Annotated in this window: 54 protein-coding genes, 3 tRNA genes and 1 pseudogene (1 of these 58 cut by a window edge); 17 read left to right on the top strand and 41 right to left on the bottom strand. The window is 71.8% G+C overall.

Going from position 1 to position 55757, the window contains the following annotated elements; translation table 11 throughout:
• On the bottom strand, nt 1–327 hold the 5' portion of the coding sequence (locus WBQ80_RS13140) for a DEAD/DEAH box helicase (RefSeq protein ID WP_336572739.1). It extends 1515 nt beyond the left edge of the window; the window shows 327 of its 1842 coding nt (coding positions 1–327); its start codon is at nt 325–327; its stop codon lies beyond the left edge, outside the window.
• Nucleotides 328–507: 180 nt separating this feature from the next.
• Between WBQ80_RS13140 and WBQ80_RS13135 the strand changes: the two genes are divergently transcribed.
• Nucleotides 508–795 (top strand): hypothetical protein, encoded by a 288-nt coding sequence (locus tag WBQ80_RS13135; protein ID WP_336572740.1) that lies wholly within the window; start codon nt 508–510, stop codon nt 793–795.
• Nucleotides 796–922: 127 nt separating this feature from the next.
• Here the strand turns inward: WBQ80_RS13135 and WBQ80_RS13130 are convergent, their stop codons facing one another.
• Nucleotides 923–1867, bottom strand: coding sequence for an aldo/keto reductase (locus tag WBQ80_RS13130; protein ID WP_337282577.1), 945 nt, complete (start codon nt 1865–1867; stop codon nt 923–925).
• Between the two features lie 267 nt (nt 1868–2134).
• Here WBQ80_RS13130 and WBQ80_RS13125 point away from each other — a divergent pair, with 267 nt between their 5' ends.
• Nucleotides 2135–2743 (top strand): hypothetical protein, encoded by a 609-nt coding sequence (locus WBQ80_RS13125; RefSeq protein ID WP_336572290.1) that lies wholly within the window; start codon nt 2135–2137, stop codon nt 2741–2743.
• Nucleotides 2744–2755: 12 nt separating this feature from the next.
• Entirely contained in the window at nt 2756–3535 is a 780-nt protein-coding gene (locus WBQ80_RS13120; RefSeq protein ID WP_336572291.1) for a PspA/IM30 family protein, read from the top strand.
• 20 nt (nt 3536–3555) lie between these two features.
• Here WBQ80_RS13120 and WBQ80_RS13115 read toward each other — a convergent pair whose 3' ends face one another.
• The 3 genes from WBQ80_RS13115 to WBQ80_RS13105 form a co-directional block, all read right to left on the bottom strand.
• Nucleotides 3556–4293: a FadR/GntR family transcriptional regulator gene (locus WBQ80_RS13115; protein ID WP_336572292.1), complete on the bottom strand. Its 738-nt coding sequence runs from the start codon at nt 4291–4293 to the stop codon at nt 3556–3558.
• 63 nt (nt 4294–4356) lie between these two features.
• On the bottom strand, nt 4357–4569 hold the full coding sequence (locus WBQ80_RS13110) for a hypothetical protein (RefSeq protein ID WP_336572293.1): 213 nt from the start codon (nt 4567–4569) through the stop codon (nt 4357–4359).
• A gap of 28 nt (nt 4570–4597) precedes the next feature.
• Entirely contained in the window at nt 4598–5392 is a 795-nt protein-coding gene (locus WBQ80_RS13105; RefSeq protein WP_336572294.1) for a carbon-nitrogen hydrolase family protein, read from the bottom strand.
• 210 nt (nt 5393–5602) lie between these two features.
• On the opposite strand from WBQ80_RS13105, the gene WBQ80_RS13100 reads away from it, so the two are divergent.
• Nucleotides 5603–7399 (top strand): acyl-CoA dehydrogenase, encoded by a 1797-nt coding sequence (locus tag WBQ80_RS13100; RefSeq protein WP_336572295.1) that lies wholly within the window; start codon nt 5603–5605, stop codon nt 7397–7399.
• Nucleotides 7400–7544: 145 nt separating this feature from the next.
• On the opposite strand, the gene WBQ80_RS13095 is transcribed toward WBQ80_RS13100, so the two are convergent.
• The 6 genes from WBQ80_RS13095 to WBQ80_RS13070 form a co-directional block, all read right to left on the bottom strand.
• A tRNA-Met gene (locus WBQ80_RS13095) sits at nt 7545–7618 on the bottom strand.
• A 33-nt stretch (nt 7619–7651) separates the two neighbouring features.
• A tRNA-Thr gene (locus WBQ80_RS13090) sits at nt 7652–7723 on the bottom strand.
• A gap of 63 nt (nt 7724–7786) precedes the next feature.
• A complete protein-coding gene (locus tag WBQ80_RS13085; RefSeq protein ID WP_337282576.1) occupies nt 7787–8125 on the bottom strand; it encodes a DUF4190 domain-containing protein in 339 nt (112 codons plus the stop codon).
• 217 nt (nt 8126–8342) lie between these two features.
• Nucleotides 8343–9320, bottom strand: a complete 978-nt coding sequence (locus WBQ80_RS13080; RefSeq protein ID WP_336572297.1) for a sugar ABC transporter permease — start codon at nt 9318–9320, stop codon at nt 8343–8345.
• Nucleotides 9320–10936, bottom strand: a complete 1617-nt coding sequence (locus tag WBQ80_RS13075) for an ABC transporter permease subunit (RefSeq protein ID WP_336572298.1) — start codon at nt 10934–10936, stop codon at nt 9320–9322. Before WBQ80_RS13075 ends, WBQ80_RS13080 begins: the two co-directional genes overlap by 1 nt.
• An 86-nt stretch (nt 10937–11022) precedes the next feature.
• A complete protein-coding gene (locus WBQ80_RS13070; RefSeq protein ID WP_336572299.1) occupies nt 11023–12261 on the bottom strand; it encodes a sugar ABC transporter substrate-binding protein in 1239 nt (412 codons plus the stop codon).
• A 241-nt stretch (nt 12262–12502) separates the two neighbouring features.
• Between WBQ80_RS13070 and WBQ80_RS13065 the strand changes: the two genes are divergently transcribed.
• The gene (locus WBQ80_RS13065) at nt 12503–14185 is read left to right on the top strand and encodes a glycoside hydrolase family 13 protein (protein ID WP_336572300.1); all 1683 of its coding nucleotides are present in this window, start codon (nt 12503–12505) and stop codon (nt 14183–14185) included.
• A gap of 283 nt (nt 14186–14468) precedes the next feature.
• Here the strand turns inward: WBQ80_RS13065 and WBQ80_RS13060 are convergent, their stop codons facing one another.
• The 6 genes from WBQ80_RS13060 to WBQ80_RS13035 all read right to left on the bottom strand — a co-directional run bounded on the left by WBQ80_RS13060 (nt 14469) and on the right by WBQ80_RS13035 (nt 20244).
• Complete coding sequence (locus tag WBQ80_RS13060; RefSeq protein ID WP_336572301.1) at nt 14469–15431, bottom strand: endonuclease domain-containing protein; 963 nt, start codon at nt 15429–15431, stop codon at nt 14469–14471.
• A 372-nt stretch (nt 15432–15803) separates the two neighbouring features.
• Entirely contained in the window at nt 15804–17102 is a 1299-nt protein-coding gene (locus WBQ80_RS13055; protein ID WP_336572302.1) for a M23 family metallopeptidase, read from the bottom strand.
• A gap of 1109 nt (nt 17103–18211) precedes the next feature.
• Nucleotides 18212–19042: an inositol monophosphatase family protein gene (locus WBQ80_RS13050; RefSeq protein WP_336572303.1), complete on the bottom strand. Its 831-nt coding sequence runs from the start codon at nt 19040–19042 to the stop codon at nt 18212–18214.
• A gap of 124 nt (nt 19043–19166) precedes the next feature.
• Nucleotides 19167–19248: transfer RNA gene (locus tag WBQ80_RS13045), tRNA-Tyr, on the bottom strand.
• A gap of 149 nt (nt 19249–19397) precedes the next feature.
• Nucleotides 19398–20057 carry a PH domain-containing protein gene (locus tag WBQ80_RS13040; RefSeq protein WP_336572304.1) on the bottom strand — a complete coding sequence of 220 codons (660 nt, stop codon included), beginning with the start codon at nt 20055–20057 and terminating at the stop codon, nt 19398–19400.
• Between the two features lie 19 nt (nt 20058–20076).
• The gene (locus tag WBQ80_RS13035) at nt 20077–20244 is read right to left on the bottom strand and encodes a hypothetical protein (RefSeq protein ID WP_336572305.1); all 168 of its coding nucleotides are present in this window, start codon (nt 20242–20244) and stop codon (nt 20077–20079) included.
• 174 nt (nt 20245–20418) lie between these two features.
• Between WBQ80_RS13035 and WBQ80_RS13030 the strand changes: the two genes are divergently transcribed.
• Nucleotides 20419–21441: a LacI family DNA-binding transcriptional regulator gene (locus tag WBQ80_RS13030; protein ID WP_336572306.1), complete on the top strand. Its 1023-nt coding sequence runs from the start codon at nt 20419–20421 to the stop codon at nt 21439–21441.
• Between the two features lie 131 nt (nt 21442–21572).
• Here the strand turns inward: WBQ80_RS13030 and WBQ80_RS13025 are convergent, their stop codons facing one another.
• Nucleotides 21573–22556, bottom strand: coding sequence for a hypothetical protein (locus tag WBQ80_RS13025; RefSeq protein WP_336572307.1), 984 nt, complete (start codon nt 22554–22556; stop codon nt 21573–21575).
• A gap of 231 nt (nt 22557–22787) precedes the next feature.
• A complete protein-coding gene (locus WBQ80_RS13020; RefSeq protein WP_336572308.1) occupies nt 22788–23948 on the bottom strand; it encodes an ROK family transcriptional regulator in 1161 nt (386 codons plus the stop codon).
• Nucleotides 23949–24066: 118 nt separating this feature from the next.
• Here WBQ80_RS13020 and WBQ80_RS13015 point away from each other — a divergent pair, with 118 nt between their 5' ends.
• The 5 genes from WBQ80_RS13015 (at nt 24067) to WBQ80_RS12995 (ending at nt 29788) form a co-directional block, all read left to right on the top strand.
• Nucleotides 24067–26193, top strand: a complete 2127-nt coding sequence (locus tag WBQ80_RS13015) for an alpha-galactosidase (protein WP_336572309.1) — start codon at nt 24067–24069, stop codon at nt 26191–26193.
• Nucleotides 26194–26284: 91 nt separating this feature from the next.
• Nucleotides 26285–27976: a glycoside hydrolase family 13 protein gene (locus WBQ80_RS13010; RefSeq protein WP_336572310.1), complete on the top strand. Its 1692-nt coding sequence runs from the start codon at nt 26285–26287 to the stop codon at nt 27974–27976.
• Nucleotides 27977–28140: 164 nt separating this feature from the next.
• Nucleotides 28141–28458: a hypothetical protein gene (locus tag WBQ80_RS13005; protein ID WP_336572311.1), complete on the top strand. Its 318-nt coding sequence runs from the start codon at nt 28141–28143 to the stop codon at nt 28456–28458.
• Nucleotides 28459–28598: 140 nt separating this feature from the next.
• Entirely contained in the window at nt 28599–29087 is a 489-nt protein-coding gene (locus WBQ80_RS13000) for a YajQ family cyclic di-GMP-binding protein (protein ID WP_336572312.1), read from the top strand.
• A gap of 35 nt (nt 29088–29122) precedes the next feature.
• A complete protein-coding gene (locus WBQ80_RS12995) occupies nt 29123–29788 on the top strand; it encodes an NUDIX domain-containing protein (RefSeq protein WP_336572313.1) in 666 nt (221 codons plus the stop codon).
• Between the two features lie 12 nt (nt 29789–29800).
• On the opposite strand, the gene WBQ80_RS12990 is transcribed toward WBQ80_RS12995, so the two are convergent.
• The 10 genes from WBQ80_RS12990 to WBQ80_RS12945 form a co-directional block, all read right to left on the bottom strand.
• Nucleotides 29801–30862 (bottom strand): alpha/beta hydrolase, encoded by a 1062-nt coding sequence (locus tag WBQ80_RS12990; RefSeq protein ID WP_336572314.1) that lies wholly within the window; start codon nt 30860–30862, stop codon nt 29801–29803.
• A 46-nt stretch (nt 30863–30908) separates the two neighbouring features.
• Nucleotides 30909–31775, bottom strand: coding sequence for a type II secretion system F family protein (locus WBQ80_RS12985; protein WP_336572315.1), 867 nt, complete (start codon nt 31773–31775; stop codon nt 30909–30911).
• Entirely contained in the window at nt 31775–32731 is a 957-nt protein-coding gene (locus tag WBQ80_RS12980; protein WP_336572316.1) for a type II secretion system F family protein, read from the bottom strand. The genes WBQ80_RS12985 and WBQ80_RS12980 overlap by 1 nt, the downstream gene beginning before the upstream one ends.
• Complete coding sequence (locus tag WBQ80_RS12975; RefSeq protein WP_336572317.1) at nt 32728–34224, bottom strand: CpaF family protein; 1497 nt, start codon at nt 34222–34224, stop codon at nt 32728–32730. Before WBQ80_RS12975 ends, WBQ80_RS12980 begins: the two co-directional genes overlap by 4 nt.
• Complete coding sequence (locus tag WBQ80_RS12970; RefSeq protein WP_337282575.1) at nt 34211–35575, bottom strand: AAA family ATPase; 1365 nt, start codon at nt 35573–35575, stop codon at nt 34211–34213. The genes WBQ80_RS12975 and WBQ80_RS12970 overlap by 14 nt, the downstream gene beginning before the upstream one ends.
• Nucleotides 35576–35595: 20 nt before the next feature.
• Nucleotides 35596–36348: a Flp pilus assembly protein CpaB gene (cpaB, locus tag WBQ80_RS12965; RefSeq protein WP_336572319.1), complete on the bottom strand. Its 753-nt coding sequence runs from the start codon at nt 36346–36348 to the stop codon at nt 35596–35598.
• 90 nt (nt 36349–36438) lie between these two features.
• The gene (locus tag WBQ80_RS12960) at nt 36439–37464 is read right to left on the bottom strand and encodes a pilus assembly protein TadG-related protein (protein WP_336572320.1); all 1026 of its coding nucleotides are present in this window, start codon (nt 37462–37464) and stop codon (nt 36439–36441) included.
• Complete coding sequence (locus WBQ80_RS12955; RefSeq protein WP_336572321.1) at nt 37452–37841, bottom strand: TadE/TadG family type IV pilus assembly protein; 390 nt, start codon at nt 37839–37841, stop codon at nt 37452–37454. The genes WBQ80_RS12960 and WBQ80_RS12955 overlap by 13 nt, the downstream gene beginning before the upstream one ends.
• Nucleotides 37842–37937: 96 nt before the next feature.
• Nucleotides 37938–38135, bottom strand: a complete 198-nt coding sequence (locus WBQ80_RS12950) for a Flp family type IVb pilin (protein ID WP_336572322.1) — start codon at nt 38133–38135, stop codon at nt 37938–37940.
• Nucleotides 38136–38345: 210 nt separating this feature from the next.
• Complete coding sequence (locus tag WBQ80_RS12945) at nt 38346–39011, bottom strand: A24 family peptidase (protein WP_336572323.1); 666 nt, start codon at nt 39009–39011, stop codon at nt 38346–38348.
• 85 nt (nt 39012–39096) lie between these two features.
• Here WBQ80_RS12945 and WBQ80_RS12940 point away from each other — a divergent pair, with 85 nt between their 5' ends.
• Entirely contained in the window at nt 39097–39417 is a 321-nt protein-coding gene (locus tag WBQ80_RS12940; protein WP_336572324.1) for a hypothetical protein, read from the top strand.
• Between the two features lie 77 nt (nt 39418–39494).
• On the opposite strand, the gene WBQ80_RS12935 is transcribed toward WBQ80_RS12940, so the two are convergent.
• From WBQ80_RS12935 to WBQ80_RS12915, 5 genes and pseudogenes are all read right to left on the bottom strand, one after another.
• A complete protein-coding gene (locus WBQ80_RS12935; protein ID WP_336572325.1) occupies nt 39495–40655 on the bottom strand; it encodes a thiamine pyrophosphate-dependent enzyme in 1161 nt (386 codons plus the stop codon).
• A 335-nt stretch (nt 40656–40990) separates the two neighbouring features.
• A pseudogene (locus tag WBQ80_RS12930) lies at nt 40991–41320 on the bottom strand (thiamine pyrophosphate-binding protein); the annotation flags it as partial.
• Between the two features lie 107 nt (nt 41321–41427).
• The gene (locus WBQ80_RS12925) at nt 41428–42807 is read right to left on the bottom strand and encodes an FAD-dependent oxidoreductase (RefSeq protein WP_336572326.1); all 1380 of its coding nucleotides are present in this window, start codon (nt 42805–42807) and stop codon (nt 41428–41430) included.
• Between the two features lie 19 nt (nt 42808–42826).
• Nucleotides 42827–43948 (bottom strand): polyprenyl synthetase family protein, encoded by a 1122-nt coding sequence (locus WBQ80_RS12920; protein WP_336572327.1) that lies wholly within the window; start codon nt 43946–43948, stop codon nt 42827–42829.
• Nucleotides 43949–44083: 135 nt separating this feature from the next.
• Nucleotides 44084–44803 carry a demethylmenaquinone methyltransferase gene (locus WBQ80_RS12915; protein WP_336572328.1) on the bottom strand — a complete coding sequence of 240 codons (720 nt, stop codon included), beginning with the start codon at nt 44801–44803 and terminating at the stop codon, nt 44084–44086.
• A gap of 275 nt (nt 44804–45078) precedes the next feature.
• Here WBQ80_RS12915 and WBQ80_RS12910 point away from each other — a divergent pair, with 275 nt between their 5' ends.
• Nucleotides 45079–45363 carry a DUF427 domain-containing protein gene (locus WBQ80_RS12910; RefSeq protein ID WP_336572329.1) on the top strand — a complete coding sequence of 95 codons (285 nt, stop codon included), beginning with the start codon at nt 45079–45081 and terminating at the stop codon, nt 45361–45363.
• Between the two features lie 31 nt (nt 45364–45394).
• A complete protein-coding gene (locus tag WBQ80_RS12905; protein WP_336572330.1) occupies nt 45395–46711 on the top strand; it encodes an isochorismate synthase in 1317 nt (438 codons plus the stop codon).
• On the opposite strand, the gene WBQ80_RS12900 is transcribed toward WBQ80_RS12905, so the two are convergent.
• The 3 genes from WBQ80_RS12900 to WBQ80_RS12890 all read right to left on the bottom strand — a co-directional run bounded on the left by WBQ80_RS12900 (nt 46708) and on the right by WBQ80_RS12890 (nt 49874).
• On the bottom strand, nt 46708–47565 hold the full coding sequence (locus WBQ80_RS12900; RefSeq protein WP_336572331.1) for a PPK2 family polyphosphate kinase: 858 nt from the start codon (nt 47563–47565) through the stop codon (nt 46708–46710). The two genes, WBQ80_RS12905 and WBQ80_RS12900, sit on opposite strands and share 4 nt — an antisense overlap.
• A 73-nt stretch (nt 47566–47638) precedes the next feature.
• Complete coding sequence (gene menD / locus WBQ80_RS12895) at nt 47639–49444, bottom strand: 2-succinyl-5-enolpyruvyl-6-hydroxy-3-cyclohexene-1-carboxylic-acid synthase (protein ID WP_336572332.1); 1806 nt, start codon at nt 49442–49444, stop codon at nt 47639–47641.
• Nucleotides 49437–49874, bottom strand: coding sequence for a PLD nuclease N-terminal domain-containing protein (locus tag WBQ80_RS12890; protein ID WP_336572333.1), 438 nt, complete (start codon nt 49872–49874; stop codon nt 49437–49439). The genes menD and WBQ80_RS12890 overlap by 8 nt, the downstream gene beginning before the upstream one ends.
• A 74-nt stretch (nt 49875–49948) precedes the next feature.
• Between WBQ80_RS12890 and WBQ80_RS12885 the strand changes: the two genes are divergently transcribed.
• Entirely contained in the window at nt 49949–50302 is a 354-nt protein-coding gene (locus WBQ80_RS12885; protein ID WP_336572334.1) for a DUF4229 domain-containing protein, read from the top strand.
• Nucleotides 50303–50311: 9 nt separating this feature from the next.
• Here the strand turns inward: WBQ80_RS12885 and WBQ80_RS12880 are convergent, their stop codons facing one another.
• The 4 genes from WBQ80_RS12880 to WBQ80_RS12865 all read right to left on the bottom strand — a co-directional run bounded on the left by WBQ80_RS12880 (nt 50312) and on the right by WBQ80_RS12865 (nt 53992).
• Nucleotides 50312–51307 (bottom strand): 1,4-dihydroxy-2-naphthoate polyprenyltransferase, encoded by a 996-nt coding sequence (locus WBQ80_RS12880; RefSeq protein WP_442892706.1) that lies wholly within the window; start codon nt 51305–51307, stop codon nt 50312–50314.
• A 175-nt stretch (nt 51308–51482) separates the two neighbouring features.
• Nucleotides 51483–52727: an AMP-binding protein gene (locus WBQ80_RS12875; RefSeq protein WP_336572336.1), complete on the bottom strand. Its 1245-nt coding sequence runs from the start codon at nt 52725–52727 to the stop codon at nt 51483–51485.
• A gap of 16 nt (nt 52728–52743) precedes the next feature.
• Nucleotides 52744–53691, bottom strand: coding sequence for a 1,4-dihydroxy-2-naphthoyl-CoA synthase (locus WBQ80_RS12870; RefSeq protein WP_336572337.1), 948 nt, complete (start codon nt 53689–53691; stop codon nt 52744–52746).
• Nucleotides 53692–53734: 43 nt separating this feature from the next.
• Nucleotides 53735–53992, bottom strand: coding sequence for a hypothetical protein (locus WBQ80_RS12865; protein WP_336572338.1), 258 nt, complete (start codon nt 53990–53992; stop codon nt 53735–53737).
• Nucleotides 53993–54067: 75 nt separating this feature from the next.
• Here WBQ80_RS12865 and WBQ80_RS12860 point away from each other — a divergent pair, with 75 nt between their 5' ends.
• Nucleotides 54068–55093, top strand: a complete 1026-nt coding sequence (locus WBQ80_RS12860; protein ID WP_336572339.1) for an o-succinylbenzoate synthase — start codon at nt 54068–54070, stop codon at nt 55091–55093.
• An 83-nt stretch (nt 55094–55176) separates the two neighbouring features.
• Nucleotides 55177–55581, top strand: a complete 405-nt coding sequence (locus WBQ80_RS12855; RefSeq protein WP_336572340.1) for a hypothetical protein — start codon at nt 55177–55179, stop codon at nt 55579–55581.
• Nucleotides 55582–55757: the final 176 nt, after the last annotated feature.

Genomic DNA, 55757 nt, shown 5'->3' with positions numbered 1-55757 from the left:
GCGCTCGAACGCCTCGCACACCTGCAGCGCGAGCTCTCGGGTGGGGGCGAGCACGAGCGCCTGCGGGGTCTTCTGCGACACGTCGAGGCGCGCGAGGACGGGCAGCGCGAACGCCGCGGTCTTGCCGGTGCCGGTCTGGGCGAGGCCGACGACGTCGCGGCCGGCGAGCAGGGTGGGGATGGTCGCGGCCTGGATCGCGGACGGCGTCTCGTAGCCGACGTCGTCCAGCGCCTTGAGGACCGCACCCTCGAGCCCGAGGTCGGAGAAGGTGATCGCGGCGGGCTCCTCGGGAGCCGCGGCCTCGACGGGGGAATCCACGGAAGTCACGCTTCAGGGTAGTCCGTCCGCCTGAACGGCGCCCGGGTGCCCGCACTGCAGCCTGCCGCGCGGATGCCGCGGGGGCCGTCGAGGCGCCAAGTGTGCGCCTTCGCCTCGCGGGCCGCAAGGGGTGGCCGCACCCGTTGCGGTCGGGGAGGGTGGGGGATTCGTGACACGAGGAGGAAAGACATGCTGACACTCACACCGACGGCGAGCACCGTCGTCAAGGAGATCGTCGACCGCAGTGGTGCCCCTGCCGGGGCCGGCCTCCGCATCGACACCGAGGATGCCGCCGGCACCCAGTTCGGCGTCGCCATCGCGCCGGCGCCCGAGGAATCGGACGCCGTCGTCGAGCAGTCGGGAGCGCGCGTCTATCTCACGCGCGGCGCCGCGAAGGCACTCGACGACAAGACCCTGGACGCCCATGTGGCCGAGGACGGGCGCGTGGCGTTCGACCTCCTCCCGCAGCGGGGCTGATCCGGCCTGAGACGGCGCCCCGGTGGACTGCCCCGGGTCGTCGGGCGTCGGATCGCATGACGAGCGCTCCGGACTCCGGTCCGGGGCGTTCGTCGTGTCCGTCCGCGGGCGCGCCGCGGCGGGCGGCTCAGGTCCAGGGGCGCGCGCTCCGGGCGGCCCAGTACGACGGCGGGTCCTCGGCGAGCGCGGCGAGCGCCGCGGCATCCGCGGTCGTCGTCGCCCTCGCCGAGGCGAGGTTCGCATCCAACTGGTCGGGCGTGACGGCGCCCGAGAGGACGACGTCGGCCCAGGGCTGGGCGCGGGCGGCGGCGATGGCGACCGCGTCCAGCGGGTCGCCGAGGGCTGCAGCGAACGCTTCGGCTGCGCCACCGTCGCCGGTCGGCGTGAGCCGCCCGTTCGCGAGGGCCTCCTTCACGACCACGAGCCAGCCCGAGTCGTGTGCGCGCGCGAGCGCGGGGCCCGCCGACGGCTCGAGCAGGTTCCAGGTGGCCTGCACCGCCGTGAAGGGCGAGCCGGGCAGGGTCCGGGCGGCATCGAGCGCCTCACCCTGACGCGGTCCGCTCGTGGAGACGCCCACCCGGATGCCGGAGGCCGCGAGTCCGCGGAGCCGCCCGAGCAGTTCGCGGTCGGCGAGCGCGGGGCTGTCCGGCGTGAGCGAGTGCACGAGGTACACGTCGGGCGCGCCGCCCAGCGCGGCGAGGGTCTCCGGCCACTGGCGCTCCAGCATGGCGAGCGAGTGCTCCTTGCGCTCGTGCACGTCGGCGTCCATGCGCCATCCGCCCACGTAGTCGTAGCCCCACTTCGACTCGACGGTGAGCTCGGCGCGCCGCCCGGGGTGGGCGGCGAGCCACGACCCGAGGAACTCTTCGGCTCTGCCGTACGATCGCGCCGCGTCGATGAAGCGGATGCCGCGGGCCCACGCCGCGTCGAGCATCGCGTGCGCGCGGCCGCGCATCGCCTCGACGCCGCGGTCGGAGCCCAGGTCGTCGTCGCGCCCCGCCGTGATGTAGGCGGGGCGGCCGAGCGCGGCGAGGCCGAGCCCGATCGGGGTGAGGGGCGCGCCATCCGTCACCCTCAGCAGCGTAGCCGCCCGGCTCCTCGGCGCCGGCCCCGCTCGCGCTCGTCGGCCTGTGGCCGCCGTGCGCCGGCCTCGAAGATCGAGGCGACCGTCGCACCGGCTGCCGGCCGCAGCCGCCGCGTCGATGCCGTGAGTTTCGCAGGAACCTTCGCGCCCGGGCCCGATGGGGCGTACATTGCGTTATATCGCGAGTTCGACCGGCGCCCTCGTGGTGTCGGACCTCCGCTCGCGAGCGGCCTTGGGGAACATGGAGGTGGTCGCATGGAGGTCCTGCTCTGGATCCTCGTCGCATTCGCGGCGATGGCGGTGGCATCCGTCGTCATCGTGGTCCTCGTGGTGCGATCCGTGATCCGGCGCATCCGCCGGAGCCGGGCGCTCGCGGGCCGCGCACTCCGGACGCGCGCACGGTTCACCACGGGACCCCGCGGCCAGGTGCTCCGCCTCCGGGTCCGGCTCGCCGACGCACTCGCCAGCGAACAGGCGGCGGTCGACCTGGCGGGCCAGGGCGCAGGGCCGCGCGGCGACCTCGAACGGCTCCACCGGCGGATCGCCCAGGAGGGCGACGCCCTCGACCGCCAGTTGCGCTTCATGGAGAGCGAGACCGACGCCACCGCCCTCGCGCAGGACCTCCCGGTCGCCGAGCGCCGCGTCGACCAGCTCGCCGCGCTCGTCCGACGCGTCCGGTCCGCCGTGGGCTCGCAGCTCGACGGCCTCACCGACGACAGCCTCGCCGCCCTCCGCGCCGACGTCGACCGCGAGGTGGCCGCGCTGCACGCGGGAGTGCAGGAGCTGCGCCTCCTCAACACGCAGGACGGCATCGGCGCGTCGGCGTCCGATGCGTCCACGCGACGCCTGAACCGCTCCAGATAGGGGACCACGACCATGAGCAACTCGTCGCGCATGCGGGACATCTTCCGCAGCAAGACCTCACGTGCACTCGACCGCATCGAGGACCCCCGGGAGATGCTCGACGACAGCTACGACCAGCAGGTCAAGCTGCTGCAGCAGGTGCGGCAGGCGCTCGCCGAGGTCGCGACCGCGAAGAAGCGCATCGACCTGCAGGGCCAGGAGCTCGGCGCCCGCTACCAGCGGCTCGCCGGCCAGGCCCAGGAGGCGCTCGACGGCGGCCGGGAGGACCTCGCCCGTGCCGCGCTGGAACGGCGTGCGCTCATCGAGCGGCAGGTGGCGAACCTGCAGCAGCAGTACGTCGGCATGCAGCGCCAGACCGACCAGCTGCAGGAACGCGAGCGGCAGCTCTCGGAGCAGGTGGCGGCGTTCCGCATCGAGAAGGAGGCCATCAAGGCCACCTACTCGGCGTCCGAGGCGCAGGTGCGGGCCAACGAGGCGGTCGCCGGTCTCGGGACGAGCATGCACGACGTGGGAACGAGCCTCGAGCGCGCACGCGACCGGGTGGCGCAGATGCAGGCGCGGGCGCAGGCCACCGACGAGATGCTCGCGAGCGGAGCGCTGAAGGACCTCACCGCACCGGCGGATGCCGACATCGAGCGACAGCTCGCCTCGATGCAGGCCTCGTCGGAGATCGACCGGCAGCTCGAGGCGATGAAGGGCTCGCGCGCCCCGACCGGCGCCGGTGCCGGCGCCGGGCGCGCCGACGACGCGGGCGAGTGGCTGAGCATCGGGCAGGGACCCACGGGCTCCTGACCGACCGGCGCGGCCGGCCCTCACGACGCCGGTGAACCGTCGCGCCGACCGCCGTCGGCCAGGCCCACGTACATGGAGTCGTGGAGCTCGACGATGTGCTCGTACGCGATGCGGCTCGCGAGCGCGGCGTCCGCCGCCGCGAGGGCGTCGACCAGCCGGGCGTGCTCCTCGTTCGACTCGCGCAGGTCGTCGAGGCGATACGGGATGAAGTAGGCGTACAGCTCGTGCGACAGCCGCTGGTGCAGGATGGCCGCGGCCTCCACGCCGGCGAGGCCGGCGACGCGGTCGTGGAACTCGGCGTCGAGCTCCCGGTATCCCGCCCAGTCGGGCACGCTCCGCATGCGGTCGACCAGCTCCGAGAGGATCGCCAGCTGCTCCGGCGGGCAGGACTGCGCGGCGAGCCCGGCGAGTCCGGCCTCGACCACGGCCCGCTGGTCGATCAGGGCGTGCACGTGGTGCGCGTCCTCGCGGTAGGCGTCGATCTCGGGCACGTCCTGCACGAGCGGCTCGTCGACGATGAACGTCCCGCCGTTGTTCCCGCGCCGGCGGGTCACGAAGCCGTCGTCGGCGAGGGTCCGATAGGCCCGCCGCACCGACATCTCGCTCACGTCGAACGCCCGCGCCGTCTTCTCCGGTGACGGGAGCCGCTGCCCGGGCGCGAGCATCCCCAGTTCGACCGCGAGCAGGATGCGCGCCCGAACCGTGTCCACCGCGCCGGAGCGCCGGATCGCACCGAGCGGAGCCGACGAGAGATCCATGTCGGTCTCCTTCCGGCGCTCGGCGCGCTCCGGCGCGTTGGCGGATGCCGCGCGGCTCACGTCTCAGCCGCGGTCGGCCGCGGTGGCCTCCACGACCTCGTCGTGCTCCGGGGCGTCGAGCGGGAACCGCCTGCCCAGCAGGATGCCGACGACGAACGCGACGGCCGTGAGGAGTGCGAGCACGATGCTGACGCCCACGCTCCCACCGGTGGTGAGGGTGGAGTTCGACCGCGCGAGCCACATGGCGATGAGGTGGCCGGCGACGGTCTTCGGCATGCTTCGGTGCGCAGGCGGTCGGCGCGGATCATCGCTCCGGTACGTACAGCTCGGGCCTGCGGTCCGCGAGGTACGGGTTGGCCGCTCGTGCGCGGCGCGTGGCCTCGGGATCGATCGTGGCGATCATGAGGCCCGATTCGTCGGTCCCGCCGAGACGGGCGAGGGTCTCGCCGTCCGGCCCGACGATGCTGCTGAGGCCGACGTACCGCAGCTCGCCCTCCGAGCCGCTGCGATCGACGTAGGCCACGTGGATCTGGTTCTCCCAGGCGCGGACCGGGATGAGCCGCTCGGCGATGTGGCCGAACGGCTCCATCTGCGCCGTGGGGACGATGACCGCGTCGACGTCGGCGAGTGCCGCCGACCTGACCGTCTCCGGGAACTCGACGTCGTAGCAGATGAGGACGGAGAGGCGCACCCCGTCGAGTTCGACGGGTGCGGGCAGGCGATCGCCCGCTTCGAAGAGCGCGCGATCGAGCGCGCCGAAGAGATAGGTCTTCCGGTACCTCAGGAGTTCGGCGCCGTGCTCGTCGACGAGCACGACCGAATTGGCGATGCCGCCGCCGGGCAGTCGCTCGGGGAGCCCTGCGGCGATGGCGATGCGCTCGGAGACCGCGATGGCGGCGACCCGGTCGACCAGGTCGTCGGCGACGAGGGGGGCGAGTCGGTCGCCGATGTTGTAGCCCGTCACGAACATCTCGGGGGTGACGAGCAGGCGGGCGCCCCGCGCGGACGCCTCGCGCGCGGCATCCGCGATGATGGCGAGGTTCGCGTCGACATCGGCCTCGACGCCCGCGTGCTGCAGGCCGGCGATGGTCAGGCTCATATGGGCTCCTCGATCGTCACGTCATCGAAACAGATCGAAGTGACACTAATGGGTTCAACCCGCTTCCGGAACGTCTCGGGTCGGACGGAGTCCGGCCGGCCGACATCCGGTTGCCGGATGCCACAAGCACGACACGGCTTCAGCCGAGCCGCGTCGTCGATCGCGACGAATGTCGGCACCGCCCCTCCACCGCGCGGTTACAGTCCGAACATGACTGATTTCCGTCCACCGGTCGCCGACCTCGCGTATGCACTGAAGCACGTCGTGGGGTACGAGCAGATCGCAGAGCTCCCGGGCTTCGAGCACGCCGACTCCGACACCGTCACCGAGATCCTCGAGGAGGTCGGCGCCTTCATGGCCGAGGTCGTCGCCCCCACCAACCGCGCCGGCGACGTCGAGGGCGCCCGCCTCAACGCCGACGGCACCGTCACGACGCCGACCGGCTTCGTCGAGGCCTACGCCGCGTACGTCGACGCCGGCTGGGGATCGGTGCCGCTGCCCGAGGAATTCGGCGGCGGCGCGTTCCCTCGCACCATCGGGCTCGCCATCCAGGAACTCATGATGGAGGCCAACATGGCCTTCTCCCTCGCCCCGCTGCTCACGCAGGGCGCGATCGAGGCGCTCCTCCACTACGGCAGCGACGAGCAGAAGCAGGCCTGGCTGCCCAAGATGGTCAGCGGCGAGTGGACCGGAACCATGAACCTGACCGAGCCGCACGCGGGATCCGACGTGGGTGCGCTGACCACGAAGGCCGTGAAGCGGCCCGACGGCACCTACGGCATCACGGGCCAGAAGATCTACATCACCTTCGGCGACCACGACCTGAGCGAGCAGATCGTGCACCTCGTGCTGGCCCGCACGCCCGGAGCCCCCGCCGGAACCAAGGGCATCTCGTGCTTCATCGTGCCGAAGTTCCGCATGAACGAGGACGGCTCGCTGGGCGAGCGCAACGGCGTGCACACGGTGGGCGTCGAGCACAAGATGGGCATCCACGGATCGCCCACGTGCGTGCTGTCGTACGAGGACGCGACGGGCTACCTCATCGGCGACGAGCACCTCGGCATGCGCATCATGTTCGTGATGATGAACAGCGCACGCCTGTCGGTGGGTACGCAGGGCCTCGCCGTCGCGGAGCGCGCCTACCAGCAGTCGCTCGACTTCGCGAAGGAGCGCATCCAGGGCCGCGCGCCCGGCGCGACGCAGGACTCCCCCATCATCGACTTCCCCGACGTGCGCCGCATGCTCATGACGCAGAAGTCGTACATCGCCGCGCTCCGCCGCATGATGCTCCTGAACGCCGCGTACGTCGACATCTCCACCCACCACCCGGATGCCGCGACCCGGGCCCGCGCCGACGAGATCGTGGGTCTGCTCACGCCCATCTGCAAGGCGTTCGGCACCGACCTCGGCAACGAGCTGACCTCGCTCGCGCTGCAGATCCACGGCGGCATGGGCTTCATCGAGGAGACCGGCGTCGCCCAGCACTACCGCGACGTGCGCATCGCCGCGATCTACGAGGGCACGAACGGCATCCAGGCCGCCGACCTCGTGGGCCGCAAGCTCGGGGTGCGCGGCGGCGCCTCGTTCCTCGAGTTCATCGCGACCATGCGCGAGCTCGACGGCGATCTGGCGGCCGCGGGCGACGACTTCGCCTCCATCCGCGACCAGCTGACCACGGGTCTCGACGTGCTCGAGCAGACGACCGGGTGGATGCTGCGCACGGGCGCCTCCGACCCGACCTCGGTGCTCGCGGGATCCAGCCCGTACCTGCGCATCTGGGGGCTCGTCGTCGGCGGCTGGCTGCTCGCGAAGTCCGCGCTCGCGGCTCGCGGGCTCAACGGCGACACCGTGGCGGCGGCGCAGCTGCCGCTGGCCCGGTTCTACGCCGAGCAGCTGCTGCCCGCGGCATCCGGGCTCGTCGGCGCCGCCACCGCCGGATCGCGCGACCTGTACGCGCTCGACGCCGACGCGCTCGGCGACGTGGTACGGCGCACCGCGCGCGTCTGACGCATCGCCGTCCCACCTTCCGGGGGCCGCGCCGATCGGCGCGGCCCCCGGAGTCGTTCTCGGGCCCGCGAGACGCAGCGACCGGGCGACCGTCGAGTCACCGCAGGGACGAGAAAAACCCCCGGGTGAGCCGGGGGTTCTGCGGTAGCGAGGGCGGGACTCGAACCCGCGACACCACGATTATGAGCCGTGTGCTCTAACCACCTGAGCTACCCCGCCGCAAGGCGCCCCGGACGAGTCCGGAGGAACCAGAGCCCCGAGTCAGGATTGAACTGACGACCCCTTCCTTACCATGGAAGTGCTCTACCACTGAGCTATCGGGGCACTGCCGCTCTCGCGGCAACCACACGAGGATATCACCTCGCGGGGCATGCATTAAATCGTGCGTCACACGGCCGAGCCGACCCCGGAGGACACCGCGACGGCGCCGAACAGCGCCACGAGGAACAGCACGTACGCGGCGATCCCGAGGATCCACAGCGCGCTGATCACGTACCCCGAGATCAGCCCCGTGAGCGCCGCCGCGTCGCCCTGCTCCCGTCGCTCGCGAAGCTGTCGACGCGCGATGTGCCCGAGGACGATCGCGGGAACGGAGGTCAGCAGGCCGAACATCACGCCCCCGAGGCCGAGGCCGAGGCTGACCCAGGCGAGTACGTTCTGCGGTGCCGGCGCCGCAGGCCAGCCCGGGGTCGCCGCATATCCCGGGTGAGCGGACGAGCCACGCACCGGGGCACCGTACGCCGCCGCCTCGACGGGCGCAGCGGGAATCGGCGGCGCCGGAAGCGGCATCGTCGCGGACAGGGGTACGGGCTGGGGCGCGGGGGCGTCCATGTGACTCCATCGGGTCGAGGGGTGTGGGCCGAGCGCCATGCTATCGGCGCAGACGACGGATGCCGCGTCGCGGGACGTCCGCGCGCGGCATCCGTTCGACCGGGTCAGCCGGTCACTTCACCGCGCCGGCCGTGAGGCCGCCGACGATGTACTTCTGCAGGTAGAGGAACAGCAGCACGACCGGGAGCGCCGCGATCACGGCGCCCGCCGAGAACGCCGCCCAGTCGGCGTAGCGCGGGTTCGACACGAGCTTGACGAGGCCCACGGCGAGGGTCTGCTTCTCGGTGTCGATGAGGATGACCGACGCGACCACGTACTCGTTCACCGAGAAGATGAACGACAGCAGCGCGACGACCGCGAGGATCGGCGCGACGAGGCGCAGGATGATCGTGAAGAAGATGCGCGCGTGGCCCGCGCCGTCGATCTTCGCCGCCTCGTCGATCGACGCCGGGATCGTGTTGAAGAAGCCGTACATCAGGTAGGTGTTCACGCCGAGCGCGCCGCCCAGGTACACCATGATCAGGCCGATGTGGGTGTTCAGGCCGATCGCCGGGAACCAGTCGCTGATGGCGGTCATCACGAGGAAGATCGCGACGACGGCGAGCATCTGCGGGAACATCTGGATGACCACGATCGCGATCAGCCCGAACCGGCGACCCGTGAACCGCATGCGCGAGAACGAGTACGCCGCGAGCGCCCCGAGGAACACCGTGAGCAGCGCGGTGACGCCGGCGATCAGGATCGTGTTGCCGAACCAGGTCGTGAACGGCACCTGCGGGTTCGTGAGGATGCGCGCGTAGGCGTCGAGCCCGATCTCGGAGAAGAGCGCGTTCGAGCCGGTGAGCGTTCCGTCGGGGTTCAGCGACGACGAGATGACGAACACGATCGGGAAGAGCGCGAACGCGACCATGACGAGGCCGACCAGGTGGCGCCATCCGGTCGCCTTGAACCAACGGCCGAAGCTGAAGGGGCGCTTGGGTTGGACCGGCCGGCCGTGGTCGGGGTGCTCGACCGGCTTCGGGCCGGGGACGACCAGGGTCTCACCGAGCAGACCGGCCTGCGTGCCGGGAACCGCCTGCTGATCGGCCATCAGTTGATCTCCTCGAGCGACTTGGTGCGGCGGAAGGCGATGATCGAGATCACCGCGACCACGATGAAGATGATGATCGAGTACGCCGACGCGAGGCCGTAATCGCGCGTCTGGCCGGTGAACGCGACCTTGTAGACCATCGAGATCAGGATGTCGGTGAAGCCGACCGGGATCGGGGCGCCGGTGTCGCGCGGCCCGCCGTTCGTGAGCATGTAGATCACGTTGAAGTTGTTGAAGTTGAACGCGAACGACGCGATGAGCAGCGGGGCGACGCTCACGAGCAGCAGCGGCAGCTTGATGAGGCGGAAGACGTTCCACGAGCTCGCGCCGTCGACGGTCGCGGCCTCCTGCACGTCCTCGGGGATCGACTGCAGCGCGCCCAGGCACACGAGGAACATGTACGGGAAGCCCAGCCAGAGGTTCACGATGAGCACGGAGATCTTCGCGACGAACGGGTCGGTGAGCCAGGGCACGGAGGCCCCGCCGAGGAGCACCTGGTTGATGAACCCGAAGCTCTCGTTCATCATGCCGGCCCACACCAGCGCCGACAGGAACGACGGGATCGCGTACGGGAGGATCATCGCGATGCGGTACGCCTTCCGGCCGCGCATCCGCATGTCGTTGAACGTGATCGCCAGGAAGAGCCCGAGGAAGAACGTCGACGCGACCGAGATGAGCGCGAACGCGAAGGTCCACAGCGTGACGTACACGAGCGGGCCCGCCAGGCGCGGGTCGGTGACCGCCCGGATGAAGTTGTCGAACCCGACGACGATCTGCCAGCCGGGCCGCAGCTCCTCGCCGTCCTCGGCGACGAACGCGCCCGTGCCTTCGTCGGTGTAGACCGTGCCGGTGGTCTGGTCCGTCATCGTGCCGGCGGCCTCGTCGTACACGAGGTTCGACGTGTAGAGGTAGCCGTTCGAGCCGTCGGGCGTGCGCAGCGCGCCGTCGTTCGGGTCCTCCGATGCGGGGACCGCGAGCTCGGTGATCTCGTCGGTGCGGGCGATGACCTCGCTGAAGCTCAGCGTGGTCCAGCCCTCGACGGCGACCGCCTTGCCGTTCTCGAGCTCGGCGTCGACCTCGGCGAGGGGCTGCTCCATGGTGCCGAGCTGCACGTCGCCGTCGGGATCGGTGACGAGGAGGCCGAGCGTGCCGAGCTGGTCGACGACCGTGACCTGATAGGTCGGCGAGTCGGGCACGCGCTCGAGCGAGGAGGCCATGAGCGAGCTGACGGCCTGCTCCTTGGAGCCGTTGTGGCCGGTGCCGTAGTTCGTGAAGGCGACGTACCCCGTGTAGAGGAGCACGAACACCTGGAAGAGCGAGAGGAAGATGATGCCCGGCGTGAGGTACTTCGCCGGGAGGCGGCGGCGCGAGAAGTAGATGTAGTTGACGATGGCGGTGACGGCGACGATGACGCCGAGCACGAGCCATTCGCGCTGCATCGCGAGGATGAAGACCGCGTAGACCGCGATCGCGTCCACGAGGCCCATCAGCACGAGCTTGACGATGAACGACTTCATGCCGCCGGATGCCGCGTCGGCCATGGCCGCCGCTTGGCGCTGCCGTCTCGTCGGCTTCTTGGTGGCCTCGGCGTCGGCCTTGACGTCCTCGTCGATCATGCTGCCCATCCTGCTCGGTCCTGGTGGTGGAACGGGAGTACTCCGGGCCGGATGTCACGTGACATCCGACCCGGAGCGCTCAGTCGTTACTTGGCGTCGATCGCAGCCTGGACGTCGGCGGCGAGCTTCTCCCACGTCGCGACCGGGTCCTCGCCGTTGATGATCGAGGCCTCGGCGATGCCCCAGTACTGCCACACCGAACCCATGGCGGGGATGGCGGGCATCGGGACGGCCTCGGCACCGACGGCCGCGAAGCCCTCGATGATCGGGTCGCTCGAGGCGGTCTCGGCAGCGGACGACAGCGCGGGCAGGATGTTGCCGGCCTCGAACAGGTCGAGCTGGACCTCTTCGGTGCCGATGTAGTTCACCAGGAAGTCGTTCGCGGCGACCTTGTTGTCGGACTCCGAGCTCACGAAGAAGCCCTTGACGCCGGCGAACGGCGAGGCGGGGTCACCCGTGGGGCTGGGGATCGTGTCGATCGCGACGTTCAGGCCGGCGTCGGTCGCGGCGCCGACGTTCCACGGACCGGTCAGCCAGAAGGCCGCGGTGCCGTCGAGGAACGCCTGCTTGGCGATGTCACCGTCGATGTCGGTGTTGAAGTTGCCGGCGCCGCTCTTTCCCTGGCTGCCGAGCCAGTTCGCGAACTCGATGCCGCCCTCGTTGCCGAGCTGGAGGTCGGTCGGGTCGTAGCCCTCGTCGTTGGTGCCGAACACCGGGGCGCCGAACGCCGTCTGGAACGGGTAGAGGTGGTAGGGGTTGCCCTCGGCGCCCTGCTCGACGACGAACGGCTTGTCGAGGCCGGCGGCCTTGCCCTTGGCGATCATGTCGTCGAAGCTCGTCGCGGCCTCGGGGACGAGGTCGGCGTTGCGGAGGATCGCGATGTTCTCGACCGCGTAGGGGAGCATGTAGACGGTGCCCTCGTAGGTCGCGGCGTTGATCGCCACATCGAGGTAGTCGCCGGCGGAGTCGCCGAGCTCGAGGGGCGCGACGACGCCGTTGGTCGAGAGCTCGCCCAGCCAGTCGTGCGCGCCCATGGTGATGTCGGGGCCCTCGCCGGTCGGGACCTGCTGGATGAAGTCGTCCTTGATCGTGGCGACGTCCTTGCCGACGATCTCGACCTCGACGCCGGTCTCCTCGGCGTAGGCGTCGGCCGCAGGCTGCACCGCGTCGACGCGCTCGGCGTCGACCCAGACGGTCAGCGTGCCGCCCTCGGCGGACGCGCCGTTCTCGCCGTTGTCGGCGTCGCCGCTCGCGCAGCTCGCGAGCCCCAGGGTCGCGACGACGGCGACGGCGCCGGCCGCGAACAGCTTCTTGTTCACCCGCATTGGTGTGTGCCCTTCTCAGTGTGCGTGAGATCGGCGCCTTCGCCTGGTGACCTGCGCACCGTGCTCGAAAGGCCGTTCTTCCGTTTGGATGTTGCTCGCAGCGTGATTGCAAGCGGTTTCAGGTATACCCTGTCATCGCCGCATTGACAACTCGGCGTTACCTGATCGATACCGCTTACACAGGAAAGCGGTCGCGGCTCGACTCTGCAAACGCTTTCAGATTGACCTAGGATCTTCCCTCATGACTTCCGAATGGTGGCGCACCGCCGCGATCTACCAGATCTACCCCCGGTCGTTCGCCGACGCGAACGGCGACGGCATGGGCGACCTCGCCGGCATCCGCTCCCGCCTGCCCGAGCTGGCCGACCTCGGCGTGGACGCGATCTGGCTCTCGCCGTTCTACGCCTCGCCGCAGAAGGATGCCGGCTACGACGTCGCCGACTACTGCGACGTCGACCCGCTGTTCGGCACGCTCGCCGACTTCGACGACATGCTGGCCGAGGCGCACCGGCTCGGACTCAAGGTCATCGTCGACCTCGTGCCGAACCACTCCTCCGACCGCCACGTGTGGTTCCAGCAGGCGCTCGCCTCCGCGCCCGGCAGTCCCGAGCGCGGCCGGTACATCTTCCGCGAGGGCAAGGGCGAGCACGGCGAGCTCCCCCCGAACAACTGGCAGTCCGTGTTCGGAGGGTCCATGTGGACCCGGGTCACCGAGGCCGACGGCTCCCCCGGCCAGTGGTACCTCCACATCTTCGACAGCTCGCAGCCCGACTTCGACTGGACCAACGAGGAGGTCCGCGAGGAGTTCCGCCGCACGCTCCGCTTCTGGCTCGACCGCGGCGTCGACGGATTCCGGGTCGACGTCGCCCATGGCCTCATCAAGGCCGACGGGCTGCCGGACTACACCCCGCCGGCCGACGCCGGCTCGATGGGCGGCAACGCGCACGGCCTCGAGGCCGGCGTGCCGCTCGAGCCCGAGATCCACGACGAGGGCGACGGCGCCCCGTACTGGGGCCAGGACGGCGTCCACGAGGTCTACCGCGACTGGCGCGTGCTGCTCGACTCCTACCCCGGCGAGCGGATCCTCGCCGCCGAGGCCTGGGTCGACCCGCTCACGCGCGTCGCGAAGTGGGTCCGCCCCGACGAGATGCACCAGGCGTTCAACTTCGCGTACCTCGAGACGCCGTGGGACGCACCCGCGCTCCGCAGCGTCATCGACCACTCGATCGAGACCTTCGGCGCCGTCGGGGCCCCCTCGACCTGGGTGCTCTCCAACCACGACGTGATCCGGCACGCGTCGCGTCTCGCGCTGCAGGCCGACAGCCTGCAGGGCCACGGCATCGGTCCGAAGAGCGCCGGCCTGCCCGACCCCGTCGTCGGCCTGCGCCGCGCTCGCGCCGCGACATCCGTGATGCTCGCGCTGCCGGGCTCGGCCTACATCTACCAGGGCGAGGAGCTCGGCCTCCCCGAGGCGATCCACCTGCCCGACGAGGCCCGCCAGGACCCGACGTGGTTCCGCACGAACGGCGAGCGCTACGGCCGTGACGGATGCCGCGTGCCCATCCCGTGGGAGGCGGGCGCCCCGTCGTACGGCTTCGGGCCGACGGATGCCGCGTGGCTGCCGCAGCCCGCCGAATGGGCCGAGCTCGCGCGCGACCGCCAGCGCGACGTGCCCGGCTCGACGCTCGAGCTGTACCGCACGGCGCTGCGCCTGCGTCGTTCCGACTCGCTCGCGACGGGCTCCGTCGAGTGGCTCGACGGGTTCGCCGACGACGTCCTGGCGTTCCGCAACGGATCGGTCGTCGTCATCGGCAACACCGGCTCCGTGCCGGTCGCGCTGCCCGCCGGCGAGGTGCTGCTCGCGAGCGGCGACGTCTCCGGCGGCGAACTGCCCGCCGACACGACGGTCTGGCTGCGGGGCTAGCGCCCGACCGTGCCGAAGGGGGCGGATGCCGCGGCATCCGCCCCCTTCGCCGTGCCCGGGCGAGCACCGTCATCTCGCGTTCGCAGGACCACGGCGTCCATGAGTCACTTCCGACCGGCGAAGGCGGTGGCATCCTGCGAACTGCCGACCGCGTCGATCGGCAGGACCCGGCGTCGTCCCTGGTTCGCAGGAGCCCGGTGCCCGTGCGCCCCGCGGGCCGGCCGAGCGGCGTCTCGTCCTGCGAAATCAACAGGCGCGGCCAGCCTCGGGGAGGGCGTCCGGCTCACTCCGCTCGGATCCTGCGCGCCAGCGAGAGCGACGCCGACCGCTCATGGTGCCGGGACCGGCCGCCCCACCGGTGCTCGCCGCGCTCGATGAGGGCGAGGATGCCGCGCCGCACCTCCGCCCAGTCCTGCATCACCATCGAGAAGCTGAGCCGCAGCACCAGGTAGCCGCGTTGGACCAGCTCGAAGTCGCGCCGCCGGTCCGCCTCGAACTCCAGGCCGGTGTGGAAGCCCGCGCCGTCGATCTCGATGACCAGCCGGTCCCCCACGAGCACGTCGACGCGTCCGACGCCGATGATCGGGACCTGGGTGCGGTGCCGGACGCGACGTCCGCGAAGGAGCAGTCGCACGATGGTCTCGGTGCCCGACTGGCATCCGCGATCGGCGAGGTCGACGATCGGCCGGAGCGCCGGACCGAGCCGCCGCCGGAGGTCGGCGAGCCCGTCGTCGTCGAGCTCCCCGAGGTTGAGCGCCGAGTCGACCGCGACGTGGGCATCGAGCCTCGAGGCACAGCGGGCGTACTCGGCGAGGGCGAGCGGCAGCGGATCCCGCGCCTGCGGGAGACCCGGCTCGGTGCGATAGTGCACGCAGACGCCGTGCGCGGACCGGTCGAGCCTGGCCCGCACCTCGCCCGGTCGAACCGGTTCGGGCGACCACAGCCGGCCCGCGGTCTGCGGGACGCGCACGTGGAGCAGGGGGTCCGCGCGGCGCATCCAGATGCCGGCGAGGCGGAGCACGGAGGCGCCCGTCAGGCTGCCGCCGACGCGCACGGCGCGCACCACATCGGCCGGCGCGTCCGTCGTGGCGAACCACCTGGTGCGCACCGGCACGATCTCGCCCGCGCGACGGGCCGCGCCCACACGCGCCCGGGCGATGCCGAGCTCATCGAGCCGGCGGTACGGGAGCGCGCCGCCATGGGCGCGGATCACCTCGGCGACGCTGCGCTCCGCTGTCTCGGCCACCTGACGAGTGTGCCCGTCGGGCGCGGTCCCGCTCGGATGCCTGTGGACAAGCCGTCGAAGCGGCGGCGGTGCGGTGGTTCGCAGGATGACGCCTGGCTGAGCTCTCCGCACACGCCCGTATCGCGCCCTCTCCTGCGAAGTCCGGCCGACCCGGCATCACCGCCCGGCCGGTTCGCAGGATGTCGCGCGGGAGGGGACTTCGGACGCCGTCGAGCCGCCCGTGGTCCTGCGAACTCGGCGCGGCCGACCGCGGATCGCAGCAGGCACGCAGGCAGGCCGCCCGGGCGGCGGGCGCGAGAGGGCGGGCGCGGGCGCGAGAGGGCGGGCGCGGGCGCGAGAGGGCGGGCGCGGGCGGCAGGCCCGCGGCATCCGTCAGTTCGTGTTGGCCCAGAGCCACTCGAGGGGGTCGACGTGCGTGCCGCCGACGCCGCCGATGCGGATCTCGAAGTGCAGGTGCGGGCCCGTCGACATGCCCGTGTTGCCCGTGTTGCCGACGACGTCGCCGACCTCGACGGTGTCGCCGACCTCGAAGCGGCGCGTGCCGTACTGCATGTGCGCGTAGACGCTCGTGACGGTCTCGCCGTCGATGACGTGGTCGATCATGGTGACCGCGCCGAGCGAGCCGCCCGCGTCGGTCGAGACCGACACGACCCCGTCGGCGATCGACTGGATCTCGGCGCCGTCGCCGGGGTTGAAGTCCTGGCCGCGGTGGTTCGACGAGCAGCCGGCGCAGTTGCGGTAGCCGAATCGGTCGCCGATGTGCACGCCGACCGCGAAGGGCCACTGGATGGTGCCGAGCGGGTTGTTCGTGAACGTCGCCTCGGGCCGGATGCCGGCCGCACGGGCGTACTCCTCGATCGTCTGCGCCTGGTAGTCCTCGCGGCCGATCGCCGCGGCGGCCGCATCGCCCGTGATCTCGACGCGCTGGCCGTCGATCGTCACCGTCGTGGTCTCGCCGAGTGCCATGGCCTGCACGTCGGCGGGCGAGAGCAGCGAGAGCGAGGGCACGGATGTCGCGACCGCGAGCAGCGCGACGAAGCCCATCGCAACAGAACTCGCGACGCGCGTCGTGATCGCGCGTCGCAGGGTTCGGCGGGGCGCGGGTCGGGCCGCGGCCGCCGGGGCGGCGGCGGGGCGGCGAACCGGAGCGGGGCGGGGCACGCGGCCGGCCGGCGCGACGTCGACGCCGGGCGCGTCCTGGGAGCGGCCGTTGCCGTTGGAGCGCGGCGCGGGCCGGTCGAAGGGTCCCGGACGGTCGGCGGGTCGGCGCTCGGGAGCCGTCGGCCGGTCGGCGACCGGTCGACGGCGGTCGTCGGGTGCGGTCGCGTCGTCGCGTCGGTCGAACGGGCGGGCCGGCTCGGTTCCCTGAGCGTGAGCCGCGCCATCCGTCGGGCGCCGCCGATCGGCGCCCGGATGAGCCGGACGCGCGTCGACCGGTCGTTCGCCGCGAACCGGACCCGAGACCGGGTGCTCGCCCGCGGTGCGGCGTTCGCGCGGCGGCTCGACGTCGAACTCGCGGAACTCGAGGCCGGCCGGCGCCAGGCCGGTGTTGGCCGCCGCGGCGAGCACCGCCGAGAGGTCGTCGGTGGAGTCCGCGCGGAGGTCGCGCGGCCGCTCGGATCGAGGGCCGGACGGGCGGGCGGGACCATGCGGAGCACCGGCAGGAATCACCCGCGGCGCCTGCGGCTGCAGCGGGCGCATGGACGCGGGGCGCTCGGCGATCGGCCGCTGAAGCGGGTGCGGCTCGGCACCGGCGCGGTTCGGCGCTCGCCGGGCCTCGGGAGCATCGGACGCGGTGGGGGCGCCTGCCGGGCGGTGCGCAAGCGGGCCGCCCGGGTGCTGGGCGGCGGGAATCCCGGATCCGCGGACGGCACCCGGCGGACGCTCGGTCTGCGGCCGGGGCGGCGCCTGCTCGCGGAAGCGCGCGTCGCGCTCGCGGTCGTCGAACGGATGCGACGCGGCGAGCTCCGGCTGAGGGGTGGGCGCAGCACGACGCCCGCTCCGCGGCGGCGCCGACCCAGCCGGGGCGCCGGGATCGCGGACGGGACCTCGCGACTCGTGCCGGGACGGACGGACGGGGCCGGACTGCTCCGCAGAGGCTCGGGGCCCACGCGGTTCGGACGACGGCGGCGCCGACGGGGCGGCGTGCGCGAGCTCGCCGCTCAGGGTGGCGGCGTCTCGACGCAGCCGCCGCGGCGCCGACTCGCCGGCGGCGGGCGAGGAGGCCCCCGCCGACGGGGATGCAGCGCGGCGCGATGACGGAGAAGACGACGCCGACGGCACGGATGCCGATGGCACCGACACCGGCGCACCGGACGCGTCGGCAGCCGGCTCGCGCCGGTCGCGCGGACGCAGCGGCCCCGTGACATCCGCTCGCCCAGTCGCGGGGCTCGGCACGGAACGCGACACCGGCTCGGCGCGGCCCGGGAGGAACGACTCGAACGACATGCCCCCGGAGACGCCGACGGCCGAGTCCGTGCCGGCCCCAGGGCCGGCCGGCTCGGCCGGAGTGGCGGAGCGGTCCCGCAATTCGCGACGGGTCAGGGGTCGCTCAGGCCGCGAATGGACCTGAGTGCCTGGCGTGGAACCGTCGGGCACGAGGGGGGACTCGGGCACGTGGGGGGACTTTCGGCTCGGAATCGGGGGACCGTTCTCCGTGCGACGACCGAGGTCGAGGTCACGGATCGATAAAGCGTAACCGGTCGGTCGCCGCTTCGCCATGTCGACGTGAGATGGTGTGTCGCCTCGCCACGGCACTGTGGAGAACGCACGACGCCGGATCAGTCGGCCGGCACGCCCGCATCGCGCAGCAGTGCGGCGAGCTCGTCGAACACCGACGGCGCCGCCGCGACCAGGAGCCGGTCGCTCTCGCGTCCGCCGTCCGGGCCACCCACCCACCCGCCCGCCTCGCGCACGATCAGGGACCCGGCGGCGTGGTCCCAGGGGTTGAGCCCCTGCTCGTAGAACGCGTCGAGCCGGCCCGCCGCGACGGCGCCGAGGTCGAGCGCGGCCGAGCCGATGCGGCGGATGTCGCGGACGCGAGGCAGCACGTGCAGCAACGCCGCCGCCTGGCTTCGTCGCCGCTCCACGGAGTACCCGAACCCGGTGCCGACGAGCGCCTGCGGCAGCGCGACCTCGGTGTTGACGTGCAGCTCGCGATCGCCGAGGTGCGCCCCGCCGCCCGCGGACGCCGCGAACACCTCGCCCGACACGGGATTCACGACGACCCCGGCGATCGCGTTCCAGTGCTCGGGATCGGGCGGCCCGTCGACGACGGCGATGCTCACCGACCACGCCGGGATGTCGTAGAGGAGGTTCACCGTGCCGTCGATGGGGTCGACGACCCAGTTCAGGCCGCTCGTGCCGACGTGCGCGTCGTCCTCCTCGCCGAAGATCCCGTCGTCGGGCCGGGCCTCGAGGATCATCGAGCGGATCCGCGCCTCGGTGTCGCGATCCACCGCGGTGACGACGTCGGTCGGCGTCGACTTCGTCGCCTCCACCGCGATGCCCCGGCGACGTTCCTCGAGGGCGGTCTCGGCGACGGCGAGCGCGATGCGTCGAGCGGTGGCGAGCAGGTCTGCGGATGCCGCGTGGCCGGCGTCGGGCGTCATGCCCCCACGCTACGCCCCGGCGCGGCATCCGCTCGGCTGGTGACGCCCGCGACGACGGGGCGTCGCCCGGTCGGCATGACCCCGCAGACGACGAAAGCCCCGGTGGACCGGGGCTTCGTGCGGGTGGCGAGTGAGGGATTCGAACCCCCGAAGGCTATGCCAGCTGATTTACAGTCAGATCCCTTTGGCCGCTTGGGTAACTCGCCGTACACCCGACCACGTTCCTCACGCGACCGGGGGCCACACAAGGATACCCATGGGGCGGCGTGTCGAGAAATCGAGGCGGGCGGATGCCGCCGGGCCCGCGTCGAGCGGGCGCCCGCCGTTGCGCGACGGCCGCCGCGCGGCATCCGCTTCAGAGGTGGATCGGCATCGTGTCGTTCGGCCCGAGCTCGTCGCGGCGGCCGTCGCGGTACTCGTCGGGGCCGTCGCCGCGGCCCGACGCGGGCTGGCGGAAGACCCCCTCGGGCGGCGTGGGCAGCGTGCGGGTCGTCGTCCGGACGGGGCCGCGGAGGCCGGCGCGCGCGATGACGCGCTGGATCGTGAGGTCGCGCTCGTTGGGGGCGCCGACGTACCGGATCTCCTTGAGTCCCTGCGTCTGCGCCGCGGACTCGAACACGAAGTGGCCGAAGCCGAACAGCCGGCCCACCACGGGCCGGTGCACCGAGATGTCGAGGATTCGGGCGAGCGGCATCGTCGCGATGTTCTGCGTGAGGATGCCGTGCACGCGGAACACGCGCATGTTCGTGATCACGAACCGGTCCATCTGCGCCTGGAGGATGCGCCAGAGCCCCCACCCGGCGAGCACGAGGGCACCGAGGGCCGGCACCCACCACGCCTGCGGCGGCACCCAGAACGCCATGATGAGCAGGGGCACCGCGGCCACGAGCAGCAGGACGGGCTTGACGATCGCGGCCCAGTGCTTCGCGACCTCGTCGACGATCACCTCGCCCTCGTCGGCGATGAGGAACCGCTCGACCCGCGGGTCGAACAGGCTGCGCGCGTTCGGGGTCATGGGCGACATCCGTTCGCGGCTACCCCGCGGCGAGCGAGGTGAAGAACCGTCCCACCGCCTCGACGCCGCCCCAGACGGCGGCGACCGCGCCCTGCACGGCGCCCGCGGCGTCCTCGGGGCGGGTGATCATGTAGAACAGGGCGAACACGACGACGAGACCCACGGCGATGCGCTTGACCCACTTCACGCGACTTCCCTTTCGTTGTGTCCCGGTGGGCAAGCCTGTCCCCCCGAATGGACCAGCCCTGAACCCTGCTTTCCTACCCCAGTACGCGGGTCAGGGCAATCCGCCACTCCGCGCGACGATAGGATCGGGTGCCGCCGGCCTGCATCCCGGGCAGTCCGCGGCGGGCGAGGAGCGATGGCCGGCATCGAGGAAGTGGCGAAGCTCGCGGGGGTCTCCACCGCGACCGTCTCGCGTGCCCTGAGCGGCCGCGGCCACGTCTCCCCCACGTCGAAGGCGAAGGTCGAGGAGGCCGCGGCGGTCCTCGGCTACGTCGTGTCGTCGAACGCCTCGAGCCTCGCGTCGGGTCGCACGCGCAACATCGGCGTGGTGATCCCGTTCCTGAACCGATGGTTCTTCTCGTCGGTGCTCGAGGGCGCCCAGCAGGCGCTGCTGCGCCGCGGCTACGACCTCACGCTCTACAACCTGTCGGGCGACGGGCGGGAGCGCTCGAGCGTGTTCGAGCACTTCCTCCTGCGGCAGCGGGTCGACGCCGTGATCGCGGTGTCGCTCGAGCTCACCGAGCACGAGGTCGAGCGCCTGCACGACCTGGGCAAGCCGCTCGTCGGCGTCGGCGGTCCGATCCCGGGCGTCCGCACGCTCACGATCGACGACGCCGCGGTGGCGCGGCTCGCGACCGAGCACCTCATCGGGCTCGGCCACCGGCGTATCGCGCACATCGGCGGCGACCTCGAGTTCGACCTCGACTTCCACCTGCCCACCAACCGCCGGCTCGGGTACGAGGCGGCCCTGCGCGACGCGGGCGTCGAGCCCGACCCGACCCTGTTCGCACCGGCCGACTTCACGATCCGCGGCGGCTACCACGCGGCGAAGCAGCTGCTCGGCCGGCCGCACGACCGGCCCACGGCGATCTTCGCGGCCTCCGACGAGATGGCGATCGGATGCATCCTCGCCGCGCGCGATCTCGGCATGTCGGTCCCGCGCGACGTCTCGATCGTCGGCATCGACGACTACGACCTCTCCGACTTCTTCGGCCTCTCCACGGTGGCGCAGTTCCCGCGCGGCCAGGGCGAGAAGGCCGTCGAGATCCTGATGGAGCAGCTCGAGCCGGGTCCGGATGCCGCGCCCGGCGCCTCGATGACGCAGCTGCCCTTCGAACTGCGTGTGCGCTCGTCGACCGCGACCCCGCCCGAGGCCTGACCCTCGCCGCGCCGCCCGCATCGCCCGCTCGCGCTCGCCCGCTCGCACTCGCCCGCTCGCACTCGAGCGCCGTTTCTGCGATGGAGTGCGGCACCTGACAGGCCTCCATCGCGCAAACGGGACTCCATCGATCACGACCGCGTGAACAGGCGAACGGGACGGCGGGTGACGGGCAGGCCGACCTGTGCCAGACGGGCGCGGATCGGTTCGCGCTGCCACATCTCGGCCCAGTCCCAACGGGCGAAGCCGGCGACCTGCAGTCGGATCGCATCTTCGCGCGCCTTCTCGGCGAGGACGGCGTCGACCGTGGCGGCGACCCCGTCGCCGAGGTACTTGCCTCGCCCATCGGCCTCGGCGCCGATCCCGTACTCGGGCCAGAAGAAGTCGAGGTAGGCACTGCGACCGGACGCATCGAGCACGAGTCGGTGCTGGAGGACGGGAGGCGGGAACCCGAACTCCTCGATGACCACGCGGCTCACCGTCTCGAGCGGGGTCTCGGCGCCGACGGCGGCTCGCTCGAGCACCGCCTCGACCCGACGGCTGCCGTGGTAGGGCAGGAGACGTTCGTGCTCCGCCCGGAGCGCGTCGAGCGACGTGAGCGGGGCGGGTGCGCCACGGCCGCGAGACCGGCTCAACGCGGCATCCGTCGCCACCAGCGCGACGACGAGCGGGGCGTGCCGCGCCAACTGGACCAGGGTGAACTCGAGCGTCGTGGTCATGAGCCCCGCCGTGAGGGTCGTCGGAACGTCAGCCGTGCGGGCCACCGAGATGACGTCTCCGCGGCGGCTGCCGTTGCCGTCGCGCGAGAGCACGTGGAGGTGTCGCGGCCACGACCCGACGATCCGCAGGCCCGCGAGCGCGACCGCCGAGTACGAGGTGAAGACGGGCGCGCGGCGGGTCAGCGCGCATGCCCTGACGGAGGCCAGGTATCGCGCCGCGTCGAGCTCCGAGCCCGTTGTCCCGGCGGTGGCGCACGGGCGCATGAAGACGCCGCGCCGCACCCGCTGCAGTTCGCCGCTCCCGACCGCCGCGTACAGCTCGGCCTCTCGCCCGGCGGCCCGGATGTCGCGGGCGAGAACGAATCCGTCGGGGGTCTCGGGGAATGCGCGATCCATGCCCTGAGGGTGCCCGCGGATGACGCCGCGCCCGCGCTTTCGCGCCGAACCTGTGCGGCGACGGCGCTCCGGTCCGACTGTGCCGGACCAGTGCGGCCGTCCCCGCGCCGGTCGCCTTCGAGTCCCGCTCCCGGGATGGAGTACGGCTTCCTACCGATCTCCATCCCAGAAACGGCACTCCATTGTGGGCGCTTGGCGCGGGGGGCGGGGGCGCGCGCGGGCGGGCGACGCTCAGGCGGGGAGGCGCAGGCGGGCGAGCGCGCCCTGGATCGCGACGGCGGCGGCACCGCGCGCCCAGGGGTCGAAGCCGGCGTCGTCGACGTGGACGAGGACGTCCGACGCCTCCGGGTCGCGGTCGGCGGCGAGCGCGGCGAGCGCCGCGTCGCCGGCGACGGTCCACAGCCCGACGCCCTCGCCCGAGAGCACGATCTCGTCGACCATGGCGAGGTTGGCGATGTACGCCATCATGCGGCCGAGCGCGCGCCCCGCGGCATCCGTCACCGAGGCGGCGAGCGGATGGCGCGCCGCCGCGAGTTCGAGCACCTCGTCGTAGTGCACCTCGCGTGCGAGCGCGATGCCGACCTGCGCGCAGATGCTCGGGATGGAGAGCATCGCGGTCGAGCACCCGCGGTGGCCGTCCATGCAGAGCGGACCGCTCGGGTCGAGCGGCAGGTGGCCGCCGAGGCCGAGGCCCGTGTCGCGCGTGGTGACGACGCGGTCGTGCATGACGAGCCCGTAGCCGACGCCCGCGCCGACGGTCACGACGGCGAACGCGTCGCGCCCACGCGCGGGGCCGAACCACTGCTCGGCGGTCGTGAGGGCCGTGACGTCGTTCTCGACGTCGACCGGCACGCCGAGTCGCGCCTCGAGCCGGCCGGCGAGGTCGATGTCGCGCCAGCCGAGGAACGGCGCGCGGGTCACGACGCGCTGGTCGGCGACGTTGCCGCCGATGCTCACGCCGACGCCGGCGAGCCGGGCGCTCTCGGCTCCCCCGTCCCCCGCAGCGGCGCGCAGGTCGCGGACGAGATCGGCGATGACGTCGACGACGGCCTCGGGATCGTGTTCGGGCAGGGGCCGCTCCTCGCGCGCGAGCGCGGTGGCGCGAAGGTCGGCGAGGACGGCGTGCGCGGCGTCGCCGCTCAGCTTGATGCCGACGAACCGGCGCGCCTCGGGACGCACGTCGAGCGGGCGCGCGGGCCGTCCGGTGGCACCCTGCACGAGGTCGGGCGCCTCGACGAAGAGGCCGCGGTCGAGGAACGGCTTCGACAGGCGCGTGAGGCTGGCCGGCGACAGGCCGAGTCGGCGACCGAGCTCGGCGCGCGAGATCGGGCCATGGATGAGCACCTGGCGGGCGAGCTCGCGCGCCGAGTTCCCCAGTTCGACGTGGGTCATCCGGCGCCTCCTCGCGTGATTCGTTCCATCTTGACATGAACGGCAGCGCGCGAACGTGATCAGCGCGGTCGTCGGACCCGGATTGACAGCCGGTTATTTCTGAAATAGAAAGAACACCATGCAGCGCGGCACCGACCCCATCCATCTCCGCAACGGCGGCACCAGCGTGGTGCTCGACCCCGGGGCCGGTGCCCTCCCGGCGATCGTGCACTGGGGGCCCGACCTCGGCGACGTGCGCCCCGACGACCTCGCGGCGATGGCCCTCGCGGCGATCCCGCAGCGGGTCTCGGGCGGACTCGACGTGCCCGCGCCGCTCACGCTCGTCCCCCAGGAGTCCTCGGGGTGGCTCGGCACGCCCGGCCTCGCAGGGCACCGCGGCGGCCGGTTCTTCTCCACCCGCCTCGCGACGGTGGGCATCGAGTCGGATGCCGCCTCCGCCACCGTCACGGCGCGCGACGACGCCGCCGGCCTCGAGGCGACGATCGAGCTCGAGGTCACCGGGTCTGGCCTGTTCCGCCAGCGCATCACGCTCCGCAACCTGAGCGCGGAGCCCTACGAGGTCGTCTCCCTCTCCCCCGTGTTCCCCGTGCCCGCGACGGCCGGCGAACTCCTCGACACGACCGGCCGGCACCTGCGCGAGCGCTCGCCCCAGCGGCACGACTTCACGATCGGCACGCACGTGCGCGAGAGCCGTCGCGGGCGACCGGGCGCCGACGCGAGCCTCGTCCTCGCCGCCGGTCGCCCAGGGTTCGGATTCGAACGCGGCCTCGTCCACGCGGTCCACACCGCCTGGAGCGGCAACCACCGCCTGCTCGCCGAGCGGCTCCCGACGGGCGAGGCGCTCCTCACCGCCGGCGAACTTCTGGCGCCGGGCGAACTCGCGCTCGCCGAGGGCGAGGCGTACGCCACACCGTGGGCGATCGGCTCGTGGGGCGACGGCCTCACCGAGCTGTCCGCGCGGTTCCACCGCGGACTGCGGGCGCGTCCGCAGCATCCGCGCCGCCCTCGCCCGGTCACCCTCAACACGTGGGAGGCCGTCTACTTCGACCACGACCGCGCCAAGCTCGAGGAGCTCGCGCGGCGCGCGGCATCCGTCGGCGTCGAGCGCTTCGTGCTCGATGACGGATGGTTCCTCGGCCGTCGCGACGACACCGCCGGCCTCGGCGACTGGTGGGTCGACCGGACCGTGTGGCCCGACGGGCTCGGCCCGCTCATCGAGACCGTCACGTCGCTCGGGATGGAGTTCGGCCTGTGGGTCGAGCCCGAGATGGTGAACCTCGACTCCGAGCTCGCCCGCACGCATCCCGACTGGATCCTCCGCGGCCGCGACGAGCTGCCCATGCCCGCACGCCAGCAGTACGTGCTCGACCTCTCGAACCCCGACGCGTGGCAGTACCTGCTCGAGCGGCTCGACGCGCTGCTCGCCGAGTACGACATCGCGTACCTCAAGTGGGACCACAACCGCGACCTGCTCGAGGCCGGCGCCGCGAGCTCCGGGCGACCGCGCGTGCACGAGAACGTGCAGGCGCTCTACCGCCTGCTCGCCGCGCTCAAGCGCCGTCACCCCGGTCTCGAGATCGAGTCGTGCGCGTCGGGCGGTGCGCGCGTCGACCTCGGCATCCTCGAGCACACCGACCGCATCTGGACCTCGGACACGCTCGACCCCGTCGAGCGCCTGCAGATCCAGCGCTACACGAGCCTCGTCGTGCCGACCGAGATGATGGGCGCGCACCTCACGAGCCCGAAGGTGCACTCGACCCGCCGGTCGGCGAGCCTCGACCTCAGCGCGGGCGTGGCGCTCTTCGGCCACTTCGGCATCGAGTGGGACCTCACCAAGCTCGACGACGCCGGCCTCGGCCGGGTGCGGAAGTGGGTCGAACTCCACAAGCGGTACCGCGAGCTCATCCACACGGGCGCGCTCGTGCACGGCGACACGCGCGACGACACGACCGACGTGCGCGGCGTGGTCGCGGGCGACGCGGCATCCGCGCTGTTCACGTTCACGCAGGTGACCACCAGCGTGACCCACCCGCCCGGCCGGTTCACCCTGCCGGGCCTGGACCCCGACCGGCGGTACGCCGTGCGGATCATCGCCGGAAACGTCGACAAGGGGCCCGGCCAGTCGACGCTCCCGTGGGCCGAGCAGCCGATCACGCTGACCGGCCGGCAACTGGGCATCGTGGGGCTGCAGGCTCCCGTGCTCTTCCCCGGGCAGCTCGTGCTGCTCGAACTCACCTCCGCCTGATCCCGACACCGCACGACCGCGGCACCGCACGACCGAAGCACCGCACGGCCCCACCACCGCACGACCCACCACCCGAGAGGAACCGCACCGCATGACCACCGCCCGCCCGTCGACCTTCGACGCCGGAACCGTGCTCTCCGCCGACCCCGACTGGTGGCGCCAGGCTGCCGTGTACCAGATCTACCCGCGCAGCTTCGCCGACGCGAACGGCGACGGCATCGGCGACCTGCGCGGGATCACCTCGCGCATCCCGTACCTCGTGGAGCTCGGCATCGATGCGGTGTGGCTCTCGCCGTTCTACCCGTCGGCGCTCGCGGACGGCGGCTACGACGTCGACGACTACCGCGACGTCGACCCGAAGCTCGGCACGCTCGCCGACTTCGACGAGATGATCGCGGCGCTCCACGCCGCCGGCATCCGGCTCATCGCCGACATCGTGCCGAACCACTCGTCGAACCGGCACGAGTGGTTCCGCGAGGCGCTGGCATCGCCTCGGGGCTCCGCAGCACGCGACCGCTACATCTTCCGAGACGGCGAGGGTCCGGATGGCACGCAGCCGCCGAGCGACTGGCAGTCGATCTTCGGCGGCTCGGCGTGGGAGCCGGTCGGCGACGGGCAGTTCTACCTGCACCTCTTCGCGCCCGAGCAGCCCGACCTGAACTGGGCCGACCGCGAGGTGCGCGACGACTTCCTCCGCACCATCCGCTTCTGGTCCGACCGCGGCGTCGACGGATTCCGCGTCGACGTCGCGCACGCGCTCGCGAAGGACCTCACGTACCCCCTCCGCTCGCACGCCGAGCTCGAGGCGACGAAGCTCGCGACCGACGGCTCGCACCCGCTGTGGGACCGCGAGGAGCTCGACGAGATCTACGCCGAGTGGCGCGCGGTGTTCGACGAGTACGACCCGCCGCGGATCGCCGTCGCCGAGGCGTGGGTCGCACCCACGCGCCGGCACCGGTACGCGGCACCCACGAGACTCGGCCAGGCCTTCAACTTCGACCTGCTGCGGGCGAACTTCGACGCGTCGGAGTTCCACGAGATCGTCGACCGCAACATGGCCTTCTCGGCCGAGACCGGCTCGTCGAACACGTGGGTGTTCTCGAACCACGACGTGGTGCGGCACGCGACGCGGTACGGCCTGCCCGACGACCACAGCAACGAGGGGAACGTCGGAAGGCAGTGGCTGCTCGACGGCGGCGACCCGGGCGAGGTCGACCTCGAGCGGGGACTGCGTCGAGCGCGAGCCGCGAGCCTGTTCCTGCTCGGCCTCCCGGGCAGCGCCTACCTCTACCAGGGCGAGGAGCTCGGGCTCCCCGAGGTCGCCGAGATCCCTGCGTCGGAGCGGCAGGACCCGTCGTTCTTCCGCAACGCGGGCGTCGAGGTGGGGCGTGACGGGTGTCGCGTGCCGCTGCCCTGGGTCGCGGACGCGCCGTCGTTCGGGTTCGGGCCGACGGATGCCGCGCACCTCCCCCAGCCGGAATGGTTCGCGTCGTACGCCGTCGACGTGCAGTCGGAGGACCCGACGTCGACCCTGTCGATGTACCGTCGGGCGCTCGCGCTGCGCCACGACCTGCAGGGCACCGAGAAGCTCGCGTGGGTGTCGATCGACGAGCCCGAGGTCCTCGCGTTCCAGCGCCCCGGCGGGTGGACCGTCGTGACGAACTTCGGCACCTCGGCGGTCGAGCTGCCCTCGGCACTCGCCGACCGGGAGCCCGTGCTCGCGAGCGGGCCGACCGAGGGAGCCGACGAACTCCCCGGTGAGACCACATTCTGGTACCGCTGACCCCCATTCGGGGGGTAGTGCAGGCTGCTGACCATACGTCGCGCTGCTCGATTCCGCGACCCCCTCGCGGATGGATCTCATGTGGCGTTGCCTCGCAGGTGTCCGGTTGCGAAGCCGGAGTGATCCGGCCACAAGTCGGGTCCGATACGAAGGAGAAGAGATCCATGCGAGTGAAGAAGTCTGTGATTGCTACGACTGGTATCGCTGGAGCCCTGCTCATGGGCCTCGGAGCTGCTGCGGCCCCCGCAAGCGCGGCACCCATCCAGGTGCAGGACGGCCTGGTCAATGTCGCCATCGGTGACGTGACCGTTCTCGAGGACGTGAACATCGGTGTGGCTGCGAACATCGCGGCGAACATCTGTGGCGTCAAGGTCGGCCCGCTCGCCGTACTCGGCCAGGCTGTGGACCGCTCTGGTGAGACTGAGTTCGTGTGTGAGGCCGGTGGCAACACCATCGAGCTCACCCAGAACGCCGGCCAGTGACGCTCGCACTCCATGACGGAGTGATCTGAGTAGTCAGGTCCGAAGGGGTCACGCGCATCAGCGCGTGACCCTTTCGCCGTGTCCGGAGCCGGCACGGGCACCCCGTGGCATCCGCTCGGCCCCTCGATAGACTGGCGCGCATGGCAGATTCGACGTTCGACATCGTCAGCAAGGTCGACAAGATGGAGGCCGAGAACGCGGTCAACCAGGCGCGCAAAGAGGTGGAGCAGCGCTACGACTTCAAGGGCGTCGGCGCGTCGGTCGAGTGGTCGGGCGAGAAGATCCTGCTGAAGGCGACCTCCGAGGAGCGCGTCAAGGCCGTGCTCGACGTCGTGCAGTCGAAGTTCATCAAGCGCGGCATCTCGCTGAAGTCGCTCGACTCGGGCGAGCCGTACGCGTCGGGCAAGGAGTTCCGCATCGAGATCGCCCTGAAGAACGGCATCGACCAGGAGCATGCGAAGAAGATCGGCAAGATCATCCGCGACGAGGCGCCGAAGACGGTGAAGTCGCAGATCCAGGGCGACGAGCTGCGCGTCTCGTCGAAGAGCCGCGACGACCTGCAGGAGACCATCCGCCTGCTGAAGGAGGCCGACCTCGACGTCGACCTGCAGTTCGTCAACTTCCGCTGAGCGGCCGGCGACCGGCGCAGATGACGGGCGAGCGGATGCCGCAGCCGGGCGTCGACGTGCCCGACCGCCGCGGTCGCACGGGCCTCGACCTCGTCGGCCGCGACCTCGACCGCAACCCTCGGGTGCGCGTGCGCGACGTCAGGGTGCTCACGTCGAACTGGTACGTGACGCGGGCGACGACGTTCGACTTCCAGCACGCCGACGGCACCTGGACGATCGAGGAGCGCGAGACCTACGACCGGGGCGACGGCGCGACGATCCTCCTCTACGACCGCGAGGCGAGGACGGTGCTGCTCACGCGGCAGTTCCGCTTCCCGGTGTACGTGAACGACCACCCCGACGGCATGCTCATCGAGACCGCGGCGGGGCTCCTCGACGAGGACGACGCCGAGACCGCCATCCGTCGCGAGGCCGAGGAGGAGACCGGGCACGTCGTCGGCGAGGTCGAGCACGTGTTCGACGTCTACATGAGCCCGGGCTCGGTGACCGAGCGCCTGCACTTCTTCGCTGCGCCGTACGTGCGGGGGTCGGTCGTGCCGGGTTCGCGCCGCGGCGTCGCGGATGAGGGTGAGGACATCGAGGTGCTCGAGCTCGACCTCGACGACGCGGTCGACCGGATCGGCCGGGACATCGTGGACGCCAAGACGATCATGCTGCTGCAGTGGGCGGTGCTGCGGGGGCCGTTCGCCTCGGACCGATGACGGCCTGCGTGCTCATTGCGGCGCGTACCCGCGCAGCCAGCGGGTGATCGCGGCGTACGCGGCGGCGCGGGCGGGCTCGCGCGACAGGAGCACGTCGTGCAGTGCTCCGTCGATGCGCACGACCGTGACCTCGGAGCCGAGGTCGATGGCGTGGCGGGCGATGTCGTCGACGACGAGCACCGTGTCGGTCGTCAGCATCGCGTCATCCCACCGCGACTGGAACGTCGACCTCGCCGACAGCAGCGTCAGCACGGGCACGCCCACGTCGATGCCCGCATCGATCGCGGCGTGCCCCGCCAGGATCGCGGTCAGCCACGCCGGATGGATCGGGAACCCCCGGTCGGGCCGCAGGCGGTGGTCGTACTCCCACTCGCCGTCGAACTCGCGCGCGATCGACCGCGCGTAGAACCCGCGGTCGATGTTGGGCAACGGCCGCATCGGATTCACGCGCGCCCCGAACTCGATGACCGGCGAGATCGCCTGACGCCCGATGCCGCGCAGCTGGAACTCGAGCCACGGGCTGTTGAGCACGAGCGCGTCGGCGCGGCCGGGATTGCGGGCGGCCCACAGGCTGAGGATGAGCCCGCCCGTCGAGTGCCCCATGAGGATGAGCGGTCGCCCGCCCGAGTCCATCGCATCGAGCGCGGCCTCGAGGTCGGCGTCGTACGCGCCGAGGTCGGTCACGTACGCGGGCGTCTGCCCCTCGCGCAGGCTGCGCCCGTACTTGCGCAGGTCGAGCGCGAAGAACCGCGCGCCGGCATCCGCCCAGAACCGGGCGATCTCGGAGTTGAAGAAGTAGTCGCTCCACCCGTGCACGTAGAGCACGTCGGCTCCGGATGCCGCGGGCGGAGGCCCTTCCGGCTCTGGCGCGGCTTCCCAGGGCCACCGCCAGCGGCGCTCGCGCGCGGGCTCTCGCGGCGGCGGGACGTACCGGACGAGCGTGGCGACGACCTCGCCCTCGTCGTCGGGGTCGAGCGGGAGGATGAGCTGCTCGAACCCGTTCCCGAGCATGTCCGCCTCCCAGGATTCGCCGAGCATCGGCGTCGATGGGTCGGCGGCAGCTGGGCGCTCCATGCCGCCAGCCTAGGCGGCGACTGTCACGGCGAACGCTGTGCTCCGGTCATCCCCCGCCGAATGTACGGATCATCTGCAGCGCGGCCGGTGTCAGGATCACGATGAAGAGCACCGGGAGAAGGCAGAACACCAGGGGGAAGAGGATCTTCACCGTGATCTTCTGCGCCTGCTCCTCGGCGCGCTGCCGCCGCTTCAACCGCATCTCGCCGGCTTGCACGCGGAGCACGTCGCCGAGCGCGATGCCGTAGGCATCCGCCTGGACCACCGCGCGCACGAACCTCCGAAGCTCCTCGACGTTCGTCCGCTCTTCGAGCTCGTGGAAGGAATCGCGGCGGGTACGACCGATGCTCATGTCCTGCAGCACGCGGATCAGCTCCTCGGCGAGCGGCCCGTGGCCCCCTCGTGCGGCCTTCGCCATGGCTGCATCGAAGCCGAGGCCTGCCTCGACGGCGATGGTCATCTGGTCGAGTGTGTCGGGCAGTGCGCGGCGGATCTTCTCCTGGCGGTCATGGGCCCGGCTGTTGATGCGGACATCCGGGAAGAAGAACAGGATCAGGACCAGGGCGATGCCGAGGAGGAGCTTCAACGGGTGGAAGCCCGTCAGCAGGATGAGGATGCCGACGACGGCACCCGTGATGCCGAGCAGTACCTTCGACCGGAGGATGCTCGCGACCGTGGTGCCGCCGGGCCGACCGGCGAACACGATCTGGCGCTGAAGCCATCCGGTGTACCCCTGCGGTGCGACGGACACGAGACTGCGTCCGATGGTGGCCTGCTGCACCGCTGCGCCAGCATCGACCGGCGCGTCCGCGACCACGGCTTTGCGGCTCGGGAAGAGCAGATAGACCAGCACGGCGATGCCGACGCCGACCGCGGCGATCCCGAAGTAGGCGACGATCGTCGCGGTCTCCATCAGAACCTGACCTTCACCACGGCGGCGATCCAGATCGTTCCCACGATGAGCAGGATGACCGCGATGACGAGCGCCACGATGCCGAGGAGGCTCTGGAAGAAGGACGGATAGAAGGACGGCTGGATGAGGCCGAGCACGAGGAACATGAGGATCGGCAGGGCGACCAGGATGATGCCGGAGAGCTTGCCCTCGGCGCTGAGCGAGCGCACGTGGCGTCGGATCTGATTGCGTTCCCGGATGGTGGTCCCGACCTGGTCGAGCACCTCCGCCAGATTGCCGCCGGTCTCGGCGTTGATGCCCACGGCCTGGGCGATCCACTCGAAATCGTCGCTCTTCATGCGCGAAGCCGTGATGCTGAGCGCCTGCGGCAGGGGGCGCCCGAGTCGGGTCTCATTCACCACGCGGGCGAGTTCCTCGCCCATCGGCGCGTCCGCCTCGGTCGCCACGGCGGCGACGGTGCGCGACAGGCCATGGCCCGCTCGGAGCCCGCCGGCGACCAGTTGGACGGTGTCATCGATCTGGTCGGCGAACTTCGCCTGGCGGGAGCTCGTGCGCAGGATGAGAATCACCTTCGCGATGATCGGTGCGAGGACGCCGAAGACGATGGCGAGCAGGATCGAGGTGCCGTTCAGGAGTCCGATCACCGCGCCCAGGAGTGCGAGCACACTGGCCGCCGAGATGACGTAGATCAAGAACTGCGACCGCGTCGACTTGATGCCGGCGAGCTCGAGCTCGCGATCGCCGAACAACCGCGATCGCCCACCAGCGAGCGCCTCGTCGACCGCCCCCGTCGCCCGGCTGGAAGCGCGACGGAGGAAGGTCGTGCGCTCGACGCCGGGCGCGGTGCGCCGATCGGCGGAGATCCGTGGCGGCGGCGGCGCGATCACCATGAAGATCAGGATGATCAGCGCGAGCAAGCTGATGACGACACCGGCGACGAGGAGGATGGGGCTCACAGTATTTCCCCGAGCATCTCGCGCCGCGGCACCTGGAACAGCGACATGGGCAACTGGATGCCGTGGTCGGCGATCCGCTCCGCGAATCGCGGCCGGACCCCGGTCGGCTCCAGTCGACCACGGAGGCGCCCCTCGGAGTCGAACCCCCGGCTGTGGTCGAAGGTGAACGCGTCCTGCAGCGTGACCACTTCACCTTCCATGCCGTGCACCTCGGTGATGTGAGTGACGCGGCGGACGCCGTCCTTGTGCCGGGTGATCTGCACGATGAGATCGATCGCCGAGGCGATCTGTTCCCGGACCGCGCGGAGCGGCAGGTCCATCCCGGCCATGAGCACCAGCGTCTCCATACGAGACACGGCGTCTCGGGGGGAGTTGGCGTGCACCGTCGAGATGGACCCCTCATGGCCGGTGTTCATCGCCTGCAGCATGTCGAGGCTCTCCGCACCGCGGACCTCGCCGACGACGATGCGATCGGGCCGCATGCGGAGGGAGTTGCGGACGAGCTCGCGAATCGTGATCTCGCCTCGGCCCTCGATGTTGGGCGGTCGCGACTCCAGACGCACGACGTGGTTCTGCTGCAGTTGCAACTCGACCGCGTCCTCGATCGTGATGATGCGCTCGTCCGCGGGGATGAAACCGGAGAGCACGTTCAGCATCGTCGTCTTGCCGGTGCCGGTTCCGCCCGAGACCAGGATGTTGAGCTTCGCCCGAACGGCCGCATCGAGCACGGTCGTCACCTCGCGCGTCAGGGTGCCGAACGCGATGAGGTCCTCGTACGTGTACGGCGTCGCCGCGAACTTGCGGATCGTGAGCGAGGCGCCGTTCACCGCGAGCGGTGGAATCACGGCGTTGACTCGTGATCCGTCTTCGAGTCGCGCGTCGACGAGGGGCGAGGACTCATCGATGCGGCGACCGACCCGAGCGACGATCCGCTCGATCACGCGACGCAGTTGCGGTTCGCCGGTGAAGCGCATGGCGGACTCGAAAAGCCGTCCGTCGCGCTCCACGTAGATCTGGTCGTGCCGATTGACCATGATCTCCGTCACCGCGGGATCCGCGAGCAGGGTCTCGAGAGGTCCGTAGCCGAGGACGTCGGCGCCGATCTCATCGATCAGGCGGTTCCGCTCGGCGGTCGACAGCGCGAGCTGCTCTCCGGCGACGATCTCCGCGAGCTCTCGGCGAGCGATCTCGTGGAGCTGCTCCTCCGTCATGTTGGGGTCGTTCATACGGCTGCCGATGCGCCCGAAGAGTTCCTCGGCAGCCTTCTCCTTCACCGGGGCGAGCGCGTCCTGCACGGCTGCCTTCGCCGGTGTCGCTTCGAAGGCCACGAACGGCACGTCCTCGCGCGGCCGGGTCGGCTCGGCGGCTCCCGATCCGCGGCCGGGCGTGGCGACCGGTTCTGCGAACTCGGGTTCGGCCGTCAGCGGCGGAACCGTTGCGTCTTCGACGAGCGCCGGCATGCGCGCCGCCCTGAGTCGGTCATTGAGGCTCAAGGATCCGCCTCCTTCTTGCGATTCGGGTTCGTTTGGTCGTGTCCTCGCGCGCGACGCGCGCGACGAGTTCCTGGAGCGCGCGCGCAGCGGGATCGCGCGGGTCGTCGTGCACGAGTGGGCGTCCGCGGTTGCTCGCGAGCACCACGGCGCTCGATCGAGGCACCTCGACATCGATGGGCGTTCCGATGATGCTCGCCGCGTCCTTGGCGGTGAGGCCCGCCATCTTGTCGGAGAAGTTGAGGACCATGTGCCGATTGACCGGCATCAGCCCGAGCGTCGTGAGGAGCGTCAGCTCGGAGCGGACCGCACGGAGGCTCGCGACGGCCATGTTCGAGACGACCACCGCGTCGGTGACGTGTTCGAGCACGTTCAGGGTGTGCTCGCCGAGTCCCGGCGTCGTGTCGACGATGACGTACCGGAAGATGCCCCGCAGCCGGTCGACCAGCGCACCGAGGTGGCGCGGCTGCACCTCGTCGCCGAGTTCGGGCGACGGAGCGCTCGCGACGACGAAGAACCCGGCCGGATGGTGCGTGAACGTGGTCTTGAGCACGAGCTCGTCGGCGACCGCCTCGGGCGCCACCGCATCGACGATCGTCCGCGTCGGTTCGAGGGCGAGGGCGACCGTGATGTCGCCGAACTGGAGATCGCCGTCGACGAGGACCACCGAGTTCGGTGCGAACGAGGCGAGGCCGACCGCGAGGTTGATCGCGATCGTGGACTTGCCCTGCCCACCCTTCGGGGCGATGACGGCCAGGGCTTCGCTCCGCACGCTGGGGTCCAGCGGGGGGAACAGCCACTCGGGCTCCTCCGGGGTTGCCTCGGCGGCCTGCTCCGCGTCGTGCGCCTCCGGGGCGGTCGAGGAAGTGGGCTCGACTGCATCGGCGGGCGTCTCGGCCTCGGTCGCGTGGAAGAGAGAAGACCACGGCGCGTCAGGCTGAGCGTCGGACTCCGTCTCGGCGTCCGCGTCCTCCGCGAAGTCGCTCTCTTCGGCACGACCGTGCGACACGAGCCATCCGGCGAGCCGGTCGAGCAGGTCGCGCGTGGTCTCATCGCTCGCCAGTGGGCTGAGGACGGCGTGAAGGGAGAGCTCATCGACCCAGTCCTCGAGGTCGGCCCGTTGCTCCCGGACGACGATCAGGCCGACGTCGGGGTATCGCTCGACCAGACCACGCGTCAGATCCCGAGTCTCCTCGAAGTTCAACACCGGGCCGAGAAGGACGATTCGCGGGGTGTCCGTGACCATCTCCAGGACCGAGTCCGCGCCGAAGGTGAGAAACTCACCCGTGACGACGCTCAGGCGCGATCCCAGCAGCGCCCGAAGCCTGGCCTCGTACTCCGTGGATCTGCTCACCAGCAGGTAGGTGGACATGATCAGCCCCGGTAGATGTTCTCGCCGAATCTGGGCGCCGAGCCGGATTCGTCGGCCGACTCGGGCTCAAGCGTGAGCCAGATGCCGCCGTTGCCGTCCTCCTGCTGCTCGGCACCGTACACGAGTCGCTCGACCTGAGGCGTGCTGGCGGCGAGCGTGACCATGATGGTCGCGACCTCCGTCGAGGCACCGTCCTCGCCGCCCACCGTGACCGTGTTGCCCGGCGTGACGCGAGTGACGAGCATCTTGTGGAACATGAACTGGCTCACGGCGATATTGGTGTTCTGGTCGATGCGGTTGGTGTTCGTGGAGTAGACCACGCCGACCGTCGAGCCCGGAGTCACCTCGCCGCCGACCACCCGGGCGACCTCCAGCGGGATCGTGACCTCCTGAAGGCCTTCGGGCACGGGGATCTCGCCCTGAGCGGCGAGCACGGCCGGTTCCGCGAAACGCGAGTTGAGCAACTGCTCGCCGACCAGGATCTCGCTCAGCGAGACGAGGCCCTCGAGATCCGCGAGGTCGGTGACGCTGTCCTCGTTGATGTTGCGCTTGGGCATCTGGTCGACGCGGATGAACTCCTGGACCTCTTCACCGGGCGTGCCCTGCGGGATCTCCGTCTCGACGATGTAGACATCCTCGAGCTCGGCGCCCTCGGCCGCCCGGGCGTCAGCCCCGCGGACGTAGACGACCAGGACGAACACGCCGATCACGGCGAGGACCAGGGCGAGGATCGCTCCGATGATTCGGGTCTTCATGTGGTGCCTTCTGTCCGTAGGGAGGGTTGAGCCTGTTCGGGGGTGGGTTTGGGGGGCGTCGGGTCAGGACGTCGTGCGGATGGCGGTCAGTCAGCCAGTCATCCGGACGACCGTGATGCCGCCGTCGGGGGCGTCGCCGAGTTCGAAGGCCTCATCGAACGCGACCCAGCGGACGAAGTACCCGCGGATGCCACGGCACTTCCCGCTCTTGTCGCAGTCATCGGGACCGGTGCCCTGGAATGATGGCGAGGACGATCCGTGGTAGGCCGTCGTGCCGCCGTAGGTCTTGAAGCCGGTCACAGTGAAGGCGGCGAACTTCTCGATGTAGTACTCGCCGTGTGCACCGCCCTTCTCACGCTCCTTGCCGCCGGCGTCCGCGGTGAACTTGCTGTAGATCGGAACGAGCGCCGTCGTGCCGAGGAGCGCGGTGAAATCGGCTTCGGTGCAGCCGGTCTTGCCCGGGTTGTTGCCCGTCGTGCCTTCGACCCAGCCGTCGATCCCGACCTCGACGAAGCAGTTGCTGTCGCCGTCGTCGAGCCAGCCGAACCCGCCCGGGTAGGCGCCCGGGCAATCCTGCGCGGCGTTGTCGCTGCGGAGGAAGATCTGCTTGACCCCGACATCGTCTGGCTCGATGGTCGTGAGCTCGCAGCTGGCGATCGCGAGCGGGAGCACGCCGCCGGCGACCGGTGAACCCCACTCGGCCGACGCCTGGGCATCCACCGTGGTCTCGCCGGGCAGGATGAGCGAGGCGAAGGGGTGACGGATCGTGTTGCCCCCGTCGTTGAGCGTCGAGCCCTGGACCGTGACCTCGCCGCTGCTCCCCGACACCTGGAGATCCAGGATGTCGGCGTTGGCCGCGTCGTCGTTCGCGTTGAAGCCGGCCATGTCGGTCGCGACGCTGTCGGCGCCCCCGATGCAGGTCGACGGGACCTCGGCGCACTCACCGGCGACGGCGAGCGCGGCGGCATCCGCCCCGTTCTGGAGCTGGCCCTTCTCCCAGTAGAGGAGACCGACGTCGACGACGACCGCCATGAAGCCGAGGATCGGGATCATTGACAGCGCGACCCACACGGCGACCGCCCCGCGCTCCGACCGCTTCACCGTCAACCGCCGCATCTCATGCTCCCCACTCCTGCCAACGTCGCCTGCGCGCCGATCGTGGTGAGCCACCCGGTCGCGTCGATGATCGGCGCCTCGACGCGGACCGTGATCTCGTCGTCGTCGACCGACTCCGAGCACGTGGTGGGATAGGTGATGGTCGCGCCCGCTCCGACCATCCCGTTGATCCGGGTCTCGGCGTCGGCGACCGCACTGGAATCGTGAGGTTTCACGGCGATGATGCGCGCGCCCTCGCGAGCCGCTTGAGTCAGAGTCAACTGCTGGTTGAACACGAACCCCATGCTGATGATCGCGAGCAGGATGAGGAGCAGCAGGGGAACGACGAGTGCGAACTCGACTGCTGCTGCTCCGTCCTCACGCCGACGTCGGGTCATCGGTCTGCTCCGTTCGGATCAGTGTGCTCCGGCCGCACCCTCGAGGGCACGGCCGGAGCGGCGCTGTCCCACCGGCGCGCGCCGGCGAAAGGCTGATCAGAGCTTGGGGAGGATGTCAGTGGTGACGAAGGTCGCAACAGCCGGGCCGATCAGGGCCAGGGCGGCGATGATGATGAGGGAGACGAGGCCGACGATGAGCGCGTACTCGACGGCGGTCGCACCTTCCTCCTGCTCGCGAAGCGTCTCGAGGCGCTTGGTGAGGCTGGTCTGGGCCTTGGCGAGGAGCTTGGACATGGTGTGCACCCTTCGGGTCTGGAAAATACAGGGACCGCCTGCGAAGCAGGCGGTTTCAGCAACGTAATGGTGCTCAGAGGGGGTCGTACACGCCCCATTTCGGGGCCCCCCATCACTGGGGGGAGATGACGGGTACACCTGTGATCGGACCGTTACCGTTGGGCTGCTACTGTTTTCTGCCGCCCCGGAGAGCGCCCTCCGTCAGCGGCCTCACCGGGCCAAGATCAGCACTGCGACGACCGCCCCGACGAACATGGACGGCCCGAACGGGACGGACGCCTTCAGCGACACCCGGCGGAGCGAGAGCGCCCCGAGCGACACCATTCCCCCGAGAACGAAACCCGCGAGGACGCCGGCAATCCACACCGCCCACCCGAACCACCCCAGCACGAGCCCGAGGGGCGCCGCGAACTTCACGTCGCCCATCCCCATGCCGCGCGGCGAGATGAGCGCGAGCACGAGGTAGAGCGCGAACATCCCCGCCCCTCCGGCGAGTGCCCACAGGAGCCGGATCCACTCGCCCGACAGCGCCGAGGCGAGAACCAGGAGCGCCGCGAGCAGCCCCAGCGTCGGCAGCAGCACGGCGTTCGGAAGCCGGTGCTCGGTGAGGTCGACGATCGAGAGCACCACTCCGGTGGCGGCGAGCGCGAGCAGCGCCGGCAGGACGGGGTCGAGTCCGAACCGCCAGGCGAGGAGGCCGAAGGAGACCCCAGTCGCCACGGAGGCCCAGACGCGCAACCGGCGCAGCGGCATCCGCTCGTCTGCCGGCATGTGGATGTTGCGGTCGGCCCAGTCGACGAGCGGCCACCATCCGAGCACGCCACCCGCCAGCACCGCCGCCGCGATCACGAGGATCGAGGCAGGGTCGACGGGCATGACGTGCAGCGTAGCGCGACATCCACAACCGTGCGGCGTAGGGTGGCGCACACGATCGCCTGCGCCATGGAGAGGGGCCACTCGGATGGACGAACGGAAGGCGACCTACGACGCGGTCGCGGACGAACTCCTGCATGATGCCGACTACGACGTCGATGCCACCCCCGATGGACTGCTGGTGAAGGGGCATCTGTTCGCGTTCCTCGACGGGCCGGACCTCGTGGTCGAACTGCCCGAAGCGCGCTCGGCCGACCTGCGGCGCCGCGGCATCGCGCTCCCCTTCCATTCGGAGCAGGGCGGCGACAGCCGCACGTGGGTGCGGGTCTCCGATCGCGAGCTGTGGTCGGAGCTCGCGCGCGAGGCTCACGAGTTCGTCGGCGAGCCGCCGGTGGGACGCCAGTCCTAGGCCGACAGCGGCGGGTCGCACTCGGCCACGGGCGTCGGTACGGGCGCTTCGTGTCCTACTCGACCACCGAAGCTGGACTACTCGACCGACGGCGGCGAATACTCCCCCTCGATCCGCACGTACTGCTCGTACAGCGCGAGCGCAGCATCCGCGCCCTCGGCGCGCAGCGCCTGCTCCATCGTCTCCCGCGCCTCGCGGCCCTGCGGCAGCGGCGGCAGCAGCGGGATGTCGCGATCGCTCACGAGCTGGATCACCGCCGGCCGACCTGCGGCGAACGCGCGCGACCACGCGCCATCCACGTCCGCGGGCGAGTCGACGATCTCGCCGTGCAGCCCGAGCAGCTCCGCGTATCGCGCGTACGGGAACGAGGGCAGCGCCTGGGTGGTGGGGAGCCGCGGCTCCCCCTCGACCTCGCGCTGCTCCCATGAGACCTCGGCGAGGTCGCCGTTGTCGAGCACGAGCACGACGAACCGCGCGTCGTCCCATGAACGCCAGCGGTCGGCCACCGTGATGAGCTCGGCGACGCCGGCCATCTGCATGCCCCCGTCGCCCGACAGCACGACCGCGGGGCGGTCGGGGAACGCGAGCTTCGCTGCGAGGCCGTACGGGATGCCGCAGCCCATGCTCGCGAGGGTGCTGCAGAGGTGCGCATCCGCGTTCTGCGGCAGCCGCAGCTGTCGCGCGTACCAGTAGACGACGCTGCCGACGTCGAGGGCGACCATGGCGTCGTCGGGCAAATGCGCGTTCAGTGCGCGCACCGCGAACTCGGGGTTCACCGCGTCGGCGGAGGTCTCGGCCCGCGCATCCGCGATGCGCCGCCACTCCCGGACGTGCTCGGCTACCCGATCGCGCCATCCGTCCGTGCGCGCGAGCGGCACACGCACGGCGAGCTGGCGCAGGGTCTCCTTCGCGTCGCCCACGATGCCGACCTCGACGGGGTACCGGCGGCCGACGGCACGACCGTCGATGTCGATCTGCACCGCCCGGGCCTGACCCGGTTCGGGGTAGAACTCGGTCCACGGATCGCTCGAGCCGACGATGAGCAGGGTGTCGCACTCCGCCATGACGCGAGCGCTCGCGATCGTGCCGAGGTGCCCCATGGTCCCCGCGGCGTACGGCAGCGACTCGTCGATGAGCGGCTTGCCGAGCAGGCTGGTGACCACCGCGGCGCCGAGGCGTTCGGCGAGCGCGAGGGCGTCGTCGATGCCGGCCCGGGCACCCTGGCCGATGAGGAACACCGGGCGCTCCGCCGCCGCGAGCACCCGGCGGCGCGCTCGAGCTCCCCGGCGTTCGGCAGCACCCGCGGCGCGTGGTACCCGACCGCCGACGTGACGTGCCCGTGCTCGCCCGACGGTTCGGCCGCGGGCTGGTCCTGCACGTCGTGGGGCACGATGACCACGGTGGGCGAGCGCGTGGCGAGCGCCGTCCGCACCGCCTGGTCGATCGCCGCCGGCACCTGCTCGGCCGACACGACCATGGTCGCGTACTGCGCCGCGACGTCGGCGAACAGCCGCAGCAGGTCGACCTCCTGCTGGTACCCGGTGCCGAGCACGGTGCGCACCTGCTGCCCGACGATCGCGACCACCGGGGCGCCGTCGAGCTTCGCGTCGTACAGGCCGTTCAGCAGGTGGATGGCGCCCGGCCCCTGGGTCGCGGCCACGACGCCGACGCGTCCCGTGAACTTCGCGTGCGCGACGGCCATGAACGCCGCGTTCTCCTCGTGCCGCGCCTGCACGAACTCAGGGGCGTCGGGCGACCCGCGCAGTGCGAGCAGCACGCCGTTGATGCCGTCGCCGCTGTAGCCGAAGATGCGGTCGACTCCCCACTCGGCCAGGCGAGCGACGATCGCGTCCGCCACCGTCGCGTCGTCGCCGTGCCCTGCGTCGTTCGTCGTTTCGCCCATCCGGTCACGGTAGACACCGCAGGCGCCGGATGCCGCGGGGTTGACAGGGTTGTGCGGGGGTCTTGAGACGGCGCTGGCGCGCCTCCTCGACCCGCACGAGGCGGGCGTCAGACCTCGCCGCGCGAGATCCCGACCATCTCGTCGCGCGGCACGACCTTGATGCGCTTGCGCTCCTCGGCCGCGCCGAGCGCCTGCTCGTGCTCGTCGAGGCGGTGCCATCCGTCGAGGTCGGTCCAGCGGATGCCGCGGGACTCGAGCAGCTCGATCACCGACGCCTCGGAGGGCGACTCGGGCCGCCACCAGTTGCCGAGGTCGTTGATGAGGTGCTTGATGGTCTCCATCGCGTCGGACTTCGTGTGCCCGATGAGGCCGACGGGCCCGCGCTTGATCCAGCCGGTCGCGTACACGCCGTACATCTGGCGCGACTGCCCGGTCTCCTTGTCGCGGATCAGCACCTGGCCCTCGTGGTTCGGGATGACGCCGAACTTCTTGTCGAACGGGATGCCGGGCAGCGGCGAGCCGAAATATCCGACGGCGCGGTACAGCGCCTGGATCGGGATCTCACGGATCTCGCCCGTGCCGACGACGCCGCCCTCGCCGTCCGGTGCCGTGCGCTCGTAGCGGATGGCGCCGACGCGCCCGGTGCCGTCGTCGACGATCTCGAGCGGCTTGGCGAAGAAGTGCAGGTGCAGGCGCCGCGACGCCTGCCCGACCTCGCGCTTGCGCCACTGCTGCAGCACCTTGTCGATCACGAAGACCTGCTTGTTGCCCGCGACGGCGGCGCGGGCCGCGTCGTCGTACTCGAAGTCCTCGTCGGAGACGATCATGTCGACGTCGCGCAGCTCGCCGAGCTCGCGCAGCTCGAGCGGCGTGAACTTCACCGAGGTCGGGCCGCGGCGGCCGAACACGTGCACGTCGGTCACGGGCGACGCCTTCAGGCCCTCGTAGACGTTCGCGGGGACCTCGGTGGGCAGCAGGTCCTCCGGGTGCTTCGCGAGCATGCGCGCCACGTCGAGTGCGACGTTGCCGTTGCCGATGACGCCGACCGACTGGGCCTCGAGCGGCCACTCGCGCGGATAGTCGGGGTGCCCGTCGTACCAGCTCACGAACTCGGCCGCGCCGTACGAGCCCTTCAGCTCGACGCCGGGGATGTTCAGCGACGCGTCGCGCACCGCGCCCGTGGCGAAGATGACCGCGTTGTAGTGCTTCTTCAGGTCTTCGAGCGTGATGTCGGTGCCGTAGCGCACATTGCCGAAGATGCGGATGTCGCCGCGGTCGAGCACCTCGCGGAGCGCTGTGATGATGCCCTTGATGCGCGGGTGGTCGGGCGCGACGCCGTAGCGCACCAGCCCGTACGGGGCCGGGAGATGGTCGAACAGGTCGATCGAGACGTCGAAGTGCCGTTCGGCCTTCAGCAGGATGTCGGCGGCGTAGATGCCCGCCGGCCCCGCACCGATGATGGCCAGGCGCAGCTTGTTCCTCGTCACCTGCACGGTCCTCCTGTCGTCAACTCGTGCGCTCGACGATCGTGTCGGCGAAGCGCGTGAGGGCCTTCTTCACGCTGCCCTCGGGAACGGGCGCGAGCGCCGCGACGGCGTCCCGCGCCCAGCGGTGCGCCTCGGCGAGCGTCGCGCGGGTCGCCTCGTGCTCCCGCAGCTCGTCGACGAGGGCGTCGATCGTCGCCCGAGACGGCACGATGCGCGAGGCGCCGGTGTTGGTGTCCATGCGGTCGCCCGGGTCGGTGCCGTCGGGCGGGAGCACGTCGCGGCGGATCCGGTCGAGCAGCTCGGCTGATGCGGCATCCGTCTTCGCGAGGTCTTCGAGGCGCAGCAGCGGCAGCGTCACGACGCCCGCGCGAAGGTCGGTGCCCGGGACCTTGCCCGTCTCCTCCGGCTGCGGCGACAGGTCGATGACGTCGTCGATGAGCTGGAAGGCGACGCCGATCTTCTCGCCGAACTCGATGATGGGCGCCTCGAGCGCGGGATCCGCGTCGGAGAACACGATGCCCGACTGCGCCGCGGCCGCGATGAGCGAGCCGGTCTTGTCTGCGAGCACTTGGATGTAGTGCTCGATCGGGTCCTCGTCGGCGTCGGGCCCGACGGTCTCGTTGAGCTGGCCGAGCACGAGCCGCTCGAAGGTGTCGGCCTGCATGCGGATGGCGCGCTCGCCGAGCTTCGCCATGAGCTGGCTCGCCCGCGCGAAGAGCAGGTCGCCCGTGAGGATCGCGACCGAGTTGCCCCAGACGTTCTGCGCCGTGGGCACGCCGCGGCGGCGGTCGGACTCGTCCATGACGTCGTCGTGGTAGAGCGAGCCGAGGTGCGTGATCTCGATCGCCATCGCCGCGGTCACCACGTCGTCGACGACGCCCTTGCCGAGCTGCGACGTGAGCAGCGTGAGCATGGGCCGCACGCGCTTGCCGCCGGCCTCGAGCAGGTACCGGCCCGACACGTCGGCCAGCGAGTCGGCGAAGCGCACCTCGTCGACGAGGCCCGCCTCGACGCGATCGAGCCCGTCGTCGATGGCCGCCGCCATCGCCCGGTCGGCCGAGCTCGCGAACACGCGTTCGCTGAGGCCGAGGTTGGCCGCGAGCTTCGACCCGCGACGGACGACCGGATGGCTCGGATTCACGTCGCCCAGCCTACCGAGAGCGAGCCGAGCGGATGCTGCGAGCCCGTCGAATGCTCATGGCGGTGGTCGAGGAGCAAGGGAGGTGCGCATCGAGACCCGACCGTGCGGACGGTCTCGGTACGGGCGCTCCGCGTGCTACCCGGCCACCGAGGACTGCAGCTTCGTCGCGCGGTGCAGCGCGACGATCCCCGCGGTCAGGTTGCGCCATGCGACATCCGCCCAACCCGCCTCGCGGATCCACCCGGCGAGGGTCGTCTGGTCGGGCCAGGCGTTGATCGACTCGTTCAGGTAGTCGTAGGCGTCGTCGTTCGAGCTCGAGAGCTTCACGAGCGGCGGCATGACCACGCGCTGGTAGAAGTCGTACCCGGCCCGCACGATGCCGGCGGGCGGGTGCGAGAACTCGCACACCACGAGGCGTCCGCCGGGCTTGGCCACCCGCAGGAACTCGGCGAGCGCGACCTTCGGCTCCCTGACGTTGCGCAGGCCGAACGAGATCGTGACGGCGTCGAACTCGTCGTCGTCGAACGGCAGGGCCATGGCGTCGGCCTCGACGAACACGAGGTTCGGCACGTGCGCCTGCCGCCGGCGACCGACCTCGATCATGCCCGGCGAGAAGTCCGCGGCGACCACGCTCGCGCCCGACTTGGCGAGGCTCGCGCTCGAGGTGCCCGTGCCCGCGGCGACGTCGAGGATGCGCTCGCCGGGCCTCGGCGCGACCGCCTTCGTCGTCGCGACGCGCCACAGCGTCGCGTTGCCCACCGACAGGACGGTGTTCGTGCGGTCGTACCGCGCCGCGACCCGGTCGAACATCGCCGAGACGTCACGGGGGTCCTTGCCGAGGTCAGCTCGCGCCATGCTGCGAGTCTACGTTTCGGCGCTGGGCGGCGGCGGTGAACGGATGCCGCGGGGCGGGCGCGCGTTCGCGGCATCCGCCCCGGGCCCGCACCGCGCCGACGTCGCAGGACCACGCGGACGGCACCCCGCCCCGACGCGGCATCCGCCCCTGATCCTGCGAACTCGCTGGAGAACCCTGTGAGCTTCCATGCAACGGGATGGATCCGGCGTCGGATCGCGTTGGCTTCAGGTGACGGATGCGGCGCACCCTGCCGCCGCGCGAACGAAGGAGCGTCATGAAGGCCATCTGGAACGGCACGGTCATCGCCGAGTCCGACGACACGGTCGTCGTCGAGGGGAACCACTACTTCCCGCGCGAGGCGATCCGCCCCGAGTTCTTCGCCGACAGCGACAACCGCAGCGTCTGCCACTGGAAGGGCACCGCGAAGTACTTCCACGTCGAGGTCGACGGGCAGCGCAACCCGAACGCCGCCTGGTACTACCCCGAGCCCTCCGCGGCCGCGGCCGAGATCCGCGACCGCGTCGCCTTCTGGCGCGGCGTCGACGTCGTCCCCGCGTAGGGCCTGCGCGCCCGCGGCGTAGGCTGGTCCGGTGACGCGAACGGATGCCGCGGCGCCGGCCGACGCCGACCCGACCGCCCCCACGCGGCTGCGCGTCCGCACCGTCGCCGTCGACGAGACGGCCCCGCTCGTGCCCCGGCTCGATCCGCGGCGTCCGCTGCTCTGGATGCGCCGAGGCGAGGGCATCATCGGGCTCGGCGAGCTGCTGCGCATCGAGACCCGCGGCCCGGATCGCATCGCCGATGCCGCGCGCGAGTGGCGGCGTCTGGTCGCGCACGCCGACCTCGACGACCGGGTGGGCCTGCCCGGCTCGGGACTGGTCGCGTTCGGCGCCATCGCGTTCGCCGACGAGTCCGCTGCGACCAGCGTGCTGGTCGTGCCCGAGATCGTGCTCGGCCGGCGCGACGGGCGAGCGTGGGTGACCCGGATCGAGCGGCTCGACGCGGCATCCGACGCCCCGGCCGCACCCGTCGAGCTGCCGGAGCCCGCGCCGAAGCGCGACGTCCCCCGCGTTCGGTTCTCCCCCGGTTCGATGCCGCCCGAGGCATATACCGCGGCCGTGGGCGAGGCCGTGCTTCTCATCGACGGCGGTCGGTTCGAGAAGGTGGTCCTCGCGCGCGAGCTGGTCGGCGAGCTGCACGAGGATGCGGGCCTCCGCGCCGCGCTCGCCAAGCTCGCCGACGACTACCCCGACACGTGGGTGTTCGCGGTCGACGGACTCATCGGCGCGAGCCCGGAGACGCTCGTGCGCGTCGACCACGGCACGGTCTCGGCGCGGGTGCTCGCGGGCACGGCGTCACGAGGCGGCGACGCGGCATCGGACCGCGACCAGGCCGCACGGCTCGCCGCCTCGCCCAAGGACCTCGCCGAGCACGCCCTCGCCGTCGACAGCGCCGTCGCCACGCTCGCCCCGCACACCGCACGGCTCGACGCGAGCCCCGAGCCGTTCACGCTGCAGCTGCCGAACCTCTGGCACCTCGCCACCGACCTGAAGGGCACGCTCGGCGACGGGTCGAGCTCGCTCGACCTCGTGCGCGCGGTCCACCCGACCGCCGCCGTCGCGGGCACGCCGCGCACGGTCGCGCTCGCGGCGATCGCCGAGCTCGAGGGCTTCGACCGGGGCCGCTACGCCGGTCCGGTGGGCTGGATCGACGCCGGCGGCGACGGGGAGTGGGCGATCGCGCTGCGGTGCGCGCAGGTGTCGCCGGACGGCACGGTGCGCGCGTATGCCGGATGCGGCATCGTGCACGACTCCGTGCCGGCCGACGAGCTGGCCGAGACCGACATGAAGTTCCGCCCCATCGTCGAGGCGTTCGGCGCGCCGCCGCCCTCGCCGCCGGTCCCCTAGCTCGCGGTCAGCCGCGCCTTCTGCTCCTCGACGTCGAAGTCGGCGAGCGGCCAGTCGAGGTTCATGGCCTCGAGCGCGTCGATCAGCAGGTGCTGCACCGCCAGCCGCGCGTACCACTTGCGGTCGGCCGGCACGACGTACCAGGGCGCGTGGGGCGTCGTCGTGCGCTCGAAGACGATCTGGTAGGACTCGTGGTACATCGGCGCGAGCATGCGCTCGTCGATGTCGCCGGGGTTGAACTTCCAGTGCTTGTCGCGGCGTTCGAGCCGCTTCACGAGCCGTTCCTTCTGCTCCTCCATCGAGATGTGGAGCATGACCTTGATGATGGTCGTGCCGGATGCCGCGAGCTTCGCCTCGAACTCGTTGATGGCGTCGTAGCGGCGCTCGATCTCCTCGGGCGGGGCGAGCTCGCGCACGCGGCCGATGAGCACGTCCTCGTAGTGCGACCGGTCGAACACGCCGATCATCCCGGCCTCGGGCAGCTCCTTCTCGATGCGCCACAGGAAGTCGTGCGCGAGCTCCTCGTCGGTGGGCTTCTTGAACGCGGCGAACTGCACGCCCTGCGGGTCGACCGCGCTCATGACGTGCTTCACGATCCCGCCCTTGCCGGCGGTGTCCATGGCCTGCAGCACGAGCAGCACGCGCCGCGGGTCGCCGCCCATCTGGGAGCCCGCGAACAGCTTCTCCTGCAGCTCGGCGAGGATCACGGCGCCCTCGGCGAGCGACCCCTCGGCGGCGGCCTTGTCACCATCGAAGCCGGGCGAGCCGGCGGTGTCGACCTCGCTCAGCAGGAAGTCCTGCCGCACCCGCAGCAGGTCCGACGGGTCCTCGTTCCAGTACGTCTCCAGCCCCACGCCGATCCCCTCTCGTCACGGCAGCGGCGCCGCTCCCCCATCATCGGGGCGCGACGGATGCCACGGCAAGGGGTCAGCGCGCGAGCGGGACCTCGAGCAGCGTCGGTCCCGTCACGGCGGTGCCGAGCGCCTCGTCGAGTTCGCCGCGCGTCGCGGCCGTGCGGTACTGCCAGCCGTACGCGGCGGCGAGCCGCGCCAGGTCGACCCGCTGCGGCGTGTACTGCACCCGATCGAACGCCTCGGGCGGGGCGGATGCCGCGACCTCGAGCGCGTCGAAGATCGTGCCGCCGCCGTCGTTGCCGACGACCACAAGCACGCGCGGGCGGTGCTCGCCGTCGCCGATCAGCAGCGAGCCGACGTCGTGGAGGAGCGTCAGGTCGCCGATGAGCGCGCGCGTGGTGCCGTGCGCGTGCTCGCCGGACTGGCTCGCGATCGCCATCCCGATCGTCGTCGCGACCGTGCCGTCGATCCCCGCGAGCCCGCGGTTGGCATGCGCGCGGATGCGACGTCCGGGAACGACCCGGTCGGCGTCGCGGATCAGGCGCGAGGCGCCGAACACCAGCCGGTCGTGCGGCCAGGTCGCGGCCCACAGCGACTCCACGAGCATCCGCCGGTCGATCGGCTGCCGGATGCGCGCGAGCTGGTCGCGCAGGTACCGCCGCTGGGCGGCGAAGTCGGTGACGTGCCCGGACTCGTCGACGCCGCTGAGGACGGCGGCCGCGCGGTCGTCCGCCCCACCGCCGGTGGCCCCGTCGGAGGCGCCGTCGGGGGCCCCGTCGAGCAGCAGCCGGCTCGCGTGCACCCATCGGCCGGTCCACGCGCGATCCTCGGCGGCCGGCTCGTGCGGCTCGACCGCGACGGCCCGCTCGAAGCGGTCGACCGCATGGCCGGGGTCGAACCACTCGATGCCCGACGGTGCGACCGCGATCGCCTCGACGTCGCGGCGCTGCACGAGCGCCGGCACCTCGCGAGAGAGCGTCGGATGCCCGAACACGATCGCCCGCTCGACGCGGTCGCCGAAGCCCGGCTCGCGCAGCAGCTCGCGGTAGGCGACGACGAGGTTCGGGCCGAAGCGGGCTCCGCTCGTGACCTCGGCGATGAGCGGCCAACCGCCGGCTCGGGCGAGCTCCTCCGCCTCGGGTCCGGCACCGGCGCCCGCGATCACCACGGTGCGGGGGCCGTGCGCGAGGCGGGCGACCCGCGCGCCCGGGCGCGCGGCGGCGACGGGACGGGCGACGGATGCCGCGGCATCCGCCCTGGGCACGTCGCCCTCGGCGAGCTCGATCGCCGTCGAGAGCGGCTCGCGCAGCTGGAGGTTCAGGTGCACCGGACCCGGTCCCGGGCGCGGCACGAGCACCCCGTCGGCGTCGACGCCGAGCGCCGCGCGGTGGGCCGCTCGTGCCAGGTCGGCCGCGGCGTCCGCCTCGCCCGGTCGGCCGTCGGGCGGCTCGACGTCGCGCTCGAGACGCACCGCGCCCGCGAACATCCCGGGCTGCACCGTCGTCTGGTTCGAGCGGATGCCGCGCAGGTCAGCCGGGCGGTCGGCGGTGGCGAGGATCAGCGGCACGCCGGCGTGGTGCGCCTCGAGGACGGCGGGGTGCAGGTTCGCGACGGCGGTGCCGGACGTCGTGACGACCACCGCGGGACGACCGGTCTCGACGGCCAGCCCGAGCGCGAGGAACCCCGCGCTGCGCTCGTCGATGCGCACGTGCAGCCTGACCGCGCCGACGCGCTCGAGCTCGGCGGCGGCGAGCGCGAGCGCCTGCGACCGCGACCCGGGCGCGACGACGACGTCGGTCACGCCGAGGCGCACGAACTCGGACAGCAGGGCGAGCGCCGACGCCGTCGCCGGGGAGGCGACGGCGGGCGCGTCACGCATTCGGCCGGCCCGAGCCGCCCGGTTCGCCCGGATTGTCGTTCCCGTCGGGGCGGCGCCCGTCGGTGCCGAGCGCGTCGTCGGGGTGCTCCCGCGTGTCGGGCGCGTCGGAGTCGAGCTCGGCGAGTTCCTGCTCGAGCTTGCGGATGCGCTCCTCGTGCGCGGCGTCCTCGCGGAGCCGCCGCAGGAACTCGGGGTCGTCGTCGGGGGCGCTGCTGCGCCGGCCGCCGCTCCGACCGAGCTTGAGGGCGCGGCCACGGCCCACCACGAACCAGAGCGCGCCGCCGATGATCGGGACGAAGAGGATCACGACGATCCACCACGCCCGTGGGAGCCCGCGGATGCGCGAGCGGTCGAAGAGCGCGCAGTCCACCACCGCGTAGATCGTGAACACCACCACGGCCACGATCGCGATCACCCAGAAGCGGACCATGCCCCGATTCTAGGCGTGCCGCATCACATCCGGCTGGGAGCGGTCACCCAGATTCCGGCTTCTACACTGATCGGGTGAACGCGCTCCCCGTCTGGCTCCGATACACGCTGCTGCGCGTGCTGCTCTTCGCGGCGCCGCTCGCCGTGCTGCTCATCGCCGGGGTCACCCCGTGGATCGCCGTGCTCGTCGCGGCCCTCTTCGGCTTCAGCGCGTCGCTCATCTTCCTCCGCCGCCAGCGCGAGCAGCTCGCGAGCGACCTGTACGCGGCGCGTCACAGCGAGGCGCCCGTCGCACGCGACGACGACGAGGTCGAGGATGCCGCCGTCGACGCGTCCGCGCCGCCGAGGACCGAGACATCCGGCGCCCCGGTCGAGCCGGTCGACCGCCCGGCCGAGGCGAACGCCCAGGACCGCCGCCCGGCCGAGTAGCGGCATCCGCTACAGCGCGAAGACGAGCCCCAGCCCGACGCCGTACGCGAGCGCGGTGAAGCTCGCGAGCTGCAGGGCCGTGATGAACTCGCGCGGGGTGCGTCCCCAGCCGACGATGACGGCGGCGGGGATCGCCGCGAGCAGCGCGAACAGGACCAGCAGCGCGGTCGGGTAGATGAACGACCAGAACACCACCAGGCCGAACGGCGCCAGCAGGAACACCGCGAACAGGATGCGCGACGCCAGCGGCCCGACGAGCACCGCGAGGGTGCGCTTGCCCGCGGCGCGGTCCTGGTCGAGGTCGCGGAGGTTGTTCGCCATGAGGACGGCGCACGCGATGAGCCCGACGCCGGCCCCGCCGGTCCACGCCTCGAGGTTCACGTCGACCGCCTGCACGAACGCCGACCCGGCCGTGGCGACGAGGCCGAAGAACACGAACACGAACAACTCGCCGAGGCCGGCGTAGCCGTAGGGGCGCCTGCCGCCGGTGTAGAACCACGCCGCGACGATGGCCGCGGCACCGACCGCGAGCAGCCACCACTGCTGGGTCATCACGACGAGCACGAGCCCGGCGATCGCGGCGATCCCGAAGAAGGCGAGCGCGACCGCGAGCACGCGCTTCGGCGGCACCATCCCGGACCCGGTCAGTCGGACGGGTCCGACGCGGTGCGCATCGGTGCCCCGGATGCCGTCGGAGTAGTCGTTGGCGTAGTTCACGCCGACCTGCAGCGCGAGTGCGACGATCAGCGCGAGCACGAAGCGCCACGGATGCCACGGCTCGTCGACGAACGACAGCATGAGCACGCCCGCGCCGGTGCCGAGCGCGACCGGGGCGATCGCGAGGGGCAGGGTGCGAAGGCGTGCGCCGGCGATCCAGTCGCGCCACGTGATGGGGCCGCGTCGCGCGACGGGCGCGGCGGCCGCCTTCGCGGGGTTGCCGGACCGGCCGACCGGCCGGGCCCTCGCCGGGGCATTCGACTTCGCGATCTTCGCGGACGGGTTCATGCGCTGGGGTTTCGGGCGTGCCACCCCGACATCGTATTCGGCGCGGGAGGGGGCGCGGGGGCGCGAGTTCGCAGGAGCGGGGCGGTCTCGTGCCCTGCCCGAGCGCGGAGGCGCGCCACGTCCTGCGAACCCGCGCGCCCGGCGGCGCGCCACCGGCGACCCGCGCGCATCCGGGTCAGCGGGGCGCGTCCGCCGAGCGGTCGACGGCCGCGCGCGCGAGAGCGGATGCCGCGACCCGGTCGGGCTTGCCCGACGCGAGCCTCGGCAGGTCGCCCGCGGGCGCGCGCACCACGCGGACGGGTCGCGCGGCGGGCGGGAGGCCGGCGGCATCCGTCGCCGTGCGGAGCGCCGCGAGCTCGTCTCCCGCCTCACCGCCGTCGGCGGCGTCGGGATCGTCGGCCCTCGACGCCGCGACGATCGCGACCCGCTCGCCCCACACCGGGTCCGGGACGCCCACGGCGACCACGTCGGCGAAGCCCGGAACGCCGTGCACGGCCCGCTCGACCTCGCCGAGCACCACCTTGACGCCCCCCGACGTGATGACGTCGTCGGCGCGCCCGCTCACCCGCAGCACGCCGTCGGCGTCGATCGACCCGAGGTCGCCCGTGCGGTACCAGCGGAGGCCCGCGGCATCCGTCGTGAACGCGGCCGCTGTGCGGCCGGGATCGCCGAGGTAGCCGTCGGCGAGCGTCGGGCCGCCGAGCTCGAGCTCGCCCTCGACCGTGCGCGCGAGCACGCCCGGCAGCGGACGCCCGTCGTACACGCAGCCGCCCGACGTCTCGCTCGAGCCGTAGGTGCGCACGACGCGGGCCCCGAGGGCGGCCGCGCGTTCGACGAGCGCGGGGTCGACGTGCTGCCCGCCGACGAGGATCGCCGCGAACTGCGCGAGGTTGCGCGCGAGGTCGCCCGCCGGCTCGGCCTCGGCCGCCTCGACGACGCGCGCGAGCTGCACGGGCACGAGCGACGTGTAGCGCGGCCGGGCGTCGCGCAGGCGCATGAGGCGCGTGGTGGCGGCGGCGAAGCCCTCCGCCGTGAACGGCCGGTCGGGCGGCATCGGGGCCGGCGGGGTGCCCGCCACGATCCCGCGCACGAGCACCTGCACCCCGGCGATGTAGTGCGCCGGCAGTGCCAGCACCCAGCGCCCGTGGCCGCCCAGGGCGACGGCGGATGCCTCGGCGCTGGCCAGGAGCGCGCCCGCCGAGAGCAGCACGCGCTTCGGCGCGGCCGTCGAACCGGAGGTCTCCACCACGACCGCGACGCCGTCGTCGACCTCACCGATCTCACCGACCTCTCCGACCGCACCCGCCGCCGGCACCGGCACCGGGACCGGCCAGACGGCGGGCCCGCCGTCGAGGGCGTCGACGAGCCTCGCGCGGAGCGCGGCGACATCCGCCACCGGCACCCGGAGCAGCGGCTTCATCGCGGCATCCGTCGGCTCAGTAGTGCCACGGGAACGGGCCCCAGTCGGGGTCGCGCTTCTCGAGGAACGCGTCGCGCCCCTCGACGGCCTCGTCGGTGCCGTACGCGAGCCGCGTCGCCTCGCCCGCGAACACCTGCTGGCCGACGAGGCCGTCGTCGACGGCGTTGAACGCGAACTTCAGCATGCGGATCGCGGTGGGCGACTTGGTGAGGATGGTGCGTGCCATCGCGATCGCCTCGCGCTCGAGGTCGGCGTGCGGCACGACGCGGTTGACCGCGCCCATCTCGTACGCGCGCTCGGCCGAGTACTCCTCGGCCAGGAAGAACACCTCGCGCGCGAACTTCTGCCCGACCTGCCGCGCCATGTACGCGCTGCCGTATCCGGCGTCGAAGCTGCCGACGTCGGCATCCGTCTGCTTGAACCGCCCGTGCTCGCGGCTCGCGATCGTCAGGTCGCAGACGACGTGCAGCGAGTGGCCGCCGCCGGCCGCCCACCCGGGTACGACCGCGATGACGACCTTGGGCATGAAGCGGATGAGCCGCTGCACCTCGAGGATGTGCAGACGGCCGAGGCTCGCGGCGGCGGGGCCTCGAGACGCGTCGGCTCCGCCGCTCGTCGACCCGCTCGGCTCCTCGTACTTGTACCCGTCGCGGCCGCGGATCCGCTGGTCGCCACCCGAGCAGAACGCCCACCCGCCGTCCTTCGGGCTGGGTCCGTTGCCCGTGAGCAGCACGACGCCGATCCGGGGGTCGGTGCGGGCGTCCTCGAGGGCCCGGTACAGCTCGTCGACCGAGTGCGGCCGGAACGCGTTGCGGACCTCGGGCCGGTCGAACGCGATGCGCGCGATGCGCCCGTCGACCGAGTGATGGTAGGTGAGGTCGGTGAAACCGCCTGAGCCGGTGACGGATGCCGCGGCATCCACCCACTCGCTCGCATCGAACAGTTCCGACACCTCGACCGCCATGCCGCCCAGCCTACTTCCGCGGCCGTGAGGCCCCGTGCGGCGATCAGACGGGAGTGCCCGCCGGCTCCGCGCCCCACGCGCCCGTGAGGAACGACACCACGGCCGCGTAGGCGATCGATCCCACCCAGATCGCGCCGTACACGATCGGCACGAGGGCGGCGACGACGACCACGAGTCCGACCACCGCGATCACCACGTTGCGCGCGGCGGAGTCGTGGACCTCGACCGCCTCCACCCCGAGCGCGTCGATCCCGTCCGCCGTCTCCGCCGGGCGGGCCATCACCGCGTGCTCGTCTGCCATGCGGTCCAGCCTACGACGGCGACGACGGCCGGCGGATGCCGCGGCGCGAGCCGGCGACGAACCTAGACTCGGGACATGAGCGACGTCGCCGTGCCGCCCCTGTCCGACCTGCTCACCGGTGCGCGCGTGGTCGCGCTGCCGCTCGTGACCCGGTTCCGCGGCATCGACGTGCGCGAGGCCGTGCTGTTCGAGGGCCCCGAGGGGTGGACCGAGTTCGCGCCGTTCGCCGAGTACGACGACGACGAGGCCGCGACCTGGCTCGCCGCCGCCATCGACTTCGGATGGCACGCGCCGCCGCCCGCGCTCCGCGACCGCATCCTCGTGAACGCCACCGTGCCGTCCGTCGACCCCGACGCGGTGCCCTCCGTGCTCGAGCGCTTCCCGGGTTGCCGCACCGCGAAGGTGAAGGTCGCGGCATCCGACCAGACCCTGGCACAGGATGTCGCGCGCGTGCGCGCCGTGCGCGACGCGATGGGCCCGGAGGGCCGCATCCGCGTCGACGCGAACGGCGGCTGGAACATCGACGAGGCCGAGCACGCGATCCATGCGCTCGCGCCGTACGACCTCGAGTACGTCGAGCAGCCGTGCCCCACGGTCGACGAGCTCGCCGAGATCCGCCGACGCACGAAGTACATGGGCATCCCGATCGCGGCCGACGAGAGCGTGCGCCGTGCCGACGACCCGCTCGCCGTCGCCGAGGCCGGCGCCGCCGACCTCCTCGTGATCAAGGCCGCGCCGCTCGGCGGCATCCGGCGCGCCCTGGACGTCGTCTGCCGCGCGGGCCTGCCCGTGGTCGTGTCGAGCGCGCTCGACACGAGCGTCGGGCTCGGGATGGGCGCCCACCTGGCGGCATCCGTCGACGACCTCGACTACGACTGCGGGCTCGGGACGGCGTCGCTCCTTGCGGCGGATGTCACTCGCGCGCCGCTGCTCCCCCGCGACGGCGCGATCGACGTGCGCCGTGTCGACCCCGACCCGGCGCTGCTCGATCGGTACGCCGCCGACGAGGACCGCACGGCGTGGTGGCTGGCCCGGCTCGAGCGCTGCCACGAACTCCTCCAGACGGCGCGCGAGGGCTCCGGGTCAGCACGGATGCCCTGATCAGCGGCTCGATCCAAGGTTGACGAGGTCGGCATACGCCGGCCCAGTGGAACAGATCGAGAAGGAACGCAATGATCTCCAGGATGATGACCAACGTCGGCGCCGGCATCGCACTCGCCGCCGCAGCAGCGCTCGGCACGGGTGCCGCGGCCTACGCCCACGAGTGCTTCAACCCCAACCGATCCGAGCAGGGCAACGCGGGTGCGTCGAACTCGCAGGCCTGGCTCACGGTGCACTTCGAGGAGCTCACGGGCGGCCTGGCGCCGGAGGACGCCGAGTGCGTGCTCGACGCGTACGCCCAGACCGGCGCGCCGAGCTCGTTCACCATCATGGTGAAGGGCGCGGTCGGCCAGGGCGGCACGATCGCGGCGAACAACCCGCACGGCGACAAGGCCGGCGACGGATCGGGCATCGACGAGATCTTCGCCGCGCACGGCGCCGACATCATGGGCAGCTTCGGGGCCTGCGGAGTCGAACTGCCGTTCTGACGGTCCGCTCCGTGATCGACACGACGATGCCCGGCGCGTAGGGGGAACCGCCGGGCATCGCCGTGTGCGCGGAGTCGGGGGGAGGGAAAGGGGGAGAAAGAAAACGAACCCCCCGTCCCTGATCAGAAAAAAGACCCCCCCCCCCCCCCCCCCCTCCCTCCCCCCCCGCCCCCCCC

This window comes from Agromyces sp. CCNWLW213, assembly GCF_037199545.1.
GTDB lineage: Bacteria > Actinomycetota > Actinomycetes > Actinomycetales > Microbacteriaceae > Agromyces.
This window is presented reverse-complemented; position numbering and strand designations above follow the sequence as displayed.

Excerpts from the sequence above, each read along its gene's own strand:
- WBQ80_RS13135 (WP_336572740.1), top strand. The coding sequence starts at position 508 with ATGCTGACACTCACACCGACGGCGAGCACCGTCGTCAAGGAGATCGTC.
- WBQ80_RS13125 (WP_336572290.1), top strand. The coding sequence starts at position 2,135 with ATGGAGGTCCTGCTCTGGATCCTCGTCGCATTCGCGGCGATGGCGGTG.
- WBQ80_RS13120 (WP_336572291.1), top strand. The coding sequence starts at position 2,756 with ATGAGCAACTCGTCGCGCATGCGGGACATCTTCCGCAGCAAGACCTCA.
- WBQ80_RS13115 (WP_336572292.1), bottom strand. The coding sequence starts at position 4,293 with ATGGATCTCTCGTCGGCTCCGCTCGGTGCGATCCGGCGCTCCGGCGCG.
- WBQ80_RS13110 (WP_336572293.1), bottom strand. The coding sequence starts at position 4,569 with ATGCCGAAGACCGTCGCCGGCCACCTCATCGCCATGTGGCTCGCGCGG.
- WBQ80_RS13105 (WP_336572294.1), bottom strand. The coding sequence starts at position 5,392 with ATGAGCCTGACCATCGCCGGCCTGCAGCACGCGGGCGTCGAGGCCGAT.
- WBQ80_RS13100 (WP_336572295.1), top strand. The coding sequence starts at position 5,603 with ATGACTGATTTCCGTCCACCGGTCGCCGACCTCGCGTATGCACTGAAG.
- WBQ80_RS13080 (WP_336572297.1), bottom strand. The coding sequence starts at position 9,320 with ATGGCCGATCAGCAGGCGGTTCCCGGCACGCAGGCCGGTCTGCTCGGT.
- WBQ80_RS13075 (WP_336572298.1), bottom strand. The coding sequence starts at position 10,936 with ATGATCGACGAGGACGTCAAGGCCGACGCCGAGGCCACCAAGAAGCCG.
- WBQ80_RS13070 (WP_336572299.1), bottom strand. The coding sequence starts at position 12,261 with ATGCGGGTGAACAAGAAGCTGTTCGCGGCCGGCGCCGTCGCCGTCGTC.
- WBQ80_RS13065 (WP_336572300.1), top strand. The coding sequence starts at position 12,503 with ATGACTTCCGAATGGTGGCGCACCGCCGCGATCTACCAGATCTACCCC.
- WBQ80_RS13050 (WP_336572303.1), bottom strand. The coding sequence starts at position 19,042 with ATGACGCCCGACGCCGGCCACGCGGCATCCGCAGACCTGCTCGCCACC.
- WBQ80_RS13040 (WP_336572304.1), bottom strand. The coding sequence starts at position 20,057 with ATGACCCCGAACGCGCGCAGCCTGTTCGACCCGCGGGTCGAGCGGTTC.
- WBQ80_RS13030 (WP_336572306.1), top strand. The coding sequence starts at position 20,419 with ATGGCCGGCATCGAGGAAGTGGCGAAGCTCGCGGGGGTCTCCACCGCG.
- WBQ80_RS13025 (WP_336572307.1), bottom strand. The coding sequence starts at position 22,556 with ATGGATCGCGCATTCCCCGAGACCCCCGACGGATTCGTTCTCGCCCGC.
- WBQ80_RS13020 (WP_336572308.1), bottom strand. The coding sequence starts at position 23,948 with ATGACCCACGTCGAACTGGGGAACTCGGCGCGCGAGCTCGCCCGCCAG.
- WBQ80_RS13015 (WP_336572309.1), top strand. The coding sequence starts at position 24,067 with ATGCAGCGCGGCACCGACCCCATCCATCTCCGCAACGGCGGCACCAGC.
- WBQ80_RS13010 (WP_336572310.1), top strand. The coding sequence starts at position 26,285 with ATGACCACCGCCCGCCCGTCGACCTTCGACGCCGGAACCGTGCTCTCC.
- WBQ80_RS13005 (WP_336572311.1), top strand. The coding sequence starts at position 28,141 with ATGCGAGTGAAGAAGTCTGTGATTGCTACGACTGGTATCGCTGGAGCC.
- WBQ80_RS13000 (WP_336572312.1), top strand. The coding sequence starts at position 28,599 with ATGGCAGATTCGACGTTCGACATCGTCAGCAAGGTCGACAAGATGGAG.
- WBQ80_RS12995 (WP_336572313.1), top strand. The coding sequence starts at position 29,123 with ATGCCGCAGCCGGGCGTCGACGTGCCCGACCGCCGCGGTCGCACGGGC.
- WBQ80_RS12990 (WP_336572314.1), bottom strand. The coding sequence starts at position 30,862 with ATGGAGCGCCCAGCTGCCGCCGACCCATCGACGCCGATGCTCGGCGAA.
- WBQ80_RS12985 (WP_336572315.1), bottom strand. The coding sequence starts at position 31,775 with ATGGAGACCGCGACGATCGTCGCCTACTTCGGGATCGCCGCGGTCGGC.
- cpaB (WP_336572319.1), bottom strand. The coding sequence starts at position 36,348 with ATGAAGACCCGAATCATCGGAGCGATCCTCGCCCTGGTCCTCGCCGTG.
- WBQ80_RS12960 (WP_336572320.1), bottom strand. The coding sequence starts at position 37,464 with ATGCGGCGGTTGACGGTGAAGCGGTCGGAGCGCGGGGCGGTCGCCGTG.
- WBQ80_RS12955 (WP_336572321.1), bottom strand. The coding sequence starts at position 37,841 with ATGACCCGACGTCGGCGTGAGGACGGAGCAGCAGCAGTCGAGTTCGCA.
- WBQ80_RS12950 (WP_336572322.1), bottom strand. The coding sequence starts at position 38,135 with ATGTCCAAGCTCCTCGCCAAGGCCCAGACCAGCCTCACCAAGCGCCTC.
- WBQ80_RS12945 (WP_336572323.1), bottom strand. The coding sequence starts at position 39,011 with ATGCCCGTCGACCCTGCCTCGATCCTCGTGATCGCGGCGGCGGTGCTG.
- WBQ80_RS12940 (WP_336572324.1), top strand. The coding sequence starts at position 39,097 with ATGGACGAACGGAAGGCGACCTACGACGCGGTCGCGGACGAACTCCTG.
- WBQ80_RS12915 (WP_336572328.1), bottom strand. The coding sequence starts at position 44,803 with ATGGCGCGAGCTGACCTCGGCAAGGACCCCCGTGACGTCTCGGCGATG.
- WBQ80_RS12910 (WP_336572329.1), top strand. The coding sequence starts at position 45,079 with ATGAAGGCCATCTGGAACGGCACGGTCATCGCCGAGTCCGACGACACG.
- menD (WP_336572332.1), bottom strand. The coding sequence starts at position 49,444 with ATGCGTGACGCGCCCGCCGTCGCCTCCCCGGCGACGGCGTCGGCGCTC.
- WBQ80_RS12890 (WP_336572333.1), bottom strand. The coding sequence starts at position 49,874 with ATGGTCCGCTTCTGGGTGATCGCGATCGTGGCCGTGGTGGTGTTCACG.
- WBQ80_RS12880 (WP_442892706.1), bottom strand. The coding sequence starts at position 51,307 with ATGAACCCGTCCGCGAAGATCGCGAAGTCGAATGCCCCGGCGAGGGCC.
- WBQ80_RS12875 (WP_336572336.1), bottom strand. The coding sequence starts at position 52,727 with ATGAAGCCGCTGCTCCGGGTGCCGGTGGCGGATGTCGCCGCGCTCCGC.
- WBQ80_RS12870 (WP_336572337.1), bottom strand. The coding sequence starts at position 53,691 with ATGGCGGTCGAGGTGTCGGAACTGTTCGATGCGAGCGAGTGGGTGGAT.
- WBQ80_RS12865 (WP_336572338.1), bottom strand. The coding sequence starts at position 53,992 with ATGGCAGACGAGCACGCGGTGATGGCCCGCCCGGCGGAGACGGCGGAC.
- WBQ80_RS12860 (WP_336572339.1), top strand. The coding sequence starts at position 54,068 with ATGAGCGACGTCGCCGTGCCGCCCCTGTCCGACCTGCTCACCGGTGCG.
- WBQ80_RS12855 (WP_336572340.1), top strand. The coding sequence starts at position 55,177 with ATGATGACCAACGTCGGCGCCGGCATCGCACTCGCCGCCGCAGCAGCG.